The following is a 54980-nucleotide window of genomic DNA, read 5'->3' as shown; positions in this document are numbered from 1 at the left end:
CTCCTCCGGTGCGGTGTGAATGTGTTGAGCCACGTGGCCGACCCCCCCGTCGATAAGCAATGGCGTACTCACGCCACGCTAAGCGCGACTGACGGGCCCCTCAACCGGCGATTGCGCACCACAGTGCGCATTCGGCCTACTCGTCGGCGATCAATGTCTCCGACACGGGGCGCAACTCCGGCAGCTGCGTGGACTCGCCGTTGTCCACGGCATCGCGCTGGAGTTCTGCGAGCTCGTCCTCGGTGAACTGCTCGTTCACGGCGAAGATAGTCACTAGACCTCGCTGGTAGACGGGGGTGACACCGGGAGTGGTCCAGAGTGCTTTATCCACCTGCCAATTCTTCGGGCCCGCCCAGAAGGTGTTTCCGGAGGAGACAATGAAGCGCACCCCGAGGTCTTCGGCGGCTTTATCCGCGGGTGTAGATCTGCCAGGGCGGCCGCGCTCTCCGGCGCCGAGCTGACCGGAACGGTCCGTGAGAATCGCCGAATCAGTACCCAGACCACCCGAAGGCCACAGGTAGTGGCGGGCGACGGTGGGGACTCCATAAATGCCGTAGGCCCAGGAATAACCGTCGGTGGACTCACCCATGACCAAGCCCTCCTTCGCCTCCGGCCGGGACGCGAGCCATGCGTAAGCCTTTAACTGGTCGTCGTCGACCATGCGGTCATCCATACGGGAAGCAGTGAAGGACGACTCAGCCCCGTCCGCTGCGACTGTGGAGGCCCACGCGCCGATCCCCCACCCAGCGAGCGCGGCCAGCGCGGCGGAAACAACGGAGGAACCCCATATCCACGGGCGGGTGCCGTACCGCGCAGCGACGGGAGCCAGCGCGATCACCCGAATGATCACTGCCACACCGATTGCCGCGGCAGCCACCACAGTCAACGCCACGACCGTAATGATGCGGTGCGCCGAGTTATAGTGCGGTGCCACCAACAGGCTCAACAGAGGTTCCCACATGCCTTCGAAGGGATGCAGAGCATGCGCTGTGGCGGTGACCGTGATCCCGTAGAAAGCCGGTGCCCACACCTGGCCGCGCCACACGATCATTGCCAGTGCACCGAAACCGGCGAGCCACAGCAGCACAGTCGGATCGAAATCGGGGAAGAACTCGTCGACGTGGCGGGTGCTCATCATGAACGCTTTCTCCCACGCCTCGGCCAGCGTGTCGTCTTCGCGAGCGTTCCAGGCGTTCACTTCCTCCGCCTGCGTTCGCCCAGCCAGAAGTTGCGGAAGGAACGCGACAGTGGCACCCAACGCCGGAATGGCCAACCACAGCACGTCCCCCACCCGGGAACGGTCCGGCCGCCACAGCAGGTAAGTCAGCCAGTACAGCAGCACTGCGAGCACCACCACCAGCACCGCAGACGGGTGCACCTGCATCATCCCCAAGAACGCGAACAGCGTGGGCAGCGCCAGCACCCGGTACCGGGGAACGTGCATGAACAGCGCAATGACCAACCCCGACAGACCAATAGACACGATATACGGCCGCATGCCCACGTAGTCCGGGATCCACACCAACACCGGCGAGGCGTACACCGCAATCCCCGCCAGCCCGGCGGCGATCTCAGCGACCATACCGTGGCCGCGCGCAATCGCCCACGCAAGACCAGCAGCGCCAGCGGTCAGCGCAAGGCTCGGCAGAACTATCGACGCCACATTCACCGCCTCCACCGGCTCCAATCCCCCCGCCTGCGCGAAAAGGGCTGTCGCGGCGTGAAGAGCCGACGGATAGAACAAATCGACGTGCGTTTCTGGGCTCTGCAGCTCGCCCATCCGGGTGGGTGAAGCGATGCCCTCCTCGATGATGAAGCGAACGGCGTTCACGTGCCATTGAATGTCCCAGCCCTGCACAATGTTATTCAGCTGGCCCGGCACTTTCGACTGCAGCTCGAGCTGTTTCGCGATGAGCATCCACGTCCCGACAGCCACTCCGGCGCCCGGCAGCACCCACGACGGGTCGGCGATGCTCCCGCGCCGCCAGTCCCCCGGCCACAACGCGCGGAGCCACGTGTCCGCTCCGCGGCGTTTGGCACGTCGCGCGAAGGCGTAGCGCCACCCTCCGGCCACGCACAACATGAGCAGCGAGAAGACGATGAAAGAGGGCCACCCGAAACCGATCCCCATTGCACCGTACATCCAGCTACCCAGGCCCACGATGCCGAATGTGGCGGGCAGCGCCGCTGCAGCGGCAGCAGGCAGCTTCGCCCCCGCCACCCAGGAGAAGATCAATCCCGGCAACGTGAACACAGCGATGGCCAACCAAACGGCACCGACTGCGTCCATGTGTCCTACCTCCGAGGAGATCGATCGGGCAATTCCTGCCCCAGCAGTCTATTCCGTCGGATGCCCAGTTACGGTGTGCACCTCCGAAGCATCCCGCCGCTGCGCCGTGTGGGCCGCGCGAACTGCGAGTTCACTATCCTCCGGATAGTCCACACCCATCAGGGTCAGCCCATGCGCGGGAGCCAGACGCACTTTAGGCGAGCGTTCCCGTTCCCCCAACAGTCCCACGGCCCAGTCCGCATCCCGCTTGCCCGAGCCCACGTCAAGGCTCGTGGACACCAGCGCGCGGACCATGTGCCAGCAAAAAGCGTCGGCCACGATGACCGCCTCATACAATTCCGGTTCCTCGGCCGTGGACACGTCACACCATTCAAACGCCTTGATCTCCCGGATCGTCGTTGCGAATGGCCGCGCTTTACAAAAGGCCGCGAAGTCGTGCAGCCCCACTAGCGTGTTCGCGAACTCTTGCACGGCATCAAGCTCCACTTTTTTCGGCCACACGGCGGTGTCTCGCACACGCGTGGGCAGCGCACCCCCAGCCGCCGTTGTCACCCGGTAACGGTAGGTGCGCGTCAAAGCGGAGAACCTCGCGTCAAAACCCGGGGGCGCGAACGCGACAGCAGAAACGCGCACGTCGGGTTCAAGTATTTTCGCTAATCGACGCACCAACCTACCCGGATCCCCCTCAATCGAACGCTGATCCAACGCCGCCGCCGGAATGTCCGCGTGCGCCACCTGGCCCGACGCATGCACGCCAGCATCCGTTCGCCCGGCGACCGTTAATTCCACCGGGTACCGCAGGATTAGGCACAGAGCGTCCTCGAGCTCCCCCTGCACGGTCCGCAGCTCTTCCCCACCCGCCGGTTTCTGCCGCGCCCAGCCGTGAAAATCGGTTCCGTCATACGCGACATCGAAACGCAGCCGGACCATGTCTCCCGCGCTCCCTGAGCTCCCCGCCCCCTCTGCAGCCGAGCCAGCCGAGCCCGCTTCACCGGAATCCGTACCCATGCCCCAAGAATAAATGGTGCCACTAGATGTGTCTGAAACGCCTCCGGAAACCTGCAGGTCACATGTTTCGCATATGACCTATGTGCTTCCAACTTCACCACGCATCTAGTGGGGTCCGCTGCAATGAACAGAAAAACACCCGCTCCCCGGGAAGGGAACGGGCGTTTTACGCTAAAGGCTGGAAGTTCTTACTTCTCGTCTTCGGCGGTTTCCTGGACCTCGGGAGCCTCAGCAGTGTCGTCGGCGACGGCGGAGTCGTTGGACTCGGCATCAACCGGAGCTTCGGTCTCAGCCGGGGTAGCCTCGACCTTCTCCTCGGCCTCCGCAGCCTCAGCCTCAGCGGCCTTCTGCTGGGACGCAGCAGCGCGGGCAGCGCGGGTCGCCTCGGAAGTCACGGTCTCCTCGAGAACGAGGGAGATGTTGGCCATCGGCGCGTTGTCGCCCTTACGGTTCTCGACCTTGATGGTACGGGTGTAGCCACCTGCACGGTTCTCGAATTTCGGAGCGAGCTCGTTGAACAGGTACGAAACGACATCCTTGTTCGGGATGTCCTTAGCCACTGCGCGGCGGTCGGCGACCGAACCGGACTTAGCCTTGGTGATCAGCTTCTCTGCGTACGGACGCAGCACCTTGGCCTTGGCCTCGGTGGTGGTGATGGCGCCGTTCACGAACAGTTGGCTGGCCAGGTTAGACAGAATGTGCTTCTGGTGGCTAGCCGAACCGCCGAGACGCGGGCCCTTCTTCGGGGTAGGCATTGTTTACTCCTCGTGTTGTTTCGCGGACTCTACGGAACTGCCGGGTGGCGGCTAGTTCGACGAGACCGGGGAAACGGTGTTCATTGAAACGTCAGTGTCAGTGCGCGTTGTTTACTCGGCGTCATCCATGCCGCTGTCGACAAAGTCGCCGGTCTCAGCGTCGTAGCCCTCGATCTGGGTGGGATCGAAGTCCTCCGGAGCGTCCTTGAGGGTCAGCCCCAGCGAAGCCAGCTTGATCTTGACCTCGTTGATGGACTTCTGACCGAAGTTGCGGATGTCCAGCAGGTCAGACTCGGTGCACTCGGCAAGTTCACCGACCGTGTGGATTTCCTGGCGCTTCAGGCAGTTGTAGGAACGCACGGAGAAGTTCAGGTCCTCAATCGGCATGTTGTACGCGGCGATGTACTCCGTCTCCTGCGGGGACGGGCCGATCTCGATGCCCTCGGCTGCGGTGTTCAGCTCGCGTGCGAGGCCGAACAGTTCAACGAGGGTGGAGCCGGCGGACGCGAGGGCGTCGCGGGCGGACATGGAGTTCTTGGTCTCCACATCGATGATCAGCTTGTCAAAGTCGGTACGCTGCTCAACACGGGTCGCCTCAACCTTGTAAGAGACCTTCAGCACCGGCGAGTAGATCTGGTCGACCGGGATACGGCCGATCTCGCCGCCGGAGTTGGTCATGGCCGGAACATAGCCGCGGCCGCGCTCGACAACGAGCTCCATCTCCAGGCGCGCCTGCTCGTTGAGCGAAGCGATGTGCAGGTCCGGGTTGTGCACGGTGACATCGGCCGGCAGATCGATGTCTGCGGCCGTGATGTCGCCCGGGCCTTCCTTGGACAGGTACATGACCACCGGCTCGTCAGAGTCGGAGGACAGAACCAAGTTCTTCACGTTGAGGATGATCTCAGAGACGTTCTCCTTCACACCGTTGATCGTGGTGAACTCGTGGAGCACACCGTCGATCTTGATGGAGGTCACGGCTGCGCCCGGGATGGACGACAGCAACGTGCGGCGAAGAGAGTTACCAAGGGTGTAACCGAAACCGGGCTCGAGCGGCTCGATGACGAACTTCGAGCGGTTGGTGTCGATGTATTCCTCGGTGAGCTGAGGACGCTGTGAGATGAGCATGGACTTCTCCTTTTCCGGCGACCGCTATTTGACGCCGTAGAGGGTGCCGGTGGTTGAGCCGCCGACACGGATGACAGTTGAAGGATGCGTCGATAAGCAATTGCTTTTCGACGCCCCGAAGCACCGCAATGCGCGGAACTTCGATGTTACTTCGAGTAAAGCTCGACGATGAGCTGCTCCTGCAGCGGAACGTCGATCTGAGCGCGCTCGGGCAGCTGGTGCACGAGGATGCGCAGGGTGTCTGGAACGACCTGGAGCCACGCCGGGACGACGGAGTCGACCAGCGCGTCCTGAGCCTCTTCGAACCAAAGCATGTTGCGGGACTTGTCACGCACATCAATGATGTCGTACTGGGTCACGCGGTGGGACGGCACGTTGGTCTTCTTGCCGTTGACCGTGAAGTGGCCGTGGGAGACCAGCTGACGTGCCTGACGGCGAGTACGTGCCAGGCCGGCGCGGTACACAACGTTGTCCAGGCGGGACTCCAGCAGAACCAGCAGGTTGTCGCCGGTCTTGCCCGGGAGGCGGTTCGCCTCCTCGTAGTAGCGGCGGAACTGCTTCTCCATCACACCGTAGGTGTAACGGGCCTTCTGCTTCTCCTGGAGCTGCAGCAGGTACTCAGATTCCTTGACGCGGGCGCGGCCAGCCTGCCCCGGAGGGTAGGGACGGCGCTCGAATGACATGTCGCCGCCGACAAGGTCGACACGCAGGCGGCGAGACTTACGGGTAGCAGGGCCGGTATAACGAGCCATGGTTTATTACCTCTTTTCCTTATCTCACCAGTTAAACGCGACGACGCTTCGGCGGACGACAACCATTGAACGGCTGCGGCGTCACGTCGGAGATCGAGGACACCTCCAGGCCAGCGGCCTGGATGGAACGGATTGCGGTCTCACGGCCGGAGCCCGGACCCTTGACAAAGACGTCGACCTTCTTCATACCGTGGTCCATTGCCTTGCGGGCAGCGTTCTCGGCAGCCATCTGAGCGGCGAACGGGGTGGACTTGCGGGAACCCTTGAAGCCGACGTGGCCGGAGGATGCCCAGGAGATCACAGCGCCGTTCGGGTCCGTGATGGACACGATGGTGTTGTTAAAGGTGGACTTGATGTACGCGTGGCCTGCGGCCACATTCTTCTTGGCTACGCGGCGACCGGAGCGGCGCGCAGCAGCGGAGCGAGTCTTCGGTGGCATAGGTTACTTCTTCTTTCCTGCGATGGTCTTCTTCGGTCCCTTGCGGGTACGCGCGTTGGTCTTGGTGCGCTGGCCGCGGACCGGCAGTCCGCGACGGTGACGCAGGCCCTGGTAGGAGCCGATTTCGATCTTGCGGCGGATGTCAGCCTGGACCTCGCGGCGGAGGTCACCCTCGACCTTCCACGAGTTCTCAATGACATCACGAAGAGCGGCGACCTGATCATCGGTCAGGTTGTCGGTGCGCAGGTCAGGAGAGATGCCCGTCTTCTCGAGCAGCTCCTTGGAACGGGCAGGGCCGATTCCATAGATGTAGGTAAGTGCGACCTCCATGCGCTTGTTGCGCGGCAGGTCGACACCAGCTAGACGTGCCATGTGGTACGTGCCTTTCAGGTTGTTTCGGTGGTTTTCTCCCCACTCGTCCACGCCACGCGGCACTTGTGTCCGGACCGTCCCGGACGATTGGGCCGTGGTTCACGTGGCTCCAGCCACCGCAGCCGGAGGTTGCATGGACCGGCGTCACGCTCGACGCGCAACGTCACAGTCTGTGAGAAAGGAGGCTTCTGTCAGTGCGACTGACTCGTAGCCGTCTACTACTTGTAGCGGTAAACGATACGTCCGCGCTCCAAGTCGTACGGGGAGAGCTCCACGACGACTCGGTCCTCGGGGAGGATGCGGATGTAGTGCTGGCGCATCTTGCCGCTAATGTGCGCGAGAACTTCGTGCCCGTTGTCCAGTTCGACACGGAACATTGCGTTCTTCAAGGGCTCAATAATGCGGCCCTCGACCTCGATTGCGCCTTCTTTAGCCATACACTCCGCTTTCCCGGCACCGCGAGAAAACCGCTGGTGCCTGACGTATTTGAGTCAATTGCTTGTAGCGTGCTGGGATTTTCCCGCACACCACCAGACCACTGTAGCCCTCTACCTGCGGTAAAGCAAAATCCTCCCAAGCTCAAAAGTATAGGCTCGGGAGGATGAGGCCGCTGGGTCGGACGCGTGCTAGAAAACGTGAACCTGGTCGCCGACGTTCAGGGAATTGAAGTACGTCTCAGCATCAGCGCGGTACATACGAATGCAACCTGCGGACTTGATAGACGGGTCACCCTGGTGGAACGCAATTCCGTTGTGGGTGAAATAAGTGGCGTACGGCATTGGGGCGTTGTTGAACTCGTATGAGATCTCGTCCTTGACCTTACGGTTTACATAGTGGAATCCCTTCGGGGTCTCCTGTCCCGGCTTGCCAGAGGCCATCCGCACTGGGCCGTAAGTAATCTTGCCGTCGCGCTGCAGCCACGTGCGCTGGTTCTTCAAGTCGACACATGCACGCGCACTCGGAGCACAACCTGTCGGCTGGGCGTTCGGTTTGGCGGCCGGTTTCGGAGCGGGTTTCGGTGCCGGCTTGGGAGCGGGCTCCGGCTTCGGTTTCGGGGTGCGCTCGGCGATCAGGCCCGGCGCCATGGCTTCGACGATGCCATCGATACCGTCGTGAAGCTGCTTTTCCAGTGCCTTGTTACCGCGCGAGATCGCGGTAGCCTGGGCGCGAAGCGCGTTGCGGGCGTCCCACACCGCGTTGCGAGCGTTGGTGGTGACCTGCATCGACGCAGCCTGGAGGCTCTTTTCCGCCTGCTGCAGGAACGGGGAATTGCTGGACGCTGCCGGGGCAGGGATCGCTGGAGCGGCCTCTGCGATAGCCGGGGTCATCACGAGAGCGGCTGCAATACCAGCGCTCCCGACTAGCGAGCCCGCTCGGCGAACAAAACGGGAACGAGTGGTCTGGCGTGCGTTACGCGGAGAGTACGACATGCTGGGAAGTATACTGCCTCGTTGGCAAAAACTGTGATTACTGACTGAACTCCCTTGTTTCATGCCGCTCGAGGGGTGAGGATTCGGGGACCAATCTCCGTCGCAGCCACGGTGTGTTCCCAGTGCGCGGCGGGCGCTCTATCCGCTGTGACCACTGTCCAGTCGTCATCGAGGACATCCGAATCGGTCTCGCCGCCCAGAATCAGCATCGGCTCGATAGCCAGCACGGATCCCGCTGCGATGAGCGGGCCGCGGCCGGGACGGCCTTCATTATGCAAGTAAGGATCCTCATGCATTTCGCGGCCGATACCGTGGCCACCGTAGCCGTCAAGGATGCCGAGCTTCACGCCGAAATCCGTCTCCGCCCGGCGAGTCGCCGTTTCAAGGGCATAGGAGACATCGGAGAGCCGGTTACCTGGCACCATTGCTTGCAATCCTTCGAGCAAGACTTGGCGGGTCGCCCGATTCAGCTTATCGACGTCGTCCGCTAGCACCCCCACCCCGAAACTCCAAGCAGAGTCGCCCACCCAGCCGTCAAGGGTAGCGCCGCAGTCAATGGACACGAGATCGCCCTCTGCGAGAACAATGTCAGCGCTTGGGATTCCGTGAACCACGACTTCATTCACCGATGCGCAAATGGAGCCGGGAAAGCCGTTGTACCCCTTGAAGGTCGGCACTGCCCCGTGATCGCGGATCACGGTTTCGGCGACACGGTCCAGCTCAGCGGTAGAGACTCCGGGAGCAGCCGCTTCACGTACCTCGCGAAGCGCAATGCCGGCGATACGGCCAGCCGCTTCCATCGCGTCGAGCTCGCCCGGTGACTTTGCCGGGATGGATTTCTTGCGGCCGAACAGCATGCGAGAACCTTTAGAGTGTCGTATCCGTTAGCGCTGAAGGCGCTCCATTGCGCGAGCGTTGACCTCGTCGACGTCGCCCTCGGCGACGATGTTGATGATCGCGTCGCCGTAGTGGTCGATCAGCGGAGCAGTCTCGTTGCGGTACACCTGCAGTCGCGTACGGATCGTGTCCTCGTTGTCGTCCGCGCGACCGCGTGCGAGCATGCGCTCCACGACAACATCCTCGTCGACCTGGAAGTTCAGGACACCATCAAGTTCTTGGCCGTTGCGCGACAGAAGCTCTTCGAGGATCTCCGCCTGTTCAACAGTGCGCGGGAAGCCGTCGAGAAGCCAGCCGTTCCGTGCGTCATCCTCGTTGAGGCGCTCCTCCACCATGCGTGCGGTGACATCGGTGGGAACAAGCTTGCCCGCGTCGATGTACTCCTTGGCTTCTTTGCCCAGCGGAGTGCCTTCACCGATGTTTGCGCGGAACAGATCGCCCGTGGAGATGTGCGGAATGTTCAGCTTCTCAGAAAGAATCGCTGCCTGGGTGCCTTTGCCGGCACCGGGAGGGCCGAGGAGAACGAGACGCATTATTTCAACAGTCCTTCGTAGTTGGATTGCAGTAGCTGGGATTCAATTTGCTTGACCGTGGTCAGGGCCACGGAGACCATAATCAGGATAGCTGTGCCGCCAAAGGCGGTCGTTCCCCCGGCTCCGCCGCTTCCGCTGATGCCAAGGTCGATCGCGATATTCGGGAGAATAGCGATCAAACCGAGGTAAATCGCACCGACGAAGAGCAGACGGTTCATCACGAACGCCAGGTACTCGGCCGTCGGTCGGCCCGGGCGAATGCCGGGGATGAAGCCACCGTACTTCTTCATGTTGTCCGCCTGCTCGTACGGGTCGTACTGAATGGAAACGTAGAAGTAGGCGAAGAAGATGATCAGCACGAAATAGGTGAGGATGTACTGCCACGAAGCCGGGTTCTGCAGCCACGCCATAACAGTGGACATCCACCAATTGTCCGGCGGAGTCGGCTTGTTGGAGTTGACGATCTGAGTGATCAACACTGGCACGTACATCAGGGAGGACGCGAAGATCACCGGGATAACACCGGCCTGGTTAACCTTCAACGGAAGGTAGGTCGACGTGCCACCGTACTGGCGGCGGCCCACCATGCGCTTCGCGTATTGGACCGGGATGCGGCGCTGCCCCTGCTCGATGAAGACGATGCCGACGACGAGGAGGATCGCCGCCGCGACAACCACCGCGAAAACGACAGGGCCCGACTGGCGCAGGATATTCGCGCCGTCCGTCGGAATGCGGGTTGCGATACCGGCAAAGATCAGCAACGACATACCGTTACCAACGCCCTTTTCCGTGATGATCTCACCGAGCCACATGATCAAAACGGCACCCGACGTCATCACGATGACCATCATCGCCAGCGTCCACAGGCTCCGGTCCTCCACGAGAACCGGCACGCCCTGGCCAAGAAGCTGCTCCCGGTCAGCCAGCGCCACGATGCCGGAGGACTGCAACAATGCCAGCGCAACAGTCAGATAGCGCGTGTACTGCGTCATCTTCGCTTGTCCGGACTGGCCCTCCTTCTTCAGCTCCTCAAAGCGCGGAATGACGACGGTGAGCAGCTGCACGATGATCGACGCCGTAATGTACGGCATGATCCCGATCGCGAATATTGACAGCTGCAGCAGAGCGCCGCCCGAGAAGAGACTGATCACCGAGAAAATATTGGCGTCGTTGCCTTCGGTGAGCGCTTTCAGGCGCTCGGCGATCACACCGTAATCGACACCCGGAGTCGGGATCTGCGCGCCGATCCGGTAGAGAATGATCAGCGCAATAGTGATCAGGATCTTCTTACGTAGATCGGCATCCTTGAACGCCTGAACAATGGCTGACACGTGGCCTCCTGGCTCCCCCGACCGGAATGGCTGCCGCGGGAGGTAGTGGACAGTAACTTTTTACAAGCTTTCATTGCGGCCAGCGCACACAAAACGAGCGCCGGACACAAGCGACTTGTTCACCCTAGCAGGTGTTCAGGTTAAACCATGAAACGGTAACTACTATCACGCTTCCCGTTCGCTGACCGTGACCTGGATGACTGCCGAGGCGTGACGATGCATGCGCACGAAGAGATCACCCTGCTTTTCAGCATTCTCTTCAACAGCCCCTAGAGTGAGGTTAGCCAAACCTTAGTATGTTAATGTTGGTTCATGCCCTCCAACTTTGAGCATTCCCCGTCTACCGACATCGGTCCGCATCTCGTCGGGCGCGGTGCGACGGCGGGGGAGTTCAGTGCTGCTCTCGACCAAGCAACGTCCCTCGCCGCTCAGGCAATCTACGGAGCACAGCACCCCGTTCCCCCGCCCGACACCTGCAGGGCTACCGAGCAGCTCAACGGCGTTGACCTCGCCGCCCCACTCAACCAACTCGACCTTGTCCTCGCGGAGCTTCGTGAGATTTGGCTCGACAGCGCGGTTTTTTACCACCACCCCGGTTACCTTTCCCATTTGAATTGCCCGATTGCCTTGCCCGCCGTCGCCGCGGATGTTCTGGCCACCTCGCTTAACACCGCGGTGGAATCCTGGGACCAGGCCGGTTCGGCGGCATTCATCGAGCAACGTCTGATCCGCTGGGTGAGTCGCGCCGTTGGCTTTCCTAATTCCTCCAACGGCGTGTTCACCTCCGGCGGTACCCAATCCAACCTGCAGGCACTGACCATCGCACGCAACAAAGCTCGGGCTAATGCGCCTATAGGTTCACTCGCCTTTTTCGCTTCACCCGAGGCGCACTACTCGGTGCGCCGCGCGGCGGATCTTCTCGGTATCGCAGAAGACAACTTCGTCAGCGTCAGCATGGAACCGAAAGAGCTAAACACCGCCATCACTCGCGCTAGGCAGGACGGTCTCGTGCCCGCGGCCGTGGTCGCCACGGCAGGAACAACGGACCGCGGACTGATCGACCCGCTCGCCTCCGTCGCCGAGGTGTGCCAGGCGGAAGGGGTGCACCTCCACGTCGATGCCGCCTACGGCGGGGCTGCGTGCTTTTCTGCCACCCACGCGGAGCTTCTTCGCGGCATCGACCGGGCTGACAGCGTGACCATCGACTTCCACAAGACCTTCTTTCAGCCCCTGGCTTGCTCAGCGGTGCTGCTGCGCCACGCCGCTGACCTCTCCGCTACGCGTGTACACGCCGACTACCTCAACCCGGCCGAAGCACCACAACTTAACCTCGCCGACTACTCGCTGCAAACCTCTCGGCGTTTCGACGCTCTCAAGCTCTGGGTGACACTGAGAACCGTTGGGCCCGAAGCTTTTGGAGCCGCGTTTGATGCCGTCATCACGCTCGCACGCGACACCGCGCACGCGATTGAGCACGACGACGAAATGGCCGAGCTCGAACTCTACGAACAACCCCATCTGAGCACCGTGCTCTTTTCGCTTTGCAGCGACCCGTTCGGCGAGCTCGCCGAGCCCATCCGCGAAGCACTCTATGCATCCGGCACCGCCGCCATCGCCGTGACCCGTATCGGCGAACGCCACCTGATGAAGTTCACCATTCTGGACCCAACGTTAACGCTCGATGAAATCAAGAACGCTCTCCGCGCTGTAATCCACGTGAGCCACGACCTGGCAACGCCGCCCAATAGCGCGGCGAACGAACCACAAGAAAAGTAGGAGGAGCCACACTCCATGTCCATACCTGACACCCCTGCCATCGACCGCACCTTCGACATCGTTGGGGTCGGCATCGGCCCTTTCAACCTCGGCCTCGCCGCACTCGCACAGCCGCTTGTCGACACCGGAGAGATCACCGCGGCCTTCTTCGACAAACGCCCTGCCTTCCGCTGGCACCCTGGCCTGTTGTTAGAAGAGTCCACCATCCAAGTTCCTTTCATGGCCGATCTAGTCACCCTGGCAGACCCCACAAGCCGATATAGCTTCCTCAACTACCTCAAGCTCAACGGCCGGCTGCACCGCTTCTACATCCGCGAAAACTTCTACCCGCTTCGCAGTGAGTACTCCGACTACTGTGCATGGGTGAGCGAGCAGCTCAGCACCACGCACTGGGGCAGTGAGGTACGCGCGGTGCGCCCGGCCCCAGAGCAAGTACGTGACACCACCGGTGCTCGCTGGATCATCGAGATCACCGGGTGCCCTGATGTTTTTGCGCGCAACGTGGTCAGCGGGGTGGGCACCGAACCCTTCGTCCCGGAAGAACTATCCGGTGCGCTGCGTGCTGACGACGAACCCCGCGCGATTCACTCTGCCGACTATCTCATGGCGCGCGCGTCATTGCGTCAGTCCCAGTCGGTGACCGTGATCGGCTCCGGCCAGTCCGCAGCTGAGATCTACGCAGACCTGCTTCCACAGGCCGTCGCAGAGGGAAAGCGCGTGGATTGGCTGACCCGCTCCCCACGCTTCTTCCCCATGGAGTACACAAAGCTCACTCTGGAATTGACCTCCCCAGAGTATGCGCGCTACGTGCGTAGTCTGCCCATGGACCTCCGCGACCAGCTGGTGAGGGAGGACCGCAGCCTGTACAAGGGCATCTCGTCTGAAACGATCAGTTCCATCTACGACATGCTTTATAGGCTCAGCCTTTCTTACGACCTGGCGGAGCACACTACGCTTCGCGCCGGCGTGAGTGTGAGCTACGAATGCAGCCGGAGTAACTGCCTAGAGTTCGACCTGAGGCACGAACAAAGCGGCACCCGGGCCACACACTTGACGCACGCCGCCGTTTTGTGCACTGGCTACCGTAGTACCCAAATCCCTACCTTCCTCGAGCCCGTACGCGACTTGCTCAACCTCGACGCGCGGGGCCGCTTCGACCTAGACGAAAACTTCGCCGCCGACGATGCGAACTCCCTGTTCGCACTCAACGCAGACGAGCACCTCATCTCCCTGAACGGCCCCGATCTGGGAATGGGTCCGTGGCGCAACTCCATCGTTTTGCGCGCCATCATGGGCCGGGAAGTCTACCCCATCGAACGCTCCATCGCCTTTCAAAGTATCGGAGGGTTCGCAGTATGAGCTGGGTCCACAGCACCGCCGGGTGGCTGAAGTTTCGGCCCGTGGCCACAAGCGATCGCGAAACCCTGCACCGCTGGTTCATCGACCCGCGATCGCGGTTCTGGGGTGCACTCGATGCCTCGCCCGACGACGTCGCAGCCGAGATCTCACGTCTCGCCGCCGCGCCGCACGAAAGCGGCTACATGATCGAGCGGGCGGGCTCCTCCCTCGCCTTCGTTGAACTCTACGACCCCGCGCATGTGCTCCTCGATCACCTGGCCGAGCAGCTGCCCGTATGCTCCGGGGACATAGGCATGCACCTGCTGTGCGCCCCACCAGCGGGTGCCGCCACGGAGCCTGGACTTACCTCGGCCCTTATGGCCGCGACCGTTGCCTGGATCTTTTCAGCCCCGTTCGAGCATCATCGCATCCTCGTTGAGCCCGACATACGCAATTCCAAAATCCTCGCCAAAAACTCCCTCGCCGGGTTCCGCACCGTACCCGGCTTCGCGGAGACTGCACTGGCTGACAAAACCGCGTGTATACAAGCGGTGGAGCCCGCGGATTTCTTCGCCTCTCCTCTCGCTGCACGAGCCCGCGTGCCGCACCTGAACCTGCCCTCGCCCGCCACGCACCTGACGGGCGACGCGGCCCGACATGCGGAGCGCCAACTTGTTGCCAAGGCTCTGCGCGAGATGATCCACGAGCGAGCGCTCACCGCACACCCAACAGGAGATCCCGGCCACTACAGCGTCGCAGTCGGCGAGACGAAGATCCACTTCACCGCGACGGCGCACGAATTAGAGCACTACAACATCGCCCCCGACTCGGTGCGCGACGAAAGCGGCGTCCCAGTCCGCCTGATCCCGCTCTTTGCACGCTTGGCCCCGCAGTTGGACATCCCGGCATCATTCGTGCATACATACCTGGAAGAGCTGTCCTCCACGCTCGCTGGGCGGGCTCGCGCCGAAACCTTGTCCCGCCCCTCCGTCACGGAGCTTTCCGATGCCGCAGCGTCGCTCTCCCCCGCCGAGTACATGCAATACGTCGAGTCGGCGATGATAGAGGGCCACCCGGGATTCATTGCCAACGCAGGGCGCTCCGGGATGAGCGAAGCAGAGGCCGCAGCGTACGTCCCCGAGTCAGGCAGGTCCACCGCACTGGTGTGGGTCGCGGTACGCAAGGAGGCGGCCCATGTGGCATCGACAAGCAGCGTGCACGTGGAGGAGATTGTCCGCAAGTACCTAGGTGTTCTCGCGGAGCGTGGGTTCGACTCGGAGCGCTATGTTGCGCTGCCAGTGCACCCGTGGCAGTGGGAAAACAAAGTCACCACCGTCTTCGCCGATCTCATTCTCAGCGGGGACATAGTCTACCTCGGAGAGGGCGAGGATCTCATGCACCCGCAGCAGTCGCTGCGCACCTTTTTCAATCTCACGCGCCCCGAGCTCCCATACGTCAAAACTGCAGTCGCCGTGCGCAACATGGGCTTCACCCGCGGTTTGTCCCCGAAGTACATGGCAGTCACCCCCGCCATCAACGAGTGGGTGGGCTCGCTTCTCGATGCCGACCCTGACTTCACCCATCACAACGTTCGCCTGCTCAAGGAGATCGCCTCGGTTGGCGTGACCGGGGATGTCTACCATCTAAGCGTCAACTCTGGCGTCGCCGACGACGGCCCCCACCAGAAAATGCTGGCGGCTCTGTGGCGCGAGTCCCCGATCCCGCTGCTCGGCGAGGGCAACGTCGCAGTCACCCTCGCCGCAGTACTTCACTCTGATCGCGCTGGACGTCCACTCGCAGCGGAATGGATCGCCCGCTCGGGTCTCACTCCCGCCGACTGGCTCGGCAAGCTTCTCGATGTCTACCTCCGCCCCGCCATACGCGCTCTCGCGGAATACGACATTGCATTCATGCTGCATTCCGAGAATGTGATCCTGGAACTGGACGGCTTCGTCCCCGTGGGCTCTTTCTTCAAAGATATCGGGGAGGAGGTGGCGGTACTCGACCCCAGCCGCGAGGTGCCCGACTTCATCGCGCGCATCAAGGGCGACGCAACGACGAACGGGGAATTGCGCGTCCAGCCGATCCACACCGACATCCTCGATGGCGTGCTGCGTCACCTCAGCGCCCTACTATCCTGCGCCGGAACCCTCAGCGACGAAGAGTTCTGGGCCTGCGTACGTGGCTGTGTGGATAAGTATTGGGCCGACTACCCCGACTCTGGCTCGAACTTGCCTCTGCTGGCCCCGGACTTCATGAACTCTTGCCTGAACCGGCTGCAATGGCGCAACCCAGAGACCATGGTGGACTTGAGCGACCAGAACTCCTCCCTGTTATACGCGGGTAGGATGCAAAACCCGATCAGTCGGCAGCACTAGTGCACAGTACCTCGCGGCACGATCACGGGCGCGACACCCGCGGGGTCATCCCATACCTCGGCACGCAGGCCGTAGGCCTGCGCCAGCACTTCGGCGGTAAGGGCCTGCCTCGGGGTGCCATGGGACAGGATGCGGCCCTCGCGCATGACCACCATCGTGTCGGAGAACATTCCGGCCAGCATGAGATCGTGGAGCACCATCACCACGGCTTTGCCAGAGCGGGCCTGCTCGCGGGCGAGCGCCAGCATGTCCATCGCGTTGGCGGGGTCGAGAAAGGTCGTCGGCTCGTCGAGAAGCAACACAGGCGTGTCCTGTGCCAGTGTCATTGCCAGCCACACTCTTTGGCGCTGGCCGCCGCTGAGCGCATCAATCTCGCGCTCGAGCAGGTCGGTAATCTGGGTGGCCTCGCAGGCACGCGCTATCGCCTCATGGTCCGCGGCAGATAGTCCAGCCATGCGCCCCTGGTAAGGGTGGCGCCCGCGTGCGACGAGCTCGCCGGCAAATAACCCGTCCGGCGCGGAGGGATGCTGCGGAAGAAGGGCCACGCGGCGAGCTGCCTCGCGTGCTTTCAATGTGTGAACGTCGACACCGCTGACAAGCACCCTGCCCTCGCGGGGGGTAAGTAGCTTGGACAGCGCCTTGAGCAGCGTGGACTTGCCGCATCCATTCGGCCCGATGAGAGTAGTTACCTCCCCCGCGCGCGCTGTGAGGTCCACGCCGTGGAGAATGTCCGCGCTGTCGGCATACCCTGCGCGGATGCCGCGAGCGGCAAGCGCCACATCAGTTCCAGCCATATTCACCCCTCTGTTGTCATGTGTATTCACTGCGCTGCTCTCCTCCACACCAGCACCACTAATAAGATCCCGCCGACGATTGAGGAGACTGCCCCCACCGGTGCGGCCGTCGGGATGAGCCCGGCGACGACCTCACACACCGCCAAGATTGCCGCCCCGGCCGTCGCAGCGACCAGCGGCGAGGGGGTGGGAGTCCGAGCCACGAGACGGCCGAAGTGGGGCGCGATCAAGGCGACGAATCCAATCGGCCCCACCGCCGCGACGACTACGGCGGATACCCCGGTCGCAGCGACGAGCAGCATTCTCCGTTGCAACGTGGTATTCACCCCCAGCATGGAAGCGGAGAAATCGTCGTGTGCCAAAAGCGGTAGGTCACGCCCGCACCACAGGCCAAGCGCGACGAAGGGGGCCAGTCCGAGCAGCAACGGCAGAATAGCATCCATGCGGATGAAGCCAGTCGAACCGGCCAACCAGGTCTGCGCCTCGGCAGCGCGAAAGAGATCCGCGCGCAGCAACAGGTAGCTCACACCCGCCTGCAGCATCATCGTCAGCGCGAAGCCGACGATGACGATCCTGTTACTGGTGCCAATCCCGCCGAGTATTGTGAGCACCACGACGACCGTGACCGCCCCCACGACCGCCAGGGTGGCGCGCCACCAGAAGATGGGAATGTCGTCGGCAACGGCCGGGCGATAGGAAATACTGCCCAGCACCACCGCGACCGCCGCACCGGAGGTCACGCCCAGAATGTCCGGAGAAGCCAACGGGTTGCGCGACATCGATTGAGTCCACGCCCCCGCCATGCCTAATGCCCCTCCCACGATGAGGGTGGCGAGAGCGACGGGGATCCGCAAGTCCCACACGGCCATGATTTCGCGGGAGGTACCGCCACCGGTGAGCACCTCGATGACGCGCCCGACGCTCATCGGCACCTCACCCTGCCCCAATAGGACGAGGTAAGCGGCGGCTGCCACGAGCGCAAAAAACACCCCTGCGGCGATCTGTTTCATCCTGCGTTCGCGCCTTTGCACGCCGAGAACGTGTGCTGTTTGGTTCACCTACTCCCCCACTTTCTTTCCAGCGCCGCGGCGCACGGCCGCAATGAGCACTGGGCCACCGATCACGGCGATGACGATGGACATCTCCAGCTCTCCAGGCTGCATGATGAGACGTCCGATGATATCTGCGAGCAAGACGAGCACACCACCGAATAGCGCCGCAGGCAACAACAAGCGGCTGACCTGGGGGCCAAGGAAACGACGCAGGATGTGCGGGGCCGCGAAACCGACAAACACTACTGGGCCGGCGGTCGCGGTGGCGGTGCCGGCGAGGACTACGACACCGAGCGCAGCCAGCACACGCGCCCTGCGCGTCGAGCCGCCGAGCGCCAGGGATGTCTCCTCCCCCATGGCCAATAGGTCGAGGGGACGCGCGGCGAGAGCTGTGATCACCGCGCCGACCGCCAGACCCGCCCATGCCACAGCCGCATCCTCATAGCTGCGGCCGAAGGTCGAACCGACTGTCCAGTGCCTCATGCCGTCTAGGACTGAGCTGTCGAAAAGGCCAATGAGGACCGATCCGGCACGCAACGAGGCATCGATCCCCGCGCCCACCAGTATCAACGTGAGTGGACTCGCGGAGCGGCGCGCGATTGTCAGGACCAGCAGTGAGGCTGCTGCCGCGCCGATAAAGGCACACACTGTGGCGCTGGTGAGGCCGACCACAGCACCGGTCACGCTTCCGACAGCCACGGCAAAAGCAGCCCCTGCGGTGATGCCGATGAACCCAGGGTCTGCGAGCGGATTGCGCGTCCAGGCTTGGGCGAGCACACCGGCGATGGCCAGGCACGCCCCGACGGCGTAAGCAAGCAGGGTCCGGGGCAGGCGCAGCTCCCAAAATATACTGTGTACATCGTCGCTGCCGTGGCCCGTGGCCGCAGCGACGAGATCACCGATCGGGATGGTACGCGAGCCGAGCGCCAGGGAGGCCAGCACCGTAAAGACCGAGACAACCGCGAGCAGTGCGACGGCCCGCGAGAAGTCGCGGGAACGGCGCACTGTGAGTGTGTCGGAAGTACTCATCAGGCGCTACTTGAGCTGCTCTTCAAACTTCTCGGCCAGCCACGGGATGGTCACCGGGTTAGGCATACTCATCGCATTGCCGCTGTCAGTGTCAAGGTAGCGCACGCGTCCCTCCTTAACCACGTCCAGGCCTTGGAAGATCGGGTCGTCTTTGACCTGTTCGACCGCACCGTTGTAGTCCAACACGAAGAGGTAATCCACGTTGTTGAGCTCGGTGTAGTTCTCCGGCGCATAGTCGACGAAGAAGTTCGTGCCGTCGCCCTGCAGTTCATCAGGGATGACAAAGCCGAGGTCCTGGATAAACTGTCCGCGACCGTCCTCGGCAGTGTATAGACCGATCTTGCCCTCGTAGGGCATGACAACGGCCGCACGGGCACCCTGAACCTCGGGGTGCTCTTTGCGGAAATCTTCGAAAACCTTCTCAGTCTGTTCAATCAGTTCCTTGCCCTTCGACCCCTTGCCAACACCCTCGGCGATCGCCTCAACCTGCTTATCCCATGGGACCTGCCAGTCCTCGTACTCCTCAGGCTTGAGAGTGGTCGGCGCTATCTTCTCCAGGGACTCCTGGGCCTGAATGTCGACGGCCTGGTTCACGGCGACGATATGAGTGGGGTTGACGGCTGAGACCTTCTCCAGAATGTCAGCGGTGAAGCCGCTGGCGACGTTGTGGATCACGGTCGGCTGGGCATCACCAAGCAATTCCTCAGACCACGGGCCGACACCGGAAGGACCGACGTCACCTTCCGCACCCCATGGCGCGACGGCAGCGGGGGTGATGTCGAGCGCGAGTAACGTGTCTGCGTCTCCCAGGCCGAGGCTGGCCACACGCATCTCGCCGTTGTCGGCCCCAGTAGTCATAGCGGATTCACCATCGCCCCGCGAGCAGCCTGCCAAGGTGAGCGTAAGGGCGGTGAGGGCAGCAGCGATGCTGGTGGCGCGCTTGTTCAGAAAAGTCATGGGTGATTACTTCCCTCGTCTTCGACCCATTAAGGGCACATTGGTGTGTTCAAATTGCATTGACTGCCTTATAGTAAAGCCCACGTAAGAAGTAATGCAAGCCTTACCTCACTGGACCTAGGTCACGACGCATGACTAAACACTTGTTGCACCCCCTCATGCTCGTCGCGAACGAGCAGCTCAAGCCGCGGCTCCATCGCCTCACCTTCACGGCCGAAGTCTTCGCCGACTACCCGTTAAGCGGCCCCGACGAATACTTCGGCCTGCTCATGCCGCGACCGGGCCAGCACTTCCGCCCCTTCGGGCTCAACGGCACCAACATCCGCGCGGCCGTCGCCACCATTCCCCAAGAAACGCGGCCCGACTTGCGCTGGTACACGATTCGCAGCCTCGATCGGGAACGCAAACTCATGGACGTCGATGTCGTCACCCACGGCGACACCGGCCCCGGCTCCCGTTGGATCCGTCAGGCACGCCCGGGCGACACGGCCGGCATGTTCACCTGCCCCGCCCTGTGGACCCCGCCGAGAGCCTCGCAGCTACTCCTCGCCGATGCTTCCGCACTACCGGCCCTGCGCCACATCCTCGACTACCAGCAAGCGAACGCCCCCGCAGCGCTAGCGCAGACTCACGTGATCGCAGTGGTCACCGACTCCGCAGAGGTCGAGGACGGGCTCGCCGAGCAATGGGACGCACGCGTTTCTTCTCTGACCATCGTCGAGGCCCCCAAGACTGCCGAGACGGATGCCGCCCTCACCGCGCTCCACGCCCGCTTCGACGGCGTGGAAAAGCCACGCTCCGTGTGGGTCTCCGGTGAAGGCAACCTCACCAAAGCGGTTCGGGCGCTCGCTGTGAAAGATTGGGGCATCGACCCGGCCGACGTCGTCTGGGTGCCCTTCTGGTTCCACGGCAGGTCGCGGCCCTAGCACGCGAAACACTTCCGCGCAGCCACTGAAATAGCCCCCGAAAGTTGGGCTGGTTTCATTCTCGGCAGTTAGGTTTCACAAGGTCTGATTCCGATATTGCATCGGGGTCAGCTCCGCCGGCTTCCGCCTGGAGTCCGGCGATGAAGACGTCCACGAACCATGCCCGCTTGTCGGCAAAGATTTCCTCTGCGGGCTGCGGAAAGGGCGAATTCGCGCAATGATCCCGAAGTGGAAGTTGACTACATCGAGGTTGCTGGGGCACAGCCCGTACTCCGCGGCTTGCGCGAGGAGGGGCCTGTAGAGAGCCCCCAATGTAAGAGTCATGGTGTCCTTGTCTGCATGATCAAGATCAGGCGCAAGCTTGGGCAAGACTTCTTGGCCGAAGGCGGGGAAATTGAGGTTGACTATCTCATTGATCGCGGATCGCCACGTGTCCTCCGGCGCGTCGGGGAAGCGGGTGACGTGCTTATCGACGACGACGCGCATATCTTCTATCGGTGTGGCAGTGTGGATGCTGCACGGTGTCTACGGCACGCTCACCGGTAGCGTCGGCATAGAATGGCTTGCCATCGCCCTCGGCATCGCCGCAACGTCCACAGTGACTGCAGGCCTGGGCACCATCTTGGGTGTGCCGGGTGCAGGCATCGGCGCGATCCTGACCATCTTCGTGGCCAACCCCCTCTCCGGTCTGGCCACCGGCCCGTGGCTTCTGCCGGCTGGCTGGTCCACCCTCGGCCAACTCATGCCGATCGGCGCGACCGGCTACCTGGTGCGCTCCTTAAGCTTCTTTGATGGCGCCGGCGCAACGAATACATGGATCGTCCCGTGCTCCTGGATCACCGTTGGCCTGATCTTGCTGCTCCTGGACCGCTCTAAAGAAAAGGCTGAGCAGTAGCGCACAACCATTGCCGATACACCTGCTGCACTGAACTAGGCCCCGAAGGTTGGACTGGTTTAATACTGGGCGGTTAGGGTTTCAAGGGTCTGCTTCCGATCTTGCATCGGAGTCAGACCCTTGAGTTGTCGTTGGAGCCGTTGCGTGTTGTGTACCACTGCATGCGCTCGTCGATCGCGGCAGTGAATTGCTCAACGAAGCCGAGGAAAACGCTGTAGTTGGCGATGCAGCCACTGTATGGGTGACGTTTGAGCGATCGAACAGATCCATCACCGGCGACAAATACACCTTGTCGTTCGTGACAATGAACTCGGCGATGTCGCTAACAAAAACAGTGTTGAACTTCTCCGGGGTGAAGTTGCGGTCGAGCGTGCTGTCAGCAATATGGCGATATGGCGATATGGCGATATGGCTGATTGTGCCTACGCAAGAAACTGCTCCCCACTAGTTAGCAACTGATTTCTCAGTCCAACTAATGGGGAGCAATGCCCCCGAGGAGGGCGGTGAGGGGGTGTGGTGCTTCAAACACCGATAGGCGGTAGAGGTTTAGTTCTCTTCGCCAACCTCGGCCGGAACTTCAGCCGTAGCCGGAGTCTCAGCTGTAGCCTCGGTCATAGACGCCGTACCTGTCAGCGGGTCAGATTCCTTGACACCCTTGGAGTCAGCGGCATCGGCCTTGGCATCGGTCTGAACTGCCTTGGCTCGAGAGACTGCCTCGGTGGTGGTGCCGCCAGCGGCGGTGATCTTCTCCGTCGCGGACTTGGAGAACTTCTCTGCGGTGACGTCGAGCTTGACGGAGATCTCACCGTCGCCCAGCACCTTCACCGGCTGGTTCTTGCGAACCAGGCCAGCTGCAGCGATGTCGGCGGAGGTGATGGAGCCACCCTCCGGGAACGCCTTGGCCAAGTCGGAAACGTTGACGACCTGGTAGACGATCTTGTTGTTGTTCTTGAAGCCCTTCAGCTTCGGCAGACGCATGTGAAGCGGCATCTGACCACCTTCGAAGGCGGCAGAAACCTGCTTGCGTGCCTTAGTACCCTTGGTACCGCGGCCAGCGGTCTTACCCTTGGAAGCCTCACCGCGGCCGACGCGGGTCTTGGCCTTGTTCGCACCCTCAGCCGGGCGCAGATCATGGAGCTTGATGATGTCAGCCATGTCAGTACCTACTCCCCTGCTACTTCTTCAACGGTGACCAGGTGAGCCACCTTGAGGATCTGGCCGCGCGTCGCGCCGTTGTCGTTCTTGACAACAGACTGGCCGATCTTGCGCAGGCCCAGAGCCTCGAGATTCTTACGGGTGACCGGCTTCTCGCCGACCATGCCGTGGTGAAGTGTGATTTTCAGTGCCATTGTGCTTAAGCCTCCTGTCCTGCGCGCTGACGCAGCATGCGTGCGGGGGCGACTTCCTCGATGGACTTGCTACGGCGTGCAGCAACTTCCTCGGGGCGCACGAGTTCCTTCAGGCCGGCAACGGTAGCGCGAACCACGTTGAGGGCGTTGTCGGAACCCAGCGACTTGGCCAGGATGTCCTGGATGCCAGCGCACTCGAGCACCGGACGGGCAGCGCCGCCGGCGATGACACCGGTACCGGGAGCAGCCGGGCGCAGCATAACCACGCCTGCAGCATCCTCGCCCTGAACCGGGTGGGGGATGGTACCGCCGATCATCGGGACGCGGAAGAAGTTCTTGCGTGCCTCTTCTGCACCCTTTTGGATGGCGGCGGGAACTTCCTTCGCCTTGCCGTAGCCGACACCGACCATACCCTGGCCATCGCCTACCACAACGAGTGCGGTGAAGGACATGTTGCGGCCACCCTTGACGGTCTTGGCGACGCGGTTGATGGTGACAACACGCTCGATGTACTTGTCGCGCTCGTCCTGGGCACCGCCACGGCGGTCGTCGCGGCGGCCACCGCGACCACCACGGTCGTTACGGTCGTTGCGGCCGCCACGATCATTGCGGTCGTTGCGTCCGTTGTTGTTCTGGTTGTTCTGGTCGTCGGCGGATGCTCCGCCGTCACGCCGTTCACGCTCGGCCATGTCGCGATCCTTCCGTTGAGTTTCGTCTGCGGTGGTCATTAGAACTTCAGACCACCTTCACGAGCAGCGTCGGCAAGCGCGGCGACGCGGCCGTGGTACTTGTAGCCGCCACGGTCGAAGACAACTGCCTCGATGCCGGCTTCCTTGGCGCGCTCAGCGACGAGCTCGCCAACCTTGGCTGCCTTGGCTTTCTTGTCACCCTCAAGGTTGCGCACTGCCTCTTCCATGGAGGAAGCGGACACGAGAGTGTGGCCGGCCAAATCGTCGATAACCTGGACGTGCATGTGGCGCGAGCTGCGGTGCACGACGAGACGCGGGGTCTCCGGGGTGCCACGCAGGGTCTTGCGGATGCGGTTGTGGCGGCGAACGCGGGCCTCACGACGGCGGGTAGCGATATCCCGGCCGACCGGGGTGCGCTTCTGAGTAGTCTTTTCTTCAGTGCTCATGGATTACTTACCCGTCTTTCCGACCTTGCGGCGAACCTGCTCGCCCTCGTAACGGATGCCCTTGCCCTTGTACGGGTCATCCTTGCGGAGGCGACGGATGTTCGCAGCGATCTGGCCAACCTGCTGCTTGTCAATGCCTTCGATGGAGAACTTGGTGTTGCCGTCGACGGCGAACGTGACGCCCTCCGGAGCCTCGATGAGGATCGGATGGGAGTAGCCGAGGGAGAACTCGAGGTCCTTGCCCTTCAGCTGCACGCGGTAGCCGACGCCGAAGATCTCCATGTTGATCTTGTAGCCCTCGGTCACGCCGACAACGCAGTTGTTGATCAGCGAGCGGGACAGACCGTGGAGCGAGCGGTTGTCGCGGTGGTCATTCGGACGAGAAACCACGATCTGGTTCTCTTCAACGGCAGCGGTGATCGGCTCCGGGACATCGACAGTGAGAGTGCCCTTCGGACCCTTCACCTCGACGTGCTGGCCGTCGATCTTGGTTTCCACACCGTTGGGGATAGCGATAGGTGCATTACCTACACGAGACATATCTGTTCAACCTCCCTTTACCAGACGTAGGCGAGGACTTCCCCACCTACACCCTTCTCGTGGGCCTGGCGGTCCGTGAGCAGGCCGTGGGACGTGGAGATAATGGCCACACCCAGGCCGCCGAGAACCTGCGGCAGGTCGTTGGACTTCGCGTAGACACGCAGACCAGGCTTGGACACGCGACGCAGACCTGCGATGGAAGCCTGGCGGGACGGGCCGTACTTCAGGTCGAGGGTGAGGGTCTTGCCGACCTTCTCTTCCTCCACCTTGTAGTCAGCGATGTAGCCCTCCTGCTTGAGGATCTCCGCGATGTTGACCTTCAACTTCGAGGAGGGCATGGACACGGACTCGTGGTGCGCGTTGTTTGCGTTGCGCACGCGAGACAGCATGTCCGCAATGGGATCTGTCATGGTCATGGTTGACCGTTTACCTTTCTCGTTGCGGTTCCCGTGACCCACCTGGTCCAGTACGCCCATGAGGGCACCGGACACGCGTTATCCGTGTGTTCTGTCGGGGGCTACTACGAGTTCGCAGTGCTTGAGCAGCGACAACATGAACTCAATCAGTGGCGCTCCTTGCCGCTTAGTAACGGAAGGTGCTCGCCGCCACCCTTCATACGGTCCGCATTTCGGCGGGGGGCCTGCAACAAAGTTGGATGTATACGTTCAATGCGGATCTGACACACCGCATACCGGGCGCGCAGAACCGTTGGTCAACCATACAGGTCAGAGCAAAGAAAGCACAAATTGCTTAACACGGCAGCGCCGGCCGCGCCCAGACACGTGTCTGGCCGAGGTCGCTGCGCTCGCCAGCGCTGGCTCCGCACAGGAATGACGCAGCGTCGACTGATGCTTTGGACGCTCGGTTGGAGAACATGATTCCCTCCTTGTCGGCGAATACCTCCATGGCATCCTGAGCTTTGTCGCGGTCGTTCATGAGCGCGAGCACGTATTCACCCTTTCCGGCAGCGACGGATCCCTCCGCCGCTTCCAGCCGGGCAACCACGACACTGATGAATCCGCCCATGTACGACCTGCGCGCAACAACCGTGGCCACCCCCGCGGCCCGACTCCCGCACACTCCTTTCGCCCCCGCCGCCATCTGCGGATTCAACACCCCGTACAGCATCTCCACCCTCTCAACATGCCGGCGTGAACCGAAGACGACCACGGTTGAGACTTTCCTCGATCCCCGGGCAGATTCCATATAACCGACACAGTGCAAAGCGCCGCTCAACCGGAGCAAAAGCGACGCCTGCATGTCTGTGTACGAACCTCCGAGAGCGAATGTGCGCATTATCACCTCATCCCCTTGCGACGGGTTATGCAGGTCTCTTTCCTCAAACCCGTAGACGGCCATAAGCTCAAAGGCCTTCTGATAGAACACGTCGCCTTCGGCGGTGCCCGCCCGGTCCGCAGCCTGGTTGAGCAGCTTTTGAACACGTTCTTTGATCTTCTGAATGTCGGTGGCACCCATTTCTCCCCCTTGGTATGTGCGTGTGAAAGGTACGCCCTTGTTTCTATCCGGCGCACGAACCCACATCGTCCTCATTCGAACACTGCCCTGTGGATAACTCCGAAACGGGCACAATCAGACATCGGGAGCTAGGGTCGAAGCTAAGGCTGCGAACGCAGCACAGCAGAGCGAAGGAGCATCCATGATCCATTCGAACGCATCACACAACGCCGAGTCCGCCGAGTCCCCCACCCCCGGAACCAAGATCGTCCTTATCGGTGCCGGCGACGTCGGCATGGCCTACGCCTACGCGGTGGTCAACCAGGGCCTGTGCGACCACCTGGCCATCATCGACCTCAACGAGGAAAAGACGTGGGGCCATGTCCAGGATCTCAACCACGCAGTGCCGTGGTCGGGCCACAACACCCGCGTCACCGTAGGCACCTACGAGGACTGCCGCGACGCAGCAATCGTGGTCAACTGCGCCGGTGTCGCGCAGCGCGACGGCGAGACCCGTCTTGAGCTGGTCGGCCGCAACGTGAAGATCTTCGAGTCCATTGTCGGCGATGTCATGGCTCACGGCTTCAACGGCATCTTCGTGGTGGCCACCAACCCGGTGGACGTACTGTCCTACGCCACCTGGAAGTTCTCGGGCCTTCCGGCTACCCAGGTCATTGGTTCCGGCACCGTGCTGGACACCGCACGCTACCGCCACGCACTCGGCGAGTACTTTGGTGTCAGCGCAACGTCCGTCCACGCCTACGTGATCGGCGAGCACGGCGACACCGAACTCGCGGTCGTGTCCTCCGGCTCCGCAGCGGGTGTGCCGCTGAGCACCCGCCTTCAGAAGATGGCCGAGCACGACCCGAACACCTCCAACAAGATGGAGGAGATTTTCGAACAGACCCGCGACGCGGCTTACAAAATTATCCGCGCCAAGGGCTCCACCAGCTTCGGCATCGGCAGTGGCCTCGCACGCATCTGTCAGGCCATCCTGCACAACGAGGATGTCGTGCTGCCGGTCAGCGCCCTGCTCGAGGGCCAGTACGACGAAGACGACATTTACATCGGCACCCCCGCAGTGATCAACCGCACAGGTATCCGCGAGGTCGTCGAACTTCACCTGGACGAAACCGAGTCGCAACAGTTCAAGCACTCGGCCGACGTCCTGCGTGACGTGATAAAGCAGGCTGAGCTGAGCGAATAAGAGCGAATAAGAATGCCGCGAATCAACAACGCCATCTGTTGATTCCGCCTCAGTCCAGTACTGATGCACACACCCCCTGACCTTGCATGCGAAACGTGAGGAAGGGGGTGTGCCGTTAAGCGGAGGCAGGCTCCCTGCACGTACCCCGTCTCGGGCGCTGCTACCCCCTCAACCGAAAGAAGAAGGGATCCCATGATTTCTTACCTGACCGACATGGACGGCGTACTTCACCGGGAAGGATCGGTGATCCCGGGCGCCGAAGAATTCATCTCCGCCCTGCGCGAAGAAGATATTCCGTTCATGGTGCTGACGAACAACTCCATGCAAACCCCGCGCGACCTCTCCGCGAAGCTCGTGCGCATGGGTCTCCACATCGAACCCGACCGGATCTGGACCTCCGCCACTGCCACCGCACGATTCCTCTCGCAGCAAGCGGACTCCGCGTCCAGCGCATACGTAATCGGGGAAGCAGGATTGACCACCGCCCTGCACGAACAAGGCTGGATCCTCACTGATGCGGACCCCGACTTCGTCGTGCTCGGCGAGACCCGCACCTACTCATTCGAAGCAATTTCGACGGCAGCGAACCTCATCATGGCCGGATCGAGGTTCATCGCCACCAACCCAGATGTGACCGGCCCAGGCCCGCACGGCGTCATTCCTGCTACTGGCGCAGTCGCCGCCATGATCACGAAAATGACCGGAAGAACACCGTACTACGTGGGCAAACCGAACCCAGTCATGATGCGCACCGCCCTGAACAACATCGGTGCCCACTCCGAGCAGACCGTCATGATCGGCGACCGCATGGACACCGACGTCAAAGCTGGCCTTGAGGCCGGCATGCGCACCATCCTTGTCCGCACAGGCATCTCCGACGACGCCGAGATCGCCCGCTACCCGTACCGCCCCACGACTACCCTCGACTCCGTCGCGGAACTGGTCAGCCGCGTCCACGACCCCTTCGAGGACGGCTGGTACAACGACTGACAAATGCGAAACACCCCCGCGCCCTGGCGGGAAAGCCGGGGTGCGGGGGTGCGTCGATAAGCGATGCGAGTGTTACGGACGCTGCATCTTGCCGTCCTTATCCTTGAACGGGAAGCCGAAGTGGCGCAGCAGCGCACGAGCTTCCTCGTCGTTGGTGGCAGTGGTGACGACAGTGATATCCATACCGCGCGGACGGTCAATCTTGTCCACGTCGATCTCGTAGAACATCGTCTGCTCAGACAGGCCGAACGTGTAGTTGCCGTTGCCGTCGAACTGGGTGTCGGACAGGCCGCGGAAGTCGCGGATACGCGGGAGAGCAACCGTCAGCAGACGGTCGAGGAACTCCCACATACGGTCGCCGCGCAGGGTCACCTTCGCGCCGATCGGCATGCCCTCGCGGAGCTTGAAGTTAGCGATGGACTTCTTCGCGCGACGCAGCTGCGGCTTCTGGCCGGTGATCGCGGTGAGGTCCTCGAGCGCGCCGTTGATCATCTTGGAGTCGCGGGCGGCATCGCCCACACCCATGTTCACGACAATCTTGGTCAGGCCCGGGATCTGCATGACGTTCTCGTAGCCGAACTCGTCGGAGAGCTTGCCGCGGATCTCGTCCTTGTAGCGCGTCTTCAGGCGCGGAGTGTAGTTCTGAATCTCAGTCATTAGATGTCCTCCCCGTTCGACTTAGCAACGCGGACCTTCTTGCCGTCCTCGTCGAAACGGTAGCCAACGCGGGTCGGGGTGCCCTCGGAATCAACGACCATCACGTTGGACACGTGGATCGGAGCCTCCTGGGTGACAATGCCGCCGGACTCAGCGCCGCGCTCGTTGTACGAGTTAGCAACGTGCTTCTTCACACGGTTCACGCCCTCGACGAGGACACGGTCGCGCTTCGGGTACGCCTCGATGACGCGGCCCTGAGCGCCCTTGTCCTTGCCAGCGATGACCTGGACCATATCGCCCTTCTTGATCTTCACCTAGATCACCTCCGGTGCGAGAGACACGATCTTCATGAACTTCTTGTCGCGCAGCTCACGGGCGACCGGGCCGAAGATACGGGTGCCACGGGGCTCAGTGTCGTTCTTGATCAGAACAGCTGCATTCTCGTCGAACGCGATGTAAGAGCCGTCCGGACGACGGGTTTCCTTCTTCGCGCGCACGATGACAGCGCGGACGACCTCGCCCTCTTTCACGTTGCCGCCCGGGGCAGCTTCCTTCACGGTGGCGACAATCGTGTCGCCGATACCGGCGAAGCGTCGGACAGAACCGCCGAGCACCTGGATGCACAGAATTTCGCGTGCACCAGTGTTATCGGCGACCTTCAGACGCGATTCTTTCTGAATCACTTTTGGTCTCCTGACCTGGATCAATGTGCGCCAGATTTCCGTCCTGAACGCACGTGGTCAATGTCTTTGTGCCTATCCGCTTATCGACGAACAGTGGCAGAATTCATCTCCCCCACCGTCGAAGGGTCTCGCAACCTCAACTCGGAAACGCGCGTCAGCTGCGACCAGCGCTAGACAACTGTGGTATTAAACCACGTCAACCGCCCTGACCCCAAATTCCGCACGCCCGCTTCCCAGCACCTCGTCCCGCCGATCGCGTACGATGTCGGGGCAAGACACGGGGTGCCGCGCTCCCGTCCCCCCGGATTTCAGCAGTTCGCCAGAGCTGCCGTAGTTGAAAACCAGGTGGGGCGGGCGCAACGCTAAGATCACACCCGTCGAACCTGACCGAACCAATATTCGCGGAGGAATTGTCTAATGACTTCTTTGCCTGACCCTGCAAGCCAGAACGGCCAGAGCGCGGCAAGCGCCATTCCGAACATCCTGTCCATCGCGGGCACGGACCCGACGGGCGGGGCGGGCATCCAAGCGGACTTGAAGTCCATTTCCGCGGCGGGCGGCTACGGCATGTGCGTGGTCACCGCGTTGGTAGCACAGAACACGCACGGGGTGAGAAGCATCCACGTGCCGCCGCAGGATTTCTTGAAGGAACAGCTCGATGCGGTCTTCGACGATGTCGAAGTGGATGCGGTGAAGATCGGCATGCTCGGCGACGTGGACACAACGAAGACGGTCTCCGACTACCTAGCGGCGCACCCGGTGCCGATCGTGGTCGTCGACCCGGTGATGGTTGCGACGAGCGGCGACCGCTTGCTCACCGAGGACGCCGAGGATGCGATGAGGCAGTTCGTGAGGGATCACGCGAGCGTCGTCACGCCGAATATTCCTGAGCTCGCTGTGCTGACGGGAACCACGCCCGCGGAGACTTTCGACGAGGCGCTCGAACAGGGCCGCGAATACGCGAAGGCGGCGGGAGTCAGCGTTGTGGTCAAAGGCGGCCACTTGAAAGAGGGCTACGCGTCGAATGCCCTGGTCACCTCCGCAGGCGAGGTAGAGATCGCGCACGTACCCCGCGTTGACACCAAAAACACGCACGGTACCGGCTGCTCGCTGTCATCCGCTCTCGCCGCACGCTTAGCCATCGATGCCGAGGGCGCCCTCGCGTGGACTTCCAGCTGGCTACATGAAGCAATCGCCCACGCCGACGAGCTCAACGTCGGAACCGGCCACGGCCCCGTCGACCACTTCCACCGTTCCCGCCGCCTTGCGGCAGCAGCATCGACGCAACCATGGAAGCTGATCGACGACTGGACCCGCCCCACCGCCCCCTCCTCCCCGGTCATCGAGCCGAAGATCCCCGCGGCTGGCCCCTTTACCCGCGAGCTGTGGGAGAAAGCTGCGCGCACTGTGTGGCCACAGACCCTGGAGCTCCCCTTCATCCGCGCGCTGCGCGACGGCACACTGCCTGAAGAGCAGTTCGCTTTCTACCTCGTTCAGGATGCTTATTACCTGCGTGAATACGCGCGCACCCTCGCCACGGTGAGCGCGAAAGCCCCGGATGCCGAGGACCAGGTGTGGTGGTCCCAGTCCGCCACCGTCTCCATCGAAGCCGAGTCAGATCTCCACCGGAGCTGGATCGCCCAAAACGACATCGAAGCGGACACTCCGCCTTCCCCAGTGACCCTCGGCTACGTGAATATGCTCACATCTACGGCGGCGCTTCGGGATTACGTTGTCGGTGCGACGGCCGTTTTGCCGTGCTTCTGGCTCTACGCAGAAGTCGGTTTGCACCTCGCTGAAAACAATCGTCCCGACCATCCGTACAACGCCTGGCTGTCCATGTACGGCGGCGAAGATTTCACAGATGCCGTGCGTATGGCGCTGCAATCCGTGGAGAAGGCATTGTCGGGTGCGAGCGAGAAACAGCGCGCGGACGCCGAAGAAGCCTTCATGCACGCGTGCTACTACGAACGGGAATTCTTCGACCAAGCGTCCCGGCGCTAGCACATTTCGATCGCGCGCGGGCAAAAATGGGGTTCGCTACCTCACCGGAAATCATTTAGTTTGGAATAGTGAGTTTCAGTGAGAAGGCCCCCGTATCAATTCAGAACAAGCTCGATCTTTTCGAGCGCGAACCAGCCCGCCTCGCCCTGCGCGCCGTCATGGCGGGTGTGTACCTGGGCATCATGACTGCTTTCGCAGCAGCGACCGCAACGCTGACCGAAGCTTACGCGCCGGGCTGGGGCAAGTACCCCTTCGCCATGCTTTTCGCGGTGACCCTCTACATCATTGTGGTCCTCCAAGCGGAGCTAGCCACCGGCAACATGATGTTCATGACCTACGGGGCGATCCACAGACTGAACCGTATTCCCCGCGGATTACTGATCATCCTGTTCGTCACCTTCTTCAACCTCATCGGCGCGGTCTTGGTATCTTTCCTGATCTCCTTGACTACAACGGGGCAGAGCGCGGCGACTTCGTTGCCGTTCTTGGCCGACCTGTGGGAAGCCAAGCTGGCTAAGCCGAGCGGCACCCTGTTCATCGAGGCCATCTTGGCCAACATGGTTGTCAACATCGGCTTCATCCTGACTGCGCAAGCAGGCAAGGACCACAGCGCCAAAATCTGGGCAGTCGCCATTGTCATTCCGTCGTTCGCGGCGATGGGCTACGAGCACTCAATCGCCAACTTCGTGCTCACCACCCTGGCCGGGTTCATGTTCGACCCGGCTTCCATCGACGGTTTCACCATCGGCAACGTCCTGCGTAACTGGACGATCGTGTGGCTGGGCAACCTCGTGGGCGGCGGTCTCATCATCGGCGGCATCTACGGCTGGCTGAACCGGACGCGCACGAGCTACCGCGACTAGCTGGCCTGCCTGACATTCCCTGGGCCTTACCGCACCCCGCGCCGGATTCGGGTCTCTGCCAAAATGGCTTAGGTGAGTTCCCCGAATATTGACATGCCCGACGCCGTGCGCGGTGTCCGGGAGGCCGTTGCCGGCACGCAGCTGGACGGCGAACCCGCCGACGATGCCCGCGCAATCGTCAACCAGCTCGACGATTATGTCCTGCCCCGCCTCGCCAACCTCGATGCGCCGCTGCTCGCGGTGATCGGCGGATCGACAGGTGCAGGCAAGTCCACCCTGGTGAATGCGGTGCTGCGCGAGCGGGTATCCAACCCCGGGGTGATCCGGCCGACGACGCGCCAGCCAGTCCTGGTGGCCAACCCAGCCGATGCAGATTGGTTCAATTCCCCGCAGGTCCTGCCCGGCTTGGCCCGTTCCCACGGTGCCGGCGACGAGCAGTCCACAACGCTGCGCATCGTTCCTACTGAGAGCATTCCTGAGGGCCTCGCGCTTCTCGACGCCCCCGACTTCGACTCCATCGACGACCGCAACCGCGCCTTGGCCTCCCAGCTCCTCGCGGCCGCGGACCTCTGGGTATTCGTCACCACCCCGGCACGCTATGCCGATCAGCTCGTCTGGAACTTCCTTAACGATGCCGCCGGCCGCGGCATCGAGGTCGTCGTCGTGCTCAACCGCCTCGACGAGGCGTCCGCTGAAACCGTGCCCGGAGATCTTCGTCGGATGATGAACGAAGCCGGGCTGACAGGCGCGACCGTTTTCACCGTGCCGTTCGTCGCGGGTCTGGGCGGCACCTCCACCACCGGCGTCAACAATGAATTTCTCCAGGACTCTCTTGTTGCTGAACTGCGCTCGTACTTGAACGGTCTCGCAGAAGACTCCGCTGCACGCCGCGCGGTGGCGGGAAAGACGGTAGCCGGGGCGGCAAAAGGGGTGCTCGACCGCGTCGACACGCTTATCGACGCCCGCGCACGCCAAGAAGCCTTCGCCGCCCAGCTCGACAGCGCGATCAGTGAACAATACTCAGCCGCCCACGCTCACGTCATCGATGCCACCTCCGACGGAAAGATGCTCCGCACCGAAGTCATGGACCGTTGGCAGGATGTCGTGGGCACCTCGGATTTCTCCCGAGGTTTCGAGCGCTGGTTCTCCCAGACCATGGACAAGGTGGGAAGCTTTTTCACCGGCGAGCCCGCTCCCCTGCGCGAGGTGGAGACGGAGCTGGAATCCGGCTTGCATGCCGTCATCGTGGACGCCGCCGACACCGCCGCGGCCCGCTCTTGGTCCCACATCGGGGCCGTCGCACCGGATTTACGCACCGGGGCTGACCCGGCGCTGGCCCGCTCCAGCTCGGACATTGACGAGCTCGCAGCGGCCCTGGTCCGCGCCTGGCAGGCCGCTTTGCTCGAACGGATTCAGGCAACTGCCGGTTCCAAGCGCCAGCGCGCCCGCGCCATGTCCTTCGGTTTGAATGGGCTCACTGTGGCGCTCATGCTCGTCGTCTTCGCTTCCACCGCCGGTATCACCGGCGGCGAAGTCGCGATCGCCGGCGGCTCAGCGGTGCTCGGCCAGAAGCTGCTGGAGACGATCTTCGGCGAAGACACGGTGCGCCGCATGGCCGCCGACGCCCGCAACGACCTCAACGAGCGCCTTCGCGACCTCCTGCAGCGCGAGCGCGAGCGCTACTACCCCGTCACCGACCCGCTTCTCGATGGCACCACCGCCGCCGAACTCGCCACCGCCGTCGACACCGCCCGTGCAGCAGTCGACGAGCGCTTCCCTGAACTAGCCGGGACGCCGCGAACCCCCGCCCGTGCTTCCACCAATGACGGCCGTGATGGAAATGGCGCATCCTCCGGTGGCAGCCAGCAGACCAGCCTCGAAGAGAGTGCCTCGCGCGGCCCGCTGCGCGATCTGTTTGCCCAGTTACGCGGCGGATTCCAGGGAGGTTCCAATGGCGCTGTTTAACCGCACCAACACCGCCAGCCTCGGGGAGCGCCTCACCGCGCTGGACGAGGCCGCCGCCATCGGCGCACCCTACCTCTCCCCCGCTCAACGTGAGCGCCTGGAGAAGGTCGCACGTGCAGGCGCCGAGCGCCGTGCACTGTCAGCGGAACACACTGTCGTTGGCTTCTTCGGCGCCACCGGTTCCGGCAAGACCTCCCTCTTCAACGCCGTCGTCGGCGAAGACCTAGGTAAAGCAGCAGCACGCCGCCCCACCACCTCGTCCCCTCTCGCTGCGATCTGGGAGCCGGACGGCTCCGAAGAGCTGCTCGACTGGTTAGGGGTGGAGGACCGCCGCATCCGCTCCGGTGAATTCGTTCGCGGCGCTGGCCCTTTGATCCTGCTCGATTTGCCGGATTTCGATTCAGTCGAGGCCTCCAACCGCGCTATCGCAGAACGCCTCGCTGGCCAGGTCGACGTGCTGGTGTGGGTCTCCGACCCCGAGAAATACGCCGACAGCGTCATCCACGACCAGTTCATCCGCCCGCACGCGAACCACTCCGCTGTCACCCTCGCGGTGCTCAATAAGGCGGATCTCCTCGACGAGGCGGATGTGCCGACAGTGTCTCAGTCCTTCGCACAGCTGCTCCGCAAAGACGGCCTCAGCAAAGTCAACGTCGTCCCCACCTCCACCTACACAAAGGCAGGTATCGACGACCTCCGCAACGCCATCGCCCGCGTCGCCAAAGCCCACACTGCCCAGTCTGCGCGTATCGAAGCCGATATCGCTTCCGTAACGGGGGAATTCAGAGACGGGGTGAAGGCGGGGGGCGTCAATAAGCGTGCAAAGCGCGAACTCGACTCAGTTCTGTCGCAGGCCGCGGGCGCGGACCGCGTCGCCAACTCTACGGCCGCCGCGTACCGCAAGCGCCTTCACGAGCGCACCGGCTGGCTGCTCACCTCCTGGGTGACCCGCTTCCGCCCCGACCCCCTCAAGCGTATGGGCCTGCGGGAAGACTCCGACACCGTCGGTGTGCACCGCACCTCGCTGCCGGAACTGACCGCCGCGTCCAAGGCTGTCGCGAACAGGGGCGTACGCGACTATGCGACTGCCGTGTTCGCCGATCTGCCGGCGCAATGGGCCTCCGCCGTATCCGACCGCGCCGACGAAGTCTCCCGCACGCTGCCCGCTGAGCTCGACCGCGCCGTCGCCCGCACCCGCCTCCCTGCGGAACCGTCGAAGGGATGGACGCTACTAACCGTCATTCAATGGCTCGCGCTGCTCGCCGCGTTGATCGGTGTCCTCTGGTACCTCGCCGTCGCGTTCGTACCGGGCGCGCTCACCCCGCTGCTCGGTAGCGACCTCGTCCCCGATGTAGAGGGCTGGCCGATCCCCACACTGCTCATCATGGCGGGGCTCCTAACCGGACTCGTACTGGGGCTGCTCACCGCCGTATTCGGCGGTGTGATCGGACGCAACGTGAAACGGCGAACCAGATCCGCTCTGCACAAAGAAATCGCCGCGACCTCCCAGTCCGCCGTGGTGGAGCCCCTCAGCGAAATCCGTGGCGACTACGCGCGTTTTACTGAGCGCATCGCCGTCGCTGCGGGTTAAACCGCCCAGTCGCGAGGGCCTTGTGCTCCGGCCCCGCCGCCCCGCCGCCACGGTGGCCCGGCTACCGTCCTATCGGCTGCCCACTGAACCCACCTTCGCCGCGAAATTCCGATGTTGTTCCTTACGCCGCGCCACCAACCTTGACAAGGCTGAGGTGTTCAGCCGCTCCATCGACCCTTTTCACGTAACCGAGAGCGACACAAGCAGCATGAATACCCCTCATAGACCCCCGAGAATCTTGCGCACGGTGAGACATATTTTTTTGCTAACAAAACGCCCGCCCCTGCATCCAAGTGCGGATGCGGGGGCGGGCGAGTCGAGACGTCGATAAGCGTGCTAGCTTAACGGGCCTTCTCGATGATCTCGACGAGACGGAAGTGCTTGTCCTTGGACAGCGGACGCGTCTCCTCGATGCGGACGAGGTCGCCGACACCTGCGGTGTTCTCCTCGTCGTGTGCCTTCACGCGGTTGGTCGTACGGACGATCTTGCCGTACAGCGCGTGGGACTTGCGGTCCTCGATCTCGACGACGATGGTCTTGTCCATCTTGTCGGAAACCACGTAACCGCGGCGGCGCTTCTGCAGACCCTTCTCCTTCTCCGCCTTCGGAGTGTGGACCGGGCCCTTGTTCGTTGCTTCAGACATTAGTTAGCTCCTTCAGCACCAGGGACGGTGGACAGGCCGAGCTCACGCTCACGCAGCACCGTGTAGATGCGAGCGATGTCGCGCTTGACTGCCGGGATACGGCGGTTGTTGGTCAACTGACCGGTCGCCAGCTGGAAGCGCAGGTTGAACAGCTCTTCCTTGGCGGCGCCCAGACGGTCGTTCAGCTCAGCGTCAGTGAGCTCACGGAACTCGTGTGCGGGGGTTCCAGTAGCCATTAGAACTGGTCCTCCTTCGAGATGATACGAGTCTTGCACGGCAGCTTAGCGCCGGCGCGGCGCAGAGCTTCCTGAGCGACAGCCTCGTTCGGGTAGGACATTTCAAACAGGATGCGGCCAGGCTTGACGTTGGCCACCCACTTCTCCACCGGGCCCTTACCGGAACCCATACGCACGCCGAGCGGCTTCTGGGTCAGGGGGCGGTCCGGGAAGATGTTGATCCAGACCTTGCCGCCACGCTTGACGTGGCGGTTGATGGCAATACGAGCTGCCTCAATCTGGCGGTTGGTGATGTACGCCGGCTCGAGAGCCTGCAGGCCGTAGTCACCGAAGGTGATGGTATTGCCGCCCTTGGACACGCCGGAACGACCCGGGCGGTGCTGGCGACGGTACTTGACGCGCTTAGGGATAAGCATGTGTCTTAGCCCTCCTTCTTTTGCTCTGCGCGCTGGCGGCGCTGGCCACCGCGGCGGGGACGGCGGTCACCGCGGCCGCGGCGGTCGTTGCCCGGAGCGTTCAGCTCGGACTCACGCACGCCACCAACGACGTCGCCCTTGTAGATCCAAACCTTGACACCGATGATGCCGAAGGTGGTCTCTGCCTCTGCGAGGCCGTAGTCGATCTCTGCACGCAGGGTGTGCAGCGGGACGCGGCCTTCGTGGTAGCGCTCGACGCGGGACATCTCGGCACCGCCGAGACGGCCGGAGCACTGAATCTTGATTCCCTTGACCTGCGGCTGACGCATCGCCGACTGGATCGCCTTGCGCATTGCGCGGCGGAAGGCAACGCGGTTGACCAGCTGCTCTGCCACATTCTGGGCGACGAGAGCGGCGTTGGCGTCGACGTTCTTGACCTCGAGGATGTTGAGGGCGACCATCTTGCCGGTGAGCTTCTCCAGCTCGCGACGGATGCGGTCGGCCTCAGCACCGCGGCGGCCGATCACGATGCCCGGACGTGCCGTGTGGATATCCACGCGGACGCGGTCGCGGGTGCGCTCGATGACGATGTCGGCGATGCCGGCGCGCTGCAGGTTCTTGTTCAGGTACTCGCGGATCTTGATGTCTTCAGCGACGTAGTCCGCGTAGGACTTGTCGGCGTACCAGTGGGACTTCCAGTCGGAAGTGATGCCCAGCCGGAGGCCGTGCGGGTGGATTTTCTGACCCATTGTTTAAGCCTCCTTCTGGCTCTCGACTACCACGGTAATGTGGCAGGTGCGCTTACGGATCTGGAAGGCGCGGCCCTGGGCGCGCGGCTGGTAGCGGCGCATTGTCGGGCCTTCGTTGGCGTAGGCCTCGGAGATGACCAGCGTGCGCGGGTCAAGACCGAAGTTGTTCTCGGCGTTCGCAGCCGCGGACGCAACGACCTTGGCCACCTGGGTGGACACGGTCTGCGGCGCGTACTTCAGGATCGCCAGGGCCTCGGACACGGACTTGCCGCGGACGAGGTCGAGGACGCGGTTCGCCTTCATCTGGGAAGTGCGCACGTACTTCGCGGTTGCGCGTGCGGAAGTGATCGTTTCGCTCATCGCTTATCGACGCCCCTTCTCTTCCTTGACGTGACCCTTGAAGGTCTTGGTCGGTGCGAACTCACCGAGCTTGTGGCCGACCATGGACTCGTCGATAAACACCGGCACGTGCTTGCGGCCGTCGTGGACGGCGAAGGTATGGCCGATGAAATCGGGGAGAATGGTCGAGCGGCGGGACCAGGTCTTGATGACCTGCTTGGTGCCAGCCTCGTTCTGTGCGTCCACCTTGTTGAGGAGGTGTTCGTCGACGAACGGGCCTTTCTTCAGGCTGCGTGGCATGTGAATTTACCTCCTCTTAGCGCTTCTTGTTCGGGCGGCGACGGCGCACGATCATGTTGTTGGAATAGCGGTTCGGGTTGCGGGTGCGACCCTCTTTCTGACCCCACGGGGAAACCGGGTGGCGGCCACCGGAGGTCTTACCCTCACCACCACCGTGCGGGTGATCGACCGGGTTCATGACAACACCGCGGACAGTGGGCCTCCAGCCCTTCCAGCGCATGCGGCCGGCCTTACCCCAACGGATGTTGATCTGCTCGGCGTTGCCGACCTCGCCGACGGTCGCGCGGCAGCGGATGTCCACGCGGCGGATCTCGGAGGACGGCATACGCAGGACTGCGTAGCTGCCTTCCTTACCCAGCAGCTGGATGGACGTGCCGGCGGAGCGGGCGAGCTTGGCGCCAGCGCCAGGCTTCAGCTCGACGGCGTGGATCGTCGTACCGGTCGGGATGTTGCGCAGCGGAAGGTTGTTACCAACCTTGATGTCCGCGTTGGCGCCAGCCTCGACGACGGTGCCCTGGGTCAGGCCCTTCGGTGCGATGATGTAGCGCTTTTCGCCGTCTGCGTAGTGCAGCAGTGCGATGTTAGCGGTGCGGTTCGGGTCGTACTCGATGTGAGCCACCTTTGCCGGCACGCCGTCCTTGTCGGAGCGGCGGAAGTCGATGACGCGGTACTGGCGCTTGTGGCCACCGCCGCGGTGACGGGTGGTGATGTGACCGTGGGAGTTACGGCCACCCTTCTTCGGGAGCGGTCGCACCAGGGACTTTTCCGGAGTCGAGCGAGTGATCTCCTCGAACTCGGAAACGGAGCTGTTGCGGCGACCCGGGGTTGTCGGCTTGTACTTGCGAATAGCCATAGTGGTTCCTTTTCAATCAGGCCACCTTTGGTGGAGCTGTCTGCCGTTAGGCAGTAGCGCCGCCAAAGATGTCGATGGAGTCGCTGCCCTCGCGGAGGGTGACGTAAGCGCGCTTCGTGTCCTTGCGCTTGCCCCAACCGGTGCGGGAACGCTTGCGCTTGCCCTCGCGGTTGACGGTGTTCACGGAAGCGACCTTCACGCCGAAGATGTCCTCCACGGCAATCTTGATCTGGGTCTTGTTCGCGTTCGGGTTGACGTAGAACGTGTAGGTGTTCTGCTCCATCAGCGCGTAGGTCTTCTCGGAGACGACCGGGGCGATGATGATGTCGCGCGAGTTAGCGGTCTTAGCCATTAGTTCTCCTCGCTTTCTGCGGCGGCCACGGTCGAACCAGTGGACGTCGCGTTAGCGCGTTCGACGAAGTCGTGCAATGCCTCGACAGAGAACACAACGTCGTCGGCGTTGAGCACGTCGTATGCGTTCAGCTGACCCGGCTCGAGGATGGTCACGCCCGGCAGGTTCCGTGCGGAAAGACGGGAGTTCGCGTCCTCGCGGCCGATGACCAGCAGCACCGACTTGCGATCGGTCAGGCGCTCGATGAAAGCGCGTGCGGACTTCGTCGACGGGGTCTGGCCAGGAACGAGCTCCTCGACCACGTGGATGCGGTCGTTCTGGGCGCGGTTGGTCAGGGCGCCGGCGAGAGCGGCCTTGATCATCTTCTTCGGGGTGCGCTGCGCGTAGGAACGCGGCTGCGGGCCGTGGACGGTGCCACCGCCGGTGTAGTGCGGGGCACGGATGGAGCCCTGGCGAGCGCGGCCAGTGCCCTTCTGACGGAACGGCTTCTTGCCGCCGCCCGCAACCATGCCGCGAGTCTTCGTGGCGTGGGTGCCCTGGCGCTTTGCTGCGAGCTGCGCGATGACAACCTGGTGCATCAGCGGCACGGATGCCTCGCGGTCGAAGAACTCGGCCGGGAGCTCTACGGTGCCCTTGGTGGCTCCGTCAGCGGTGTGGACATCAAGTGTCAGTGTCATGCGTGAGCACCGCCCTTCACTGCGGTCTTGACGGTAACCAGGCTGCCCTTAGCGCCGGGGATGGCGCCCTTGATCAGGAGCAGGTTCGAGTCGCCGTCGATCCTTTGAATCTTGAGGTTCTGGGTGGTCACACGGTTGCCGCCCATGCGGCCAGCCATGCGGGTGCCCTTGAACACGCGGCCCGGGGTCGCGCAGCCACCGATGGAGCCGACACGACGGTGCGAAGCCTGGTTACCGTGAGCGGCACCCTGGCCGGCGAAGCCGTGACGCTTCATGGCGCCTGCGTAACCCTTGCCCTTGGTGGTGCCGGCAACGTCGACGAACGTGTCGCCCTCGAAGATGTTGACGGTCACTTCTTGGCCGAGCTCGTAAGCAGAGGTGTCGTCCATACGGATCTCTGCTACGTGGCGGCGCGGATTCTGGCCAGCCTTCTTGTAGTGGCCTGCCTGAGGCTTCTTCGCCTTACGGGGGTCAATCTCGCCGTAAGCGATCTGGATGGCGGAGTAGCCATCGGTCTCTGCGGTGCGGATCTGGGTGACAACGCACGGCCCAGCCTCGACGACGGTCACCGGAATGACCCGGTTCTCCTCGTCGAAGATCTGGGTCATACCGAGCTTGCGGCCCAGAATGCCCTTGATCTCGTTAGTCATATGTCTTGTTCTCCCTACTGGATGTTCACGTCAACGCTCGCGGGGAGGTCAATGCGCATGAGGGCATCAACCGTCTTCGGCGTCGGGTCGAGGATGTCGATGAGGCGCTTGTGGGTGCGCATCTCAAAGTGCTCGCGCGAGTCCTTGTACTTGTGGGGAGAACGAATAACGGCGTACACGTTCTTTTCAGTGGGCAACGGCACCGGTCCAACGACACGGGCACCCGTGCGGGTAACCGTCTCCACGATCTTCTTCGCAGATGCGTCGATCGCTTCGTGGTCGTAGGCCTTGAGCCGAATGCGGATCTTCTGTCCCGCCACGTTAACCTCTTCCTCGCTTCCCACGTTTCACCGTTAATCCCTGTTTCGGAGGTTGTCCGGTGAAAGAGGTGGGATTGATAGCTTTCAGTTTCTCTATAACGTTGTCCGGATTGAAGGCCGGCACCAACGCCAGTGTCTGTTCAAACGAATGACTGCCATGACGCTCGGCGGAAGGTGCACACGCGAATAAACAACGCGTTTGCCAGTGCTTCCGCTGGGAAGATTCCCCAGTGTCAGGCTCGGAAGGGGTCTCGGGAGGCGGGGTCGTTTTCACGATCGCGCCAACGTGGCCCTTACGTACTGCCGCTGTTTATTTGCCATGCCCCTTCTCCGGTCCCCGGTCTCGAGAGTGCCTACTCGTAGTGGCCTGTGCTCGATCGCAGATCCTTCGTCGACAAGCGTCACGCCCATCGTGCAAAGGTGTCATGTTCGCCTTACCAACAGCGCGAATGCGCCGTGTTAAAGCAACCCGGGTATTCAAACACACTTGTCGGCGAAAACGCAAACTGCGGTCAATGTATCGAAATGGTGTCGATTGTCCCCGAGCGTGGCCGAACCAAAGTTTTACACATACCATTGGCTCTTGTTACGCCGGTCGGTTTTACCGGCGCATCCATTGCACTCGATAGAACCAGAATCCGCGAAAGGATTGTCATGGCTGACAACAACGCTAACCAGAACACCACCAACACCCCGGCGACCGACGGCTCCACCACCCTGGAAGCCCAGAACCAGCCGCGCAACGAGGCCCTGGAGACCGAGCACGGCACCACCGTCATCGACGACAACGTCGTGGGCAAGATCGCCGGCATCGCTGCACGCGAGGTGTCCGGTGTTCACAACCTGGGTGGCGGCGCTGCCCGCATGTGGGGTGCAGTGCGCGAGTCGCTGACCTCCTCTACCAACGTCCAGCAGGGTGTTAACGTCGCTGTGGAGAACGGTCACGCCAACGTCGCCGTCGCCGTCATCGCCGAGTACGGCGTGGCCATCCACGAGCTGGCAAACGCGATCCGCGAGAACATCACCATCGCGATCACCCGCATGACCGGCCTGATCGTGGACCGCGTCGACGTCACCGTTCACGACGTGAACCTCCCGGAGGAAGCTACCGAGGCTGAGACCGTCCGCGAGCAGTCCACCACCCAGGCCCTGGACCAGTAAGAATGGCCGCATTCTCCGTCACGCAAGAAGTCGCGGAATCCATCCGCGACGCGGCACTGTCCGTCGACGGTGTGGCGGGAGTGTCCGGCGGTCGCATGGGCCAGGCGTTCCTGCGGGTCAGCGGAGCCATGATCGAAGGTATTCAGCTTATCGACGCCTCCGTCCCCCACCTCGCCCTGCACCTCACCTACGACCTGTCCTCCCGCCGCCAAATCCCATCGATCGTGGCAGATGTCCGCACAACGGTCGCGTCCCTGCCCGCTTTCACGGAAACCGACACGACCCCGCGCATCGACGTCGTATTCGACGACGCCTCCTAGACCACCAAATGCGGGCGCCGGCGATGAGCCGCCGGACGGGGCCCGCTGGGTGACACGCGCCGGATGCGCCGGATCCCTCTACTACGCATAAGAAATGTGGAATACACATGAACATTTTCTCGAATAAGACAGTCCTCGGCGCTGTAATCGGCGTCGTGCTGGCATTCGCCTTGATCTTCGGCGGCTGGATCGGATTCTTCTTCACGCTTCTGTTTGGCGCCATCGGAGGCGTCGTCGGGGCACAATTGGAAGGTCGGATCGATCTGGCTGAGCTGGTCAGCACCACCTCCGGGCGGGGTCGTGGCTAATGGATCCAGCCTCGTACCGCATTAGCGAGAAGGCCGTCGAGCGAGTCGCCGAAGTCGCCGTGCTGTCCGTCCCAGGTGTGCGCGAGATCGACGCGAAGCTCGCGGGCCTAGCGGGTCGCAGCTTCCCGCGCGTGGAGGCGCAGATCGACCGTCCGGCGAGTTCGGTCATCCTCGATGTCGAAATCGTCAGTTCCTACCCGGCTCCTGTCGGCGCGATCACCGACGAAGTCCGCCAAACCATGGGCTCCCACGTGGAGACGCTGACAGGTTTGGCTGTGCAGAAGGTGAACATCGTCGTGGTGGACGCGGAGGCAACCGCGCTCGACGAGCGCGTCACACGCAACGATTTGCTGCGTCACCCGACCGGTGTCGCTCCGGCGGAAATCCGAGTCTCCCGTTCGGCAGTCACATCCCCGGTGGTGAAGGCGCCGATTGCTCTCGCCGCAATCGAGGCCGATGACACGCTCTACCGGAATCTCGCACCCGTCGACATTCCGGCGCCGCCGCATATCGAGCACGTCACCACTCCCCTGCCGCCGCGCCCGCAGCCGGTAGAGGCTCCTGCACCGCACCCCGTTGCACACGTGGAGACCCCGGAGCCCGTGCGACCGTTCAGTCCAGCACACCCGGAGCCCGCTCCCTTGCGCGCTATCGGCATCGCCCGCCCGACTCAGCCGCGGCAGGTGTCTGCACCGGCGCCCGCCTCGCTCAAGCGGATCACGGTGAACCAGTACGCGCCACGAATCCCGGTGGAACGCCCTGCTCCACAGCCGCTGCGCCTCATCGAGGTCTCACGTCCGTCGCGGCCGGCTCCAGTGTCCCTGCCCGCGCAGCGCCCCTTGGCACACATTCAGGTGGAAAGGCCGCGGCATGTGGACGTCGTAAAGCCCATGCCAAAAACGCTCCGCGCGATCACCGTTCCCCCGCTAAACGTCGTTGACCCGCAGGTTCCGCCGCAACGCCCGCTCGAACCCATCACGATCGACCCGGACTACGCGGACGATCACGCACTCGAACGCCCGCTCGGCGAGAACACCACGCAGACCGTCCGCATCCGCCCCGGCGAAGGCTCGGGCAACAGCACGGTCGACACGGCCACAAAGGCCGACACGAAAGAGACCGACAAAAAGACCGACAAGAAGGAGGTGTAGTGACCATGGCTCAACCAACACAGCAATACAGTGGCCCCCGCGCTGGAGCGGAGCCGAAGGGCAACCCGGCGGTCCGGTGGCTCACGATCCTCCTCGGTCTCGTGTTCCTCGCGCTGTCCGGTGTGATCGGCCGCGACCTGTGGTACCGCTACCAAGACAATGACCCGCAGAATTCCTGGGTGCGGCCCGTCCTCGACTGGCTGGGCACCGCAACCGTGAACCCTGTCGGCGTCACGGTCGGAGTCATCGTCGCCCTGATCGGCCTGTGGCTGATCATTACCGCTTTCAAGCCGCGTCCACGCCGCTACGTGCGCATCGAGTCGGCTTCGTCCATCTGGACGCGCCCCGTCGACATCGCCCGCAAGGCAACGGCGTCCGCGCGCTCCGAACTCGGCCGGTCCAACATTGCATCCCGCGCCACCCGAAAGAAGCTCACCATCGACGTCGAGGACGACGGTTCGCAAGGACTCGACCAGCGCCTCACCGAGGTGCTCAGCGGCGAGATGCAGCGACTCGCACAGGCGCCGAAGGTCCGCGTCAACATTCACCGCCCCACCCAAGCGAAGGAGCTGGCATGACACGTACACTGGCATTCTTCGACCGGCTGATCATCTTCCTTCTCGGCTTGCTCCTCCTGGCCGGCGGATTGATTCCTGCGGCGCTGTACTGGGACATCCCGCACATCTCCGAGTTCGTGCGCGGCATCAACCGCTCACTTCTCACTGATGTCCCCGGGATGAACTGGTACACCGCCGCGCTTGTGGGAACGCTCATCGGCTCCATCATCCTCGGGTTGTGGCTGATCATGCCGAACATCCGCAACCGCGGCTTCAACAACCGCTTCATCGCGCCGGCTCAGCCGGAGCTCGGCGACACCCGCATCAACGTCGCCCGAGTCGCCCAGGCAGCGTGCAGCCACGCTGAGCAGAGCGAGGTGGTGAAGGAAGCGAAGCAGTCCGTCGCCTTTGTCGGGGATCGGCCAACGGCGACGTTTACCGTGACTGCGAACCCGGAGTTCTCGCTGGAAACTGTTGCGGCTTACATCGAACAGATGGACGCGGACTTCCGGGATGCGGTGGACACAATGGATATCGATACCGTGTTCAAGCTCCACTTGGACAAGGTTGCTGCCTAGCTTTCCACAAGCAGCAGCTTATCGACGATCCCCAGAACCACCTCTTCCCCGCCCGCCGACACGTAGGCGAAGTTCTCACCGACCCGACAACGCACGACATGACTCCATGCGTGCGTTGTTTTCTTTACCGTGCGCCTGTCCACTTGCCACATGTGGAGCCGGTGCGTCAGGAGAATGCGTGTGCCATCCTCGAGGGTCACGCACCACACCCAGTTACCTATTTCTGCCCGCCGTAAGCCTTCGATTGTGGCGTCATGGTTGTGAATCCGCGAGATCAATGTCACCATCCCGAGGCGGTGTTGCACTCCTTCACCATCAGCGACGACGAGCATCCGGCCAGGACCTGTCGGTCGCACGGACTCGTACACCCAGATACTCGGCTGACGGTCCCTGTCCCCCAAGGATCGGACTACAGCGACACCGCGATCAGTCAGCGTGATCCGATGATCGGGTAAGGTGGTCTCAATCAGAAAATTGCCTTTGCTCCGTCCTTCTTCTGAACGGGGAAGGTCGGCGGGGTGGGAAGAGGATTCGTCGATAAGCAACTGCTCTAGTTCCTCATCTGAAGTGCCCCACCCTGCGCCGCGATTAGCGAGAATGCCGAAAAGTGTCGCGAGAGGCAAGTCCGGCTGGCCTTCCCAAGTGTCACGGAGATGGTCCAAAACGCGGTGAATTCGGGTCGGGTCATGCACAACCGACGAGCATACGCACCGCTCTTCGCTGCTGCGCACGAAGCGCCGCGTCGCCCCCGAAGAAATGGGCCCAGGCGCTCACCTTCGCGCAAAAATACGGGCACGGCATCATGCGCTAACGCAATAGGTCATGACGGAGGTCCCCTGACCTGCCACTTTCCGCGACGAGGAGGGTCGTTTCCGGTCTTCGGGAGTTGTGGGACGCGTTTTTGCCAGTGGGCTACTTTTCGGGGAGCACTCACAGGTGGCCCCCGTTTACCGTTTTGCTACGTTCATCGTCCGAAGAGTTGGTGCATGGCTCCGTATGGGTGGGTGGTGTTGGGTGCGGGGGTGCCTCGCGGTGAGATCCAGATGGGTGTGCCGTTGCGGATTCTGATGCGGCCTCGGTGGTTGCGGTGGGGGTCGTCGTCGTTGGTGCGGTTGTGGTAGCGGCACACCACCGCCAGGTTGTTTATGTTTGTCATCCCACCCTGCGACCGCGCAAGTCGGTGATCCGGTTGGGGTTGGCCCCGGCATCACGAAGTACCCCGGCATCAAAGTGGGCCAGGGTATCGATCGCGGTGCTGGTAGCACCCACACTGGCGGCGAAAAGGTTCATGGGCCACACGCTAAACCCGGTGCGCCAGTCGGCAAAGGGCACCACCGTAAACCTGTGGATAACCACATGTTATCCACAAGACCGTGAACCCAAGAACCGTCGAGAAACACCCATGACGTGCACATACCCACCGGTTCCCCCACCCCAGAAGAAATACGAACGGATACGAAAACACTAGCCGCATCAACCAAAAAGGGACCTAGAACCAGATAGAGAGGCGGGCAAAGAGGATAAAAGGGGGCGGCTAAGACGCCGATAAGCGAAAAACCGCACCCCGTATTGGGGTGCGGTTCATTCAGGCTGTTCTGGTGCTACCGGAACCTGGAGTCAGTCGAGGACTAGTCCAGGATCTTGGTGACGCGGCCAGCGCCGACGGTACGGGAGCCCTCGCGGATAGCGAAGCGCAGGCCCTCATCCATAGCGACCGGCTGAATCAGCTCGACAGTCATGTCGACGTTGTCGCCCGGCATGACCATCTCGGTGCCCTCCGGCAGCTTCACAACACCGGTCACGTCGGTGGTGCGGAAGTAGAACTGCGGACGGTAGTTGTCGAAGAACGGGGTGTGGCGGCCACCCTCGTCCTTGGACAGGACGTAGACGGAACCCTCGAACTTGGTGTGCGGGGTGTAAGCGCCCGGTGCGATGATGACCTGGCCACGCTCGACATCCTCGCGCTTCAGACCACGGAGCAGAAGAGCTGCGTTGTCGCCGGCCTCAGCGGTGTCGAGAAGCTTGTTGAACATCTCGATGGAGGTGACGGTGGTCTTCTGGGACTTCTCGCGGATACCGATGATCTCGACCTCGTCGTTGAGGTTCAGGACACCGCGCTCGACACGACCGGTAACAACGGTACCGCGGCCGGAAATGGTGAAGATGTCCTCGACCGGCATCAGGAACGGCTTGTCGGTCTCGCGCTCCGGATCCGGGATAGCGTCGTCGCAGGCCTGCATGAGGTCGAGCACGGACTGGACCCACTTCTCGTCACCCTCGAGAGCCTTGAGAGCGGAGATGTGAACGATCGGAGCTTCCTCGTCGTAGTCCTGCTCACCGAGCAGTTCGCGGATCTCCATCTCGACGAGCTCGATGATCTCTTCGTCGTCGACCATGTCGCACTTGTTCAGTGCAACGAGGATGTACGGAACGCCGACCTGGCGGGCGAGCAGAACGTGCTCGCGGGTCTGCGGCATCGGGCCGTCGGTAGCGGCAACCACGAGGATTGCGCCGTCCATCTGGGCAGCACCGGTAATCATGTTCTTGATGTAGTCGGCGTGGCCCGGGGCGTCGACGTGTGCGTAGTGGCGCTTCGGGGTGTTGTACTCCACGTGGGAGATGTTGATGGTAATGCCGCGCTCGCGCTCCTCCGGAGCCTTATCGATGGTGTCGAAGGCGAAAGCCTTGTTCTCCTCCGGGTAAGCGTCAGCCAGCACCTTGGTGATAGCGGCGGTGGTGGTGGTCTTGCCGTGGTCGACGTGACCGATGGTGCCGATGTTCACGTGCGGCTTAGTGCGCTCGAACTTTTCCTTTGCCACTGTTTGTCCTCCTGGACGTGCATGTGACTACGACTCTCGCAGCCACGTGGATTTACTTCTGCCTTGCTTTCATTTCCTAGCACTCGGTCCACCGTCATCCACCGATTGTGGTGGCGCACCGGTGCGTCGGGCATGGAAACAATGGCCATTTCACAATGTGCCAGTTACATGATCCTAGATTTGTTAACGCCGTTTTTCAAACCATAACAGGGAGGATTCTAGGTCTCCCTGCCGGTCATCCGGACGGTCCGTTGGAGGGCGGAACCACCTAGTGGTAACGGCCGGCTCAAAGCTCCGTTTACTGTCTATTGCTTACTGAGCGCGAAAGTATCGTGCGACTTGGCGTCGCTTTTCTTCCGCGTCTTTCCTCCGCGCATCTACAGTGTTCGAAACTTTCAGCACGGCCGCTACCGCAGCGCTAGCACTCCCCCAGCGGCACATTATCCCTGGGGGAGCACGCAGCTAACGCGTTTTAGGCGTTGCCGTTGCGCTCGTCGATAATCTCCTGCGCGATGCTGGACGGAACCTCACCGTAGGAATCAAACACCATGGTGAAGTTCGCGCGGCCAGCGGTCGAGGAACGGAGGTCGCCGATGTAGCCGAACATCTCGGACAGCGGCACCTTAGCCTTGACCACCTTGGCGCCGGAGCGGTCCTCCATGGCGTAAACCTGGCCGCGTCGAGAGCTGATGTCGCCGTTGACGGTACCCATGTACTCCTCAGGGGTGACAACTTCGACTGCCATGAGCGGCTCGAGCAGAACCGGCTTCGCCTTGGCCACAGCTTCCTTCAGAGCCTGGGAACCTGCGAGCTTGAACGCCATCTCGGAGGAGTCGACCTCGTGGTAAGCACCGTCTTCCAGGGTGGCCTTAATGTTCACCAGCGGGTAACCAGCGAGGTAACCGTACTGCATTGCGTCCTGGATACCAGCGTCGACGGACGGGATGTACTCCTTCGGCACGCGGCCACCGGTGACAGCATTCTCGAAGGCGTAGGTCGGCGACTGGCCCTCTTCCAAGGCCTCCGGGTCCGGCTCGTACGGCTCGATGGTGACGATGACCTTCGCGAACTGGCCGGAACCACCAGTCTGCTTCTTGTGGGTGTAGTCGAGGTGCTCGACCTTCTTGCGGATGGTCTCGCGGTACGCGACCTGCGGGGAACCGATGTTTGCTTCGACCTTGAACTCGCGCTTCATGCGGTCCACCAGAACGTCGAGGTGGAGCTCGCCCATACCGCCGATGACGGTCTGGCCAGACTCCTCGTCGAGCTGGACGGTGAAGGTCGGGTCCTCTTCGGCGAGCTTCTGGATAGCGGTACCCAGCTTCTCCTGGTCGGCCTTGGTCTTCGGCTCGATGGCGACCTGGATCACCGGGTCCGGGAAGTCCATGGACTCGAGGATGATCGGGTGGTCCGGGTTGCACAGCGTGTCACCCGTGGTGGTCTCCTTCAGACCGATGAACGCGTAGATGTTACCGGCGTCAGCGTGCTCGACCGGGTTCTCCTTGTTCGCGTGCATCTGGAAGAGCTTGCCCACGCGCTCCTTCTTGGACTTCGTGGAGTTGAGCATCTGCTCGCCCGGGATGGCCTGGCCGGAGTAGACGCGCACGTAGGTGAGCTTGCCGAAGAATGGGTGGACGGCGATCTTGAACGCCAGAGCGGAGAACGGCTCCTCGACGGACGGCTTACGGGTCATCTTCTCCTCGCCGTCGATGGACACTCCCTGGACCTCGCCCACGTCGAGCGGGTTCGGCAGGTAGTCAACAATAGCGTCGAGCAGCGGCTGGACACCCTTGTTGCGGTAAGCGGTACCGCAGAAGACCGGGTACAGCTCGGAGTCGACGGTCATCTTGCGGATGGCGCCCTTGATCTCCTCGGTGGTCAGCTCTTCACCGCCGAAGTACTTCTCCATGAGCTCTTCGTCGGACTCGGCGACGGTTTCGAGCAGCTTCTCGCGGTACTCCTCTGCCTTCTCCTGGAGGTCGGCCGGGATCTCCTCGATGGTCGGCTCAGCACCGGTCTCGACCTTGCCGCGCCAGGTGATGGCCTTCATGTCGACCAGGTCGACGACACCGTCAAAGTCATCCTCGGCACCGATCGGCAGCTGCATAACCAGCGGCTTAGCGCCGAGGCGGTCGATGATGGTCTGAACGGTGTGGTAGAAGTCCGCGCCGAGCTTGTCCATCTTATTGACGAAGCAGATACGCGGCACGTCGTACTTAGCAGCCTGACGCCAGACCTGCTCGGACTGCGGCTCCACACCCTCTTTACCGTCGAACACTGCGACAGCGCCGTCGAGGACGCGCAGGGAGCGCTCGACCTCGACGGTGAAGTCAACGTGGCCCGGGGTGTCGATGATGTTGATCTGGTTGCCGTTCCAGAAGCAAGTCACAGCAGCGGACGTAATGGTGATGCCGCGCTCTTTCTCCTGCTCCATCCAGTCCGTCGTAGCGCCACCGTCGTGCGTCTCGCCGACGCGGCGGTTAATACCCGTGTAGAACAGGATGCGCTCGGTCGTGGTGGTCTTACCAGCATCGATGTGGGCCATGATGCCGATGTTGCGGACCTTGTTCAGATCCTTAAGCACTTCTTGTGCCACGTTTTGTACCCCAACTCATGTGTCGTCGACGCCCTGAGCCGTGATCCCCGTGATACCGGGAGCGACTTTAGACGCCTTGGCGGATTATTTTCCTTGGTCGATTCTGCCACTTAATCGCAGATCTGGCATTGCAAGACCTCGAAGGCTCGAGCCAGCCTCCGGCGGGGCAACCAAAGACCCCTGCCGGATACGGCGCAGCGGGCATTTACCAGCGGTAGTGCGCGAAGGCGCGGTTGGCCTCGGCCATCTTGTGGGTGTCCTCGCGGCGCTTCACGGATGCGCCGAGACCGTTGGATGCGTCCAGGATCTCGTTGGCAAGACGCTCGGTCATGGTGTTCTCGCGGCGCTGGCGGGTGAAGGTGACCATCCAGCGGAGTGCGAGGGTGGTGGAGCGGCCCGGGCGGACCTCGACCGGAACCTGGTAGGTCGCACCGCCGACGCGGCGGGAGCGGACTTCGAGGTCCGGGCGAATGTTGCCCAGAGCCTTCTCCAGGGTGCCCACCGGATCAGTGCCGGTCTTCTCGCGGCAGATCTCCAGCGCGTCGTAGACGATGCGCTGCGCGGTGGACTTCTTGCCGTCCTGGAGGATCTTGTTGATCAGCTGGGAGACCAGCTCAGAGTCGTAAACCGGGTCCTTGACAACGGGACGCTTCGGAGCTTGCTGCTTACGCATTGTTCTTTACTGTCCCTTCTTCGCGCCGTAACGGGAGCGAGCCTGCTTGCGGTCCTTGACGCCCTGGGTGTCCAGTGCGCCGCGGATGATCTTGTAGCGGACACCCGGAAGGTCCTTCACACGGCCGCCGCGCACGAGCACCATGGAGTGCTCCTGCAGGTTGTGGCCCTCGCCCGGGATGTAGGCGGAGACCTCGATGCCGGAGGTCAGGCGGACACGCGCGACCTTGCGGAGTGCGGAGTTCGGCTTCTTCGGGGTGGTGGTGTACACGCGGGTGCACACGCCGCGGCGCTGCGGGGAGCCCTTCAGCGCAGCAGTTGCCACCTTCTTGCTTTTATCGTGACGGCCCTTGCGGACCAGCTGCTGGATAGTTGGCATACCAACTCTTTCTGTTCGGTTGCGCACTCCCCTGGTGGGGACGAAGGCAGCCAAACATGCAAAAATGGGGGCTCTTCTTCGGGGCCCTGCCGTTTTCGCGTGAGCTGCCAACGCACTCCCAGAAGGTGCGCGGAGTTCAACGGTTTCCCAACCCCGGCGAGCGAGGCGGAATCGTTAGAGAAATTACCCGTTCCCGGCCCTCGAAAGCAAATCGCGGGTCTCCACTCTTGCGGCAGGAACTCATGATCACAATGCGATCGCGTACTTTCCGGTTTAAACTCAACTCATGTCGTCTGACATCGAGCGATCCGAGTCCCCGCTGCCCCGTAAGCGCGCATCATCGTCCGCTCGCCAGTTCGCGGCGGATGCCCTCGCCTCCGCTCTCGCCGATGGGCAGTTGGATCTCTCCGAATTCGATGCCAGGTCATCTCAGGTTTGGAAGATCACATTCGCCGACGAGCTCGAGCGGTTGACGGCCGACCTGGATGTCACGAATGCGCCTCAGAGCACCGGCGATCCGGCCCCCGGGCAACAACAGGCGAGCAGGAATATTGTGTCGCAACCAGGGGGATCGTCCGTCTCATTCGCCCTCATGGGCGGCTCCGTGCACGAAGGTTCGTGGCATATTGCCCGGCACCACACGTCGTTCGCTCTCATGGGCGGCACCTATCTCGACCTGCGCTGCGCCAAGCTTTCGGCTCAGGAGACCGTCATCGACGCTATCTCAATCATGGGAGGAATCAAGATCGTCGTCCCGGAAGATGTCCGGGTAGTCAGCGATGGCCTCGGCATCATGGGCGGCTTCGGCATCAAGGACCACCCGTCGTGCACCATGCTTATCGACGATGTCCCGGCCTTTGCTCCTCTCATCCGCCTCCGTGGGATCGGCCTCATGGGCGGGGTCAGCGTGGTCCGCGCTTCGCGCAACGCACGCGCTGACTGATCCTAATCAAGCGCTGCCAGTTTCCTTCCGGCCGGCCTCACGAGACGTCTCCCGCGTCTCGCCTACCCCAGCCCGGGTGTCCCCTTTCGCTCTTCAGCCAGGACGCGCAGCGGCCTTCGCACCTTCGCACACACCCTTTTTCCTGCAATCTCGCAGTGTCTGAGCTGGACATAACATTCCGTTACATTGGGAGCTGTGCGAACGTCGTAGAGGGGAGATCTCAAACCGCCGTATTGGTCGTTGCGGGTCTGTACGCGGCAGTCAGCGCACGCTCGGCTTAGCTGACTTTTCCCTGGCCATCATATCCGAGTCGACCCTGTGAGTGCTCGCTTTCTTCGCCGTCGGCGGCGAAATCTGACAACTCGGGCAACGGATATGGCGCTGGCCGGCATCGGCATGTGGGCGGCTCGGGAAATAATGAACCGCAACGCTCACCGTCGAATTGACTACCTCTCTTGAACACATGATTTCCGTTCGACAGACCACCACCACATCCAGCTCTGCACCGCCGACACCCACACCCCGCTGGTCCGGAGCACACGGCCTTCGGCCTCCATCCGATCCAGTGGATCTACGGCATTCAACAATCAGGCCTGAGCCCCTTGTTACGCACCGCACCTAGATGCAGCTGGAACCAGAACCTCTCCTCTCCCACCGGTCACATGCCGCCTGGGGATATGCGGGACGATTCACAACGGTTCCAGCGGAGCCGGGGGCCGGGTCGATACGGAGTAAATGGGTGCAGCGAAACAGCCCGGCTCCCCTCTCTTCCCTGTGCGTGTCAGGGCTGGAGGGGAGCCGGGCTTCGTCGATAAGCGGGCGGCTTAGTTGGCGCTTAGAACTGGTCGAACCCGTACTCGTCGAGCGGCACGGACGCGCCGGTGAACTCGCCGTAGCCTTCGTCGCCGTAGATCGCATCGCCGAAGGACGGGATCGAGTACGCGGCGGAACGAGCAGCCTCAGTCGGCTTGACGGAGATGTTGCGGTAGCGGGAAATGCCCGTACCAGCCGGGATCAGCTTACCGATGATCACGTTCTCCTTCAGGCCGATGAGCTTGTCGGAGCGCTTGTTAATAGCGGCATCCGTAAGCACACGCGTCGTCTCCTGGAAGGAGGCGGCGGACAGCCACGACTCGGTCGCCAACGACGCCTTGGTGATACCCATGATCTCACTGCGCAGCTCCGCGGGCTCGCCGCCCTCGGCGACAGCCTGACCGTTGATCTGGCGTGCCTCGGACAGGTCCACGAGGGTGCCCGGCAAGAACTCGGTCGAGCCCGCGTCGATGACGGTGCCGCGGCGCAGCATCTGGCGGATGATGATCTCGATGTGCTTGTCGTGAATCGACACACCCTGGGTGCGGTAGACAGCCTGGACCTCGTCGATCAGGTGCTTCTCCACACCGCGGCGGCCGAGAACCTCTAGCACGTCGTGGGGGTCGGCGGC

At 62.4% G+C, this 54980-nt stretch carries 63 protein-coding genes and 1 pseudogene (2 of these 64 running past the window's edge); 18 read left to right on the top strand and 46 right to left on the bottom strand.

The window, feature by feature from the left end:
- From eccB to QYQ98_RS07530, 14 genes are all read right to left on the bottom strand, one after another.
- Positions 1-72, bottom strand: the beginning of a protein-coding gene (gene eccB / locus QYQ98_RS07595) for a type VII secretion protein EccB (RefSeq protein WP_302006262.1). It extends 1266 nt beyond the left edge of the window; only the first 72 of its 1338 coding nucleotides appear in the window; its start codon is at positions 70-72; its stop codon lies beyond the left edge, outside the window.
- 64 nt (positions 73-136) lie between these two features.
- Entirely contained in the window at positions 137-2290 is a 2154-nt protein-coding gene (locus QYQ98_RS07590) for a DUF6541 family protein (protein ID WP_302006261.1), read from the bottom strand.
- 48 nt (positions 2291-2338) lie between these two features.
- On the bottom strand, positions 2339-3220 hold the full coding sequence (gene truA, locus QYQ98_RS07585; RefSeq protein ID WP_302007728.1) for a tRNA pseudouridine(38-40) synthase TruA: 882 nt from the start codon (positions 3218-3220) through the stop codon (positions 2339-2341).
- Between the two features lie 266 nt (positions 3221-3486).
- Positions 3487-4053 carry a 50S ribosomal protein L17 gene (gene rplQ, locus QYQ98_RS07580; protein WP_302006260.1) on the bottom strand — a complete coding sequence of 189 codons (567 nt, stop codon included), beginning with the start codon at positions 4051-4053 and terminating at the stop codon, positions 3487-3489.
- Between the two features lie 111 nt (positions 4054-4164).
- A complete protein-coding gene (locus QYQ98_RS07575) occupies positions 4165-5178 on the bottom strand; it encodes a DNA-directed RNA polymerase subunit alpha (RefSeq protein ID WP_302006259.1) in 1014 nt (337 codons plus the stop codon).
- 146 nt (positions 5179-5324) lie between these two features.
- Positions 5325-5930 (bottom strand): 30S ribosomal protein S4, encoded by a 606-nt coding sequence (gene rpsD, locus QYQ98_RS07570; RefSeq protein WP_302006258.1) that lies wholly within the window; start codon positions 5928-5930, stop codon positions 5325-5327.
- A 31-nt stretch (positions 5931-5961) separates the two neighbouring features.
- A complete protein-coding gene (gene rpsK, locus QYQ98_RS07565; protein WP_210573900.1) occupies positions 5962-6369 on the bottom strand; it encodes a 30S ribosomal protein S11 in 408 nt (135 codons plus the stop codon).
- Between the two features lie 3 nt (positions 6370-6372).
- A complete protein-coding gene (gene rpsM, locus QYQ98_RS07560) occupies positions 6373-6741 on the bottom strand; it encodes a 30S ribosomal protein S13 (RefSeq protein WP_005286639.1) in 369 nt (122 codons plus the stop codon).
- Between the two features lie 218 nt (positions 6742-6959).
- Positions 6960-7178 carry a translation initiation factor IF-1 gene (gene infA, locus QYQ98_RS07555; protein WP_076599143.1) on the bottom strand — a complete coding sequence of 73 codons (219 nt, stop codon included), beginning with the start codon at positions 7176-7178 and terminating at the stop codon, positions 6960-6962.
- A 189-nt stretch (positions 7179-7367) separates the two neighbouring features.
- On the bottom strand, positions 7368-8171 hold the full coding sequence (locus QYQ98_RS07550) for a L,D-transpeptidase (RefSeq protein ID WP_302006256.1): 804 nt from the start codon (positions 8169-8171) through the stop codon (positions 7368-7370).
- 59 nt (positions 8172-8230) lie between these two features.
- The gene (gene map / locus QYQ98_RS07545) at positions 8231-9028 is read right to left on the bottom strand and encodes a type I methionyl aminopeptidase (RefSeq protein ID WP_302006255.1); all 798 of its coding nucleotides are present in this window, start codon (positions 9026-9028) and stop codon (positions 8231-8233) included.
- Positions 9029-9055: 27 nt separating this feature from the next.
- A complete protein-coding gene (locus tag QYQ98_RS07540) occupies positions 9056-9601 on the bottom strand; it encodes an adenylate kinase (protein ID WP_302006254.1) in 546 nt (181 codons plus the stop codon).
- On the bottom strand, positions 9601-10932 hold the full coding sequence (gene secY, locus QYQ98_RS07535; RefSeq protein ID WP_302006253.1) for a preprotein translocase subunit SecY: 1332 nt from the start codon (positions 10930-10932) through the stop codon (positions 9601-9603). The genes QYQ98_RS07540 and secY overlap by 1 nt, the downstream gene beginning before the upstream one ends.
- 165 nt (positions 10933-11097) lie before the next feature.
- Positions 11098-11220, bottom strand: coding sequence for a hypothetical protein (locus tag QYQ98_RS07530; RefSeq protein ID WP_302006252.1), 123 nt, complete (start codon positions 11218-11220; stop codon positions 11098-11100).
- Between the two features lie 24 nt (positions 11221-11244).
- On the opposite strand from QYQ98_RS07530, the gene QYQ98_RS07525 reads away from it, so the two are divergent.
- The 3 genes from QYQ98_RS07525 to QYQ98_RS07515 are packed head-to-tail and all read left to right on the top strand — an operon-like array spanning position 11245 to position 16424.
- On the top strand, positions 11245-12708 hold the full coding sequence (locus QYQ98_RS07525; protein WP_302006251.1) for an aspartate aminotransferase family protein: 1464 nt from the start codon (positions 11245-11247) through the stop codon (positions 12706-12708).
- Positions 12709-12723: 15 nt separating this feature from the next.
- Positions 12724-14067: a lysine N(6)-hydroxylase/L-ornithine N(5)-oxygenase family protein gene (locus tag QYQ98_RS07520; protein WP_302006250.1), complete on the top strand. Its 1344-nt coding sequence runs from the start codon at positions 12724-12726 to the stop codon at positions 14065-14067.
- A 41-nt stretch (positions 14068-14108) separates the two neighbouring features.
- Positions 14109-16424, top strand: a complete 2316-nt coding sequence (locus QYQ98_RS07515) for a GNAT family N-acetyltransferase (RefSeq protein ID WP_302006249.1) — start codon at positions 14109-14111, stop codon at positions 16422-16424.
- Here QYQ98_RS07515 and QYQ98_RS07510 read toward each other — a convergent pair.
- The 4 genes from QYQ98_RS07510 to QYQ98_RS07495 are packed head-to-tail and all read right to left on the bottom strand — an operon-like array spanning position 16421 to position 20256.
- Positions 16421-17218, bottom strand: a complete 798-nt coding sequence (locus QYQ98_RS07510; RefSeq protein WP_302006248.1) for an ABC transporter ATP-binding protein — start codon at positions 17216-17218, stop codon at positions 16421-16423. The two genes, QYQ98_RS07515 and QYQ98_RS07510, sit on opposite strands and share 4 nt — an antisense overlap.
- A 26-nt stretch (positions 17219-17244) precedes the next feature.
- Complete coding sequence (locus QYQ98_RS07505) at positions 17245-18228, bottom strand: iron chelate uptake ABC transporter family permease subunit (protein ID WP_302006247.1); 984 nt, start codon at positions 18226-18228, stop codon at positions 17245-17247.
- 48 nt (positions 18229-18276) lie between these two features.
- Positions 18277-19299, bottom strand: a complete 1023-nt coding sequence (locus QYQ98_RS07500; protein WP_302006246.1) for an iron ABC transporter permease — start codon at positions 19297-19299, stop codon at positions 18277-18279.
- A gap of 6 nt (positions 19300-19305) precedes the next feature.
- Complete coding sequence (locus QYQ98_RS07495) at positions 19306-20256, bottom strand: ABC transporter substrate-binding protein (protein ID WP_302006245.1); 951 nt, start codon at positions 20254-20256, stop codon at positions 19306-19308.
- A gap of 131 nt (positions 20257-20387) precedes the next feature.
- On the opposite strand from QYQ98_RS07495, the gene QYQ98_RS07490 reads away from it, so the two are divergent.
- Entirely contained in the window at positions 20388-21182 is a 795-nt protein-coding gene (locus QYQ98_RS07490; protein ID WP_302006244.1) for a siderophore-interacting protein, read from the top strand.
- 75 nt (positions 21183-21257) lie between these two features.
- On the opposite strand, the gene QYQ98_RS07485 is transcribed toward QYQ98_RS07490, so the two are convergent.
- Entirely contained in the window at positions 21258-21668 is a 411-nt protein-coding gene (locus tag QYQ98_RS07485; RefSeq protein WP_302006243.1) for a hypothetical protein, read from the bottom strand.
- Positions 21669-21681: 13 nt separating this feature from the next.
- Between QYQ98_RS07485 and QYQ98_RS07480 the strand changes: the two genes are divergently transcribed.
- Positions 21682-22077 carry a hypothetical protein gene (locus QYQ98_RS07480; protein WP_302006242.1) on the top strand — a complete coding sequence of 132 codons (396 nt, stop codon included), beginning with the start codon at positions 21682-21684 and terminating at the stop codon, positions 22075-22077.
- A gap of 723 nt (positions 22078-22800) precedes the next feature.
- On the opposite strand, the pseudogene rplO reads toward QYQ98_RS07480, so the two are convergent.
- The 7 genes and pseudogenes from rplO to QYQ98_RS07445 form a co-directional block, all read right to left on the bottom strand.
- Positions 22801-23232 (bottom strand): annotated as a pseudogene (rplO, locus tag QYQ98_RS07475) (50S ribosomal protein L15); the annotation flags it as partial.
- Positions 23233-23240: 8 nt separating this feature from the next.
- Positions 23241-23426 carry a 50S ribosomal protein L30 gene (gene rpmD, locus QYQ98_RS07470; protein WP_302006241.1) on the bottom strand — a complete coding sequence of 62 codons (186 nt, stop codon included), beginning with the start codon at positions 23424-23426 and terminating at the stop codon, positions 23241-23243.
- 5 nt (positions 23427-23431) lie between these two features.
- Positions 23432-24115 carry a 30S ribosomal protein S5 gene (rpsE, locus tag QYQ98_RS07465; protein WP_302006240.1) on the bottom strand — a complete coding sequence of 228 codons (684 nt, stop codon included), beginning with the start codon at positions 24113-24115 and terminating at the stop codon, positions 23432-23434.
- 38 nt (positions 24116-24153) lie between these two features.
- On the bottom strand, positions 24154-24561 hold the full coding sequence (rplR, locus tag QYQ98_RS07460) for a 50S ribosomal protein L18 (RefSeq protein ID WP_302006238.1): 408 nt from the start codon (positions 24559-24561) through the stop codon (positions 24154-24156).
- A 3-nt stretch (positions 24562-24564) separates the two neighbouring features.
- Positions 24565-25101: a 50S ribosomal protein L6 gene (gene rplF / locus QYQ98_RS07455; protein WP_302006237.1), complete on the bottom strand. Its 537-nt coding sequence runs from the start codon at positions 25099-25101 to the stop codon at positions 24565-24567.
- 17 nt (positions 25102-25118) lie between these two features.
- On the bottom strand, positions 25119-25517 hold the full coding sequence (gene rpsH, locus QYQ98_RS07450) for a 30S ribosomal protein S8 (protein WP_302006236.1): 399 nt from the start codon (positions 25515-25517) through the stop codon (positions 25119-25121).
- 334 nt (positions 25518-25851) lie between these two features.
- Complete coding sequence (locus QYQ98_RS07445; protein WP_302006235.1) at positions 25852-26577, bottom strand: DUF2786 domain-containing protein; 726 nt, start codon at positions 26575-26577, stop codon at positions 25852-25854.
- Between the two features lie 181 nt (positions 26578-26758).
- On the opposite strand from QYQ98_RS07445, the gene QYQ98_RS07440 reads away from it, so the two are divergent.
- Both QYQ98_RS07440 and QYQ98_RS07435 read left to right on the top strand, forming a co-directional pair.
- On the top strand, positions 26759-27763 hold the full coding sequence (locus tag QYQ98_RS07440; protein ID WP_302006234.1) for an L-lactate dehydrogenase: 1005 nt from the start codon (positions 26759-26761) through the stop codon (positions 27761-27763).
- Positions 27764-27955: 192 nt separating this feature from the next.
- Complete coding sequence (locus tag QYQ98_RS07435; protein WP_302006233.1) at positions 27956-28753, top strand: HAD-IIA family hydrolase; 798 nt, start codon at positions 27956-27958, stop codon at positions 28751-28753.
- A 72-nt stretch (positions 28754-28825) separates the two neighbouring features.
- Here the strand turns inward: QYQ98_RS07435 and rplE are convergent, their stop codons facing one another.
- The 3 genes from rplE to rplN are packed head-to-tail and all read right to left on the bottom strand — an operon-like array spanning position 28826 to position 30093.
- Complete coding sequence (rplE, locus tag QYQ98_RS07430; protein WP_302006232.1) at positions 28826-29410, bottom strand: 50S ribosomal protein L5; 585 nt, start codon at positions 29408-29410, stop codon at positions 28826-28828.
- Positions 29410-29724 (bottom strand): 50S ribosomal protein L24, encoded by a 315-nt coding sequence (gene rplX / locus QYQ98_RS07425; protein WP_302006231.1) that lies wholly within the window; start codon positions 29722-29724, stop codon positions 29410-29412. Before rplX ends, rplE begins: the two co-directional genes overlap by 1 nt.
- A complete protein-coding gene (gene rplN, locus QYQ98_RS07420) occupies positions 29725-30093 on the bottom strand; it encodes a 50S ribosomal protein L14 (RefSeq protein ID WP_210575002.1) in 369 nt (122 codons plus the stop codon).
- Positions 30094-30510: 417 nt separating this feature from the next.
- Here rplN and QYQ98_RS07415 point away from each other — a divergent pair, with 417 nt between their 5' ends.
- From QYQ98_RS07415 to QYQ98_RS07400, 4 genes are all read left to right on the top strand, one after another.
- Positions 30511-32097 (top strand): bifunctional hydroxymethylpyrimidine kinase/phosphomethylpyrimidine kinase, encoded by a 1587-nt coding sequence (locus QYQ98_RS07415; protein WP_302006230.1) that lies wholly within the window; start codon positions 30511-30513, stop codon positions 32095-32097.
- Positions 32098-32165: 68 nt separating this feature from the next.
- Positions 32166-32960: a formate/nitrite transporter family protein gene (locus QYQ98_RS07410; RefSeq protein ID WP_302006228.1), complete on the top strand. Its 795-nt coding sequence runs from the start codon at positions 32166-32168 to the stop codon at positions 32958-32960.
- A 72-nt stretch (positions 32961-33032) separates the two neighbouring features.
- Positions 33033-34925 (top strand): ABC transporter, encoded by a 1893-nt coding sequence (locus tag QYQ98_RS07405; RefSeq protein ID WP_367881622.1) that lies wholly within the window; start codon positions 33033-33035, stop codon positions 34923-34925.
- Positions 34912-36516: a GTPase family protein gene (locus QYQ98_RS07400; RefSeq protein ID WP_302006227.1), complete on the top strand. Its 1605-nt coding sequence runs from the start codon at positions 34912-34914 to the stop codon at positions 36514-36516. Before QYQ98_RS07405 ends, QYQ98_RS07400 begins: the two co-directional genes overlap by 14 nt.
- Before the next feature lie 341 nt (positions 36517-36857).
- On the opposite strand, the gene rpsQ is transcribed toward QYQ98_RS07400, so the two are convergent.
- Genes rpsQ through rpsJ form a run of 11 tightly spaced genes read right to left on the bottom strand, consistent with a single transcriptional unit; the run spans position 36858 to position 42052 of the window.
- Positions 36858-37160 (bottom strand): 30S ribosomal protein S17, encoded by a 303-nt coding sequence (gene rpsQ, locus QYQ98_RS07395; RefSeq protein ID WP_302006226.1) that lies wholly within the window; start codon positions 37158-37160, stop codon positions 36858-36860.
- Positions 37160-37396 (bottom strand): 50S ribosomal protein L29, encoded by a 237-nt coding sequence (rpmC, locus tag QYQ98_RS07390; RefSeq protein WP_302006225.1) that lies wholly within the window; start codon positions 37394-37396, stop codon positions 37160-37162. The genes rpsQ and rpmC overlap by 1 nt, the downstream gene beginning before the upstream one ends.
- Complete coding sequence (rplP, locus tag QYQ98_RS07385) at positions 37396-37812, bottom strand: 50S ribosomal protein L16 (RefSeq protein WP_302006224.1); 417 nt, start codon at positions 37810-37812, stop codon at positions 37396-37398. Before rplP ends, rpmC begins: the two co-directional genes overlap by 1 nt.
- Before the next feature lie 5 nt (positions 37813-37817).
- Complete coding sequence (gene rpsC, locus QYQ98_RS07380; protein ID WP_302006223.1) at positions 37818-38561, bottom strand: 30S ribosomal protein S3; 744 nt, start codon at positions 38559-38561, stop codon at positions 37818-37820.
- A gap of 3 nt (positions 38562-38564) precedes the next feature.
- Positions 38565-38921 (bottom strand): 50S ribosomal protein L22, encoded by a 357-nt coding sequence (gene rplV / locus QYQ98_RS07375; RefSeq protein WP_087117154.1) that lies wholly within the window; start codon positions 38919-38921, stop codon positions 38565-38567.
- 3 nt (positions 38922-38924) lie between these two features.
- On the bottom strand, positions 38925-39200 hold the full coding sequence (gene rpsS, locus QYQ98_RS07370; protein ID WP_005286746.1) for a 30S ribosomal protein S19: 276 nt from the start codon (positions 39198-39200) through the stop codon (positions 38925-38927).
- Between the two features lie 16 nt (positions 39201-39216).
- A complete protein-coding gene (gene rplB / locus QYQ98_RS07365; protein ID WP_302006222.1) occupies positions 39217-40053 on the bottom strand; it encodes a 50S ribosomal protein L2 in 837 nt (278 codons plus the stop codon).
- Positions 40054-40099: 46 nt separating this feature from the next.
- Entirely contained in the window at positions 40100-40405 is a 306-nt protein-coding gene (gene rplW, locus QYQ98_RS07360) for a 50S ribosomal protein L23 (RefSeq protein ID WP_076599106.1), read from the bottom strand.
- Complete coding sequence (gene rplD / locus QYQ98_RS07355; protein ID WP_302006221.1) at positions 40405-41082, bottom strand: 50S ribosomal protein L4; 678 nt, start codon at positions 41080-41082, stop codon at positions 40405-40407. The genes rplW and rplD overlap by 1 nt, the downstream gene beginning before the upstream one ends.
- Positions 41079-41732 carry a 50S ribosomal protein L3 gene (gene rplC / locus QYQ98_RS07350; RefSeq protein WP_087117151.1) on the bottom strand — a complete coding sequence of 218 codons (654 nt, stop codon included), beginning with the start codon at positions 41730-41732 and terminating at the stop codon, positions 41079-41081. Before rplC ends, rplD begins: the two co-directional genes overlap by 4 nt.
- Positions 41733-41746: 14 nt before the next feature.
- Complete coding sequence (rpsJ, locus tag QYQ98_RS07345; protein WP_003848085.1) at positions 41747-42052, bottom strand: 30S ribosomal protein S10; 306 nt, start codon at positions 42050-42052, stop codon at positions 41747-41749.
- 654 nt (positions 42053-42706) lie between these two features.
- Here rpsJ and QYQ98_RS07340 point away from each other — a divergent pair.
- The 6 genes from QYQ98_RS07340 (at position 42707) to QYQ98_RS07315 (ending at position 46127) form a co-directional block, all read left to right on the top strand.
- Positions 42707-43213, top strand: coding sequence for an Asp23/Gls24 family envelope stress response protein (locus tag QYQ98_RS07340; protein WP_302006220.1), 507 nt, complete (start codon positions 42707-42709; stop codon positions 43211-43213).
- Positions 43214-43215: 2 nt separating this feature from the next.
- Entirely contained in the window at positions 43216-43533 is a 318-nt protein-coding gene (locus QYQ98_RS07335) for a hypothetical protein (protein WP_302006219.1), read from the top strand.
- 107 nt (positions 43534-43640) lie between these two features.
- Positions 43641-43841: a hypothetical protein gene (locus tag QYQ98_RS07330; protein ID WP_087117148.1), complete on the top strand. Its 201-nt coding sequence runs from the start codon at positions 43641-43643 to the stop codon at positions 43839-43841.
- Entirely contained in the window at positions 43841-44992 is a 1152-nt protein-coding gene (locus QYQ98_RS07325) for an Asp23/Gls24 family envelope stress response protein (RefSeq protein WP_302006218.1), read from the top strand. The genes QYQ98_RS07330 and QYQ98_RS07325 overlap by 1 nt, the downstream gene beginning before the upstream one ends.
- A 5-nt stretch (positions 44993-44997) precedes the next feature.
- A complete protein-coding gene (locus tag QYQ98_RS07320) occupies positions 44998-45570 on the top strand; it encodes a hypothetical protein (protein ID WP_302006217.1) in 573 nt (190 codons plus the stop codon).
- Positions 45567-46127: a hypothetical protein gene (locus QYQ98_RS07315; RefSeq protein WP_302006216.1), complete on the top strand. Its 561-nt coding sequence runs from the start codon at positions 45567-45569 to the stop codon at positions 46125-46127. The genes QYQ98_RS07320 and QYQ98_RS07315 overlap by 4 nt, the downstream gene beginning before the upstream one ends.
- Here QYQ98_RS07315 and QYQ98_RS07310 read toward each other — a convergent pair.
- The 5 genes from QYQ98_RS07310 to rpsL form a co-directional block, all read right to left on the bottom strand.
- The gene (locus QYQ98_RS07310; RefSeq protein WP_302006215.1) at positions 46124-46750 is read right to left on the bottom strand and encodes a hypothetical protein; all 627 of its coding nucleotides are present in this window, start codon (positions 46748-46750) and stop codon (positions 46124-46126) included. The genes QYQ98_RS07315 and QYQ98_RS07310 overlap by 4 nt on opposite strands.
- A 1005-nt stretch (positions 46751-47755) precedes the next feature.
- Positions 47756-48946: an elongation factor Tu gene (gene tuf, locus QYQ98_RS07305; protein WP_302006214.1), complete on the bottom strand. Its 1191-nt coding sequence runs from the start codon at positions 48944-48946 to the stop codon at positions 47756-47758.
- A 472-nt stretch (positions 48947-49418) separates the two neighbouring features.
- The gene (gene fusA / locus QYQ98_RS07300) at positions 49419-51542 is read right to left on the bottom strand and encodes an elongation factor G (protein ID WP_302006213.1); all 2124 of its coding nucleotides are present in this window, start codon (positions 51540-51542) and stop codon (positions 49419-49421) included.
- Positions 51543-51747: 205 nt separating this feature from the next.
- On the bottom strand, positions 51748-52215 hold the full coding sequence (gene rpsG / locus QYQ98_RS07295; protein ID WP_302006212.1) for a 30S ribosomal protein S7: 468 nt from the start codon (positions 52213-52215) through the stop codon (positions 51748-51750).
- A 6-nt stretch (positions 52216-52221) separates the two neighbouring features.
- Positions 52222-52593 carry a 30S ribosomal protein S12 gene (gene rpsL, locus QYQ98_RS07290; RefSeq protein ID WP_076598032.1) on the bottom strand — a complete coding sequence of 124 codons (372 nt, stop codon included), beginning with the start codon at positions 52591-52593 and terminating at the stop codon, positions 52222-52224.
- A 286-nt stretch (positions 52594-52879) separates the two neighbouring features.
- Between rpsL and QYQ98_RS07285 the strand changes: the two genes are divergently transcribed.
- Positions 52880-53536 carry a DUF1707 domain-containing protein gene (locus tag QYQ98_RS07285; protein ID WP_302006211.1) on the top strand — a complete coding sequence of 219 codons (657 nt, stop codon included), beginning with the start codon at positions 52880-52882 and terminating at the stop codon, positions 53534-53536.
- Positions 53537-54371: 835 nt separating this feature from the next.
- On the opposite strand, the gene QYQ98_RS07280 is transcribed toward QYQ98_RS07285, so the two are convergent.
- A protein-coding gene (locus QYQ98_RS07280; protein WP_302006210.1) for a DNA-directed RNA polymerase subunit beta' crosses the window boundary here: on the bottom strand, positions 54372-54980 show its end. It continues 3393 nt past the right edge of the window; the window shows 609 of its 4002 coding nt (coding positions 3394-4002); its start codon lies beyond the right edge, outside the window; its stop codon occupies positions 54372-54374.

Source organism: Corynebacterium sp. P3-F1 (assembly GCF_030503635.1).
Lineage (GTDB): Bacteria > Actinomycetota > Actinomycetes > Mycobacteriales > Mycobacteriaceae > Corynebacterium.
The sequence above is the reverse complement of the archived record's forward strand: the minus strand, read 5'-3'. Positions and strand labels throughout refer to the sequence as shown.

Excerpts from the sequence above, each read along its gene's own strand:
- QYQ98_RS07500 (WP_302006246.1), bottom strand. The coding sequence starts at position 19,299 with ATGAGTACTTCCGACACACTCACAGTGCGCCGTTCCCGCGACTTCTCG.
- rplB (WP_302006222.1), bottom strand. The coding sequence starts at position 40,053 with ATGGCTATTCGCAAGTACAAGCCGACAACCCCGGGTCGCCGCAACAGC.
- QYQ98_RS07330 (WP_087117148.1), top strand. The coding sequence starts at position 43,641 with ATGAACATTTTCTCGAATAAGACAGTCCTCGGCGCTGTAATCGGCGTC.
- rplF (WP_302006237.1), bottom strand. The coding sequence starts at position 25,101 with ATGTCTCGTGTAGGTAATGCACCTATCGCTATCCCCAACGGTGTGGAA.
- rplD (WP_302006221.1), bottom strand. The coding sequence starts at position 41,082 with ATGACACTGACACTTGATGTCCACACCGCTGACGGAGCCACCAAGGGC.
- QYQ98_RS07550 (WP_302006256.1), bottom strand. The coding sequence starts at position 8,171 with ATGTCGTACTCTCCGCGTAACGCACGCCAGACCACTCGTTCCCGTTTT.
- infA (WP_076599143.1), bottom strand. The coding sequence starts at position 7,178 with ATGGCTAAAGAAGGCGCAATCGAGGTCGAGGGCCGCATTATTGAGCCC.
- QYQ98_RS07320 (WP_302006217.1), top strand. The coding sequence starts at position 44,998 with ATGGCTCAACCAACACAGCAATACAGTGGCCCCCGCGCTGGAGCGGAG.
- QYQ98_RS07415 (WP_302006230.1), top strand. The coding sequence starts at position 30,511 with ATGACTTCTTTGCCTGACCCTGCAAGCCAGAACGGCCAGAGCGCGGCA.
- QYQ98_RS07495 (WP_302006245.1), bottom strand. The coding sequence starts at position 20,256 with ATGACTTTTCTGAACAAGCGCGCCACCAGCATCGCTGCTGCCCTCACC.
- rpsD (WP_302006258.1), bottom strand. The coding sequence starts at position 5,930 with ATGGCTCGTTATACCGGCCCTGCTACCCGTAAGTCTCGCCGCCTGCGT.
- rpsL (WP_076598032.1), bottom strand. The coding sequence starts at position 52,593 with ATGCCAACTATCCAGCAGCTGGTCCGCAAGGGCCGTCACGATAAAAGC.
- map (WP_302006255.1), bottom strand. The coding sequence starts at position 9,028 with ATGCTGTTCGGCCGCAAGAAATCCATCCCGGCAAAGTCACCGGGCGAG.
- QYQ98_RS07285 (WP_302006211.1), top strand. The coding sequence starts at position 52,880 with ATGTCGTCTGACATCGAGCGATCCGAGTCCCCGCTGCCCCGTAAGCGC.
- rpsS (WP_005286746.1), bottom strand. The coding sequence starts at position 39,200 with ATGCCACGCAGCCTGAAGAAAGGCCCGTTCGTCGACGAACACCTCCTC.
- QYQ98_RS07520 (WP_302006250.1), top strand. The coding sequence starts at position 12,724 with ATGTCCATACCTGACACCCCTGCCATCGACCGCACCTTCGACATCGTT.
- rpsH (WP_302006236.1), bottom strand. The coding sequence starts at position 25,517 with ATGACCATGACAGATCCCATTGCGGACATGCTGTCTCGCGTGCGCAAC.
- rpsE (WP_302006240.1), bottom strand. The coding sequence starts at position 24,115 with ATGGCCGAGCGTGAACGGCGTGACGGCGGAGCATCCGCCGACGACCAG.
- truA (WP_302007728.1), bottom strand. The coding sequence starts at position 3,220 with ATGGTCCGGCTGCGTTTCGATGTCGCGTATGACGGAACCGATTTTCAC.
- rplE (WP_302006232.1), bottom strand. The coding sequence starts at position 29,410 with ATGACTGAGATTCAGAACTACACTCCGCGCCTGAAGACGCGCTACAAG.
- QYQ98_RS07325 (WP_302006218.1), top strand. The coding sequence starts at position 43,841 with ATGGATCCAGCCTCGTACCGCATTAGCGAGAAGGCCGTCGAGCGAGTC.
- rplR (WP_302006238.1), bottom strand. The coding sequence starts at position 24,561 with ATGAGCACTGAAGAAAAGACTACTCAGAAGCGCACCCCGGTCGGCCGG.
- QYQ98_RS07435 (WP_302006233.1), top strand. The coding sequence starts at position 27,956 with ATGATTTCTTACCTGACCGACATGGACGGCGTACTTCACCGGGAAGGA.
- QYQ98_RS07440 (WP_302006234.1), top strand. The coding sequence starts at position 26,759 with ATGATCCATTCGAACGCATCACACAACGCCGAGTCCGCCGAGTCCCCC.
- QYQ98_RS07335 (WP_302006219.1), top strand. The coding sequence starts at position 43,216 with ATGGCCGCATTCTCCGTCACGCAAGAAGTCGCGGAATCCATCCGCGAC.
- QYQ98_RS07590 (WP_302006261.1), bottom strand. The coding sequence starts at position 2,290 with ATGGACGCAGTCGGTGCCGTTTGGTTGGCCATCGCTGTGTTCACGTTG.
- QYQ98_RS07540 (WP_302006254.1), bottom strand. The coding sequence starts at position 9,601 with ATGCGTCTCGTTCTCCTCGGCCCTCCCGGTGCCGGCAAAGGCACCCAG.
- rpsQ (WP_302006226.1), bottom strand. The coding sequence starts at position 37,160 with ATGTCTGAAGCAACGAACAAGGGCCCGGTCCACACTCCGAAGGCGGAG.
- QYQ98_RS07400 (WP_302006227.1), top strand. The coding sequence starts at position 34,912 with ATGGCGCTGTTTAACCGCACCAACACCGCCAGCCTCGGGGAGCGCCTC.
- rpmC (WP_302006225.1), bottom strand. The coding sequence starts at position 37,396 with ATGGCTACTGGAACCCCCGCACACGAGTTCCGTGAGCTCACTGACGCT.
- rplQ (WP_302006260.1), bottom strand. The coding sequence starts at position 4,053 with ATGCCTACCCCGAAGAAGGGCCCGCGTCTCGGCGGTTCGGCTAGCCAC.
- QYQ98_RS07575 (WP_302006259.1), bottom strand. The coding sequence starts at position 5,178 with ATGCTCATCTCACAGCGTCCTCAGCTCACCGAGGAATACATCGACACC.
- QYQ98_RS07505 (WP_302006247.1), bottom strand. The coding sequence starts at position 18,228 with ATGAAACAGATCGCCGCAGGGGTGTTTTTTGCGCTCGTGGCAGCCGCC.
- rplW (WP_076599106.1), bottom strand. The coding sequence starts at position 40,405 with ATGGCTAAGACCGCTAACTCGCGCGACATCATCATCGCCCCGGTCGTC.
- rpmD (WP_302006241.1), bottom strand. The coding sequence starts at position 23,426 with ATGGCACTGAAAATCACACTTCACCACGGCATGGTCGGCGAGAAGCCG.
- rpsC (WP_302006223.1), bottom strand. The coding sequence starts at position 38,561 with ATGGGTCAGAAAATCCACCCGCACGGCCTCCGGCTGGGCATCACTTCC.
- QYQ98_RS07340 (WP_302006220.1), top strand. The coding sequence starts at position 42,707 with ATGGCTGACAACAACGCTAACCAGAACACCACCAACACCCCGGCGACC.
- QYQ98_RS07510 (WP_302006248.1), bottom strand. The coding sequence starts at position 17,218 with ATGGCTGGAACTGATGTGGCGCTTGCCGCTCGCGGCATCCGCGCAGGG.
- rplC (WP_087117151.1), bottom strand. The coding sequence starts at position 41,732 with ATGACTAACGAGATCAAGGGCATTCTGGGCCGCAAGCTCGGTATGACC.
- QYQ98_RS07485 (WP_302006243.1), bottom strand. The coding sequence starts at position 21,668 with ATGCGCGTCGTCGTCGATAAGCACGTCACCCGCTTCCCCGACGCGCCG.
- QYQ98_RS07315 (WP_302006216.1), top strand. The coding sequence starts at position 45,567 with ATGACACGTACACTGGCATTCTTCGACCGGCTGATCATCTTCCTTCTC.
- QYQ98_RS07525 (WP_302006251.1), top strand. The coding sequence starts at position 11,245 with ATGCCCTCCAACTTTGAGCATTCCCCGTCTACCGACATCGGTCCGCAT.
- rpsG (WP_302006212.1), bottom strand. The coding sequence starts at position 52,215 with ATGCGTAAGCAGCAAGCTCCGAAGCGTCCCGTTGTCAAGGACCCGGTT.
- rplV (WP_087117154.1), bottom strand. The coding sequence starts at position 38,921 with ATGAGCGAAACGATCACTTCCGCACGCGCAACCGCGAAGTACGTGCGC.
- rpsM (WP_005286639.1), bottom strand. The coding sequence starts at position 6,741 with ATGGCACGTCTAGCTGGTGTCGACCTGCCGCGCAACAAGCGCATGGAG.
- rplP (WP_302006224.1), bottom strand. The coding sequence starts at position 37,812 with ATGCTTATCCCTAAGCGCGTCAAGTACCGTCGCCAGCACCGCCCGGGT.
- QYQ98_RS07445 (WP_302006235.1), bottom strand. The coding sequence starts at position 26,577 with ATGGGTGCCACCGACATTCAGAAGATCAAAGAACGTGTTCAAAAGCTG.
- QYQ98_RS07490 (WP_302006244.1), top strand. The coding sequence starts at position 20,388 with ATGACTAAACACTTGTTGCACCCCCTCATGCTCGTCGCGAACGAGCAG.
- rpsK (WP_210573900.1), bottom strand. The coding sequence starts at position 6,369 with ATGCCACCGAAGACTCGCTCCGCTGCTGCGCGCCGCTCCGGTCGCCGC.